The following is a 45,658-nucleotide window of genomic DNA, read 5'->3' on the forward strand; positions in this document are numbered from 1 at the left end:
GCCGCCCAGGTCGTCGTGTGCGTGCTGATGCTCGTCCTGACCCCGGCCGGTCCACTGTGGATTTTAGTGGTCATCGTGCTGGTCAGCGGCCTCCCCCAAGGCCTCAACGGCCTCACGCTGCAGCACTCCGTGTACCGGCAGGCCGACCCCGCCCGCGTCGGCGCCTCGGCGGGTCTGCTGCGCACGTTCGTCTACCTGGGGGCGATCGTCTCGGCCTCCGTGCAGGGCCTCGTCTTCGGCGACCACGTCGACACCGACGGCCTGCGCACGCTCACGGTTTTCCTCGTCGCCGTGAGCATCGTGTTCCTGCTCATCAACGTGTTCGACAAGTCCCTGAAGCGCACGCGGTCATGACGTTCGCGAACACCGCGCTGTTCCGCGGTGACCACCGTCGCGGAGCTCTAACGCCGTCCGCCGAACTCCCACTCGTGGACCTCGACGGCGTCGTACCGGTCGCGGGTCAGCACCGACGCGGGGTCGCTCGACCTCACCAGCGCGGCCGTTCCGAGCCAGGCGGTGCCGTCGTCGGACAGCAGCGACCCGTACGCGATCAGCTCGCCGGGGTGCCGGGGCACGAGGTCCACCGGCTCTCCGGACGCGAACCCGATGACGAGGTGGCCACCGCCCTCATGCCCGCCGGGGAAGTCCCGCATCGTCCGTCCGAGCACGTTGCGCCACCTGCGCACCAGCACGTCCCGGTACGCGCCGGCCTGGTAGTTCGGCTCGTCGAACGCGAACGCCCTCGCCGCGGCCGCGTCCGGCACGTCCACGACGTGCACGCTGCCGGTGAGGACGCCGTCGGAGAAGGTGGGACCGCGGGCGATCAGCTCGAAGGAGTCCATGTAGGACCAGTGCTCCTGGACGAGCCGCTCGCGCAGCGGGAGCGAACCGGGTCGATCGCGGTGAAAGCAGAAGAACTCCACAACGCCCAGTCTCTACCGGCGGCGCGCCCGCGCGTGCCACGCCTCGACGATCAGCTCCTCCAGCTCCCCCACCCCGATGTGCTCCAGCCGCACCAGGATCGCCGAGTACCCGTGGAAGTGCGGCGTGGTGAAGTAGACCGTCCCGTCCGAGGCCAGCAACGCCTCCTTGGCGCCCAGGTCCGGCACCCGAGCGGCCAGGATCGGCCCGGACGGAGCTGAAGCGCCCAAGGCCGCCAGGTCGGTCTTCCGCAGCGGCCGTTCCCAGACGAACAGCTTCTCCTTGACCCTCCAGTCGACGACACCCTCGCGCACCCGTTCCGTCACGTCGGGCATGGAGGTGGCGATCCTGTGCACGTCGTCCCAGGTGGCCATGGCGCAGCTCCTACAGGTGGTCCGGCGGACGCTGCTGCTCGGCCAGGAACCTTTCGAACTCGGCGCCCAGTTCGTCCGCGCTCGGGATGTCGGTGTTGCCGACAGTCTGGACGAAGGCGTCGTACTGCCGCTCGAGCGCTTCCACCACCTGGGCGACCTCCTCCGACTCCGCGACCTGGCGGTGGATCTCCGCGTCGGCCGCCTGGGACGCCTCGACCAGCGACCCGATGGGCAGCGCGAGGCCCGTGGCGCGGGCGACGGCGTCCAGCAGCGTGACGGCGGCAGTCGGGTACTGCGACTGCGCGAGGTAGTGCGGCACCTGGGCGGCGAAGCCCATGGCGTCGTGGCCCGCCTGGCCCAGGCGGAACTCCAGCAGGCCCGACACGTTGCCCGGCACCTGGACGCGGTTGAAGAACGGCTGGTACTCGGACACGAGCTCAGGGCGGGTCGCGTGGCCGATGACGTTCAACGGCCGTGTGTGCGGCACGCCCATCGGGATGCCGTGGAAGCCCAAGGTCAGACGGACGCCCCACCGGTCGATGAGTGCCTGCACGGCCTGGATGAACGCCTCCCAGCCGCGGTCCGGCTCGGGGCCCTTGAGCAGCAGGAACGGGTGGCCGGCGCTGTCCCACAGCAGGTGCACGACGAGCTCGGGGGCGGCGTAGTCCTCCCAGTGGTCGGTCGCGTAGGTCATCAGCGGCCGGCGCGAGCGGTAGTCGATCAGACCGTCGATGTCGAAGCGCGCGACGACGCGGCTCTCCAGGGTCTCCAGCAGGTGCTCGGCGAGCAGCCGTCCCGCGGCGCCGGCGTCCATGAAACCCTCGAAGTGGTGCAGCAACACCGCGCCTGTCAGGTCCGGCACCTCCGAGTCGACCTCGTACAGGTTCTCCGGGTCCACCGCACGCCTCCTGAAGCACTCGTTCCAGTCTCGTCCAAGCCAACCATGTGGACACGGAACTGATTCCGCACGGGTCGATTAGCCCATACGGACCGTGTGTGCGCATCACCTCACGGGTACCCCCACAAGGTGTACAAGCGCTGGATGACGCGTGGAGCTTTGGTCGCAGCCGTTCTCATCATCCTCGGCTCGGCGGTGTTCGTCTTCGGGCAGTTCAAGCCCTTCGGCGACGAGGAGACGATCGACCGGAGCCAGCCGGCGATGCTGAAGTCGGTGCGCGACCTCAGCCAGTTCCACGCCGCCGCGGGCGAGTTCCAGGTCGTGCTCGACATCGAGAACGACGTCAAGTGGGTACCCGCCGCGCTGGCCGGTGAACGCACGTTGTTCGTCGCGGCCGGATCCGTCAACGCCTTCGTCGACTTCGGCACCCTCAAGGACGACGGGCTCGTCGTGTCGCCCGACCGCAAGACCGTCGAGCTCCGGCTGCCGAAGCCGCAGCTGGACAAACCGAACATGCACCACGACAGGTCCTACATCTTCAGCCAGGAACGCGGTCTGGTCAACGACCTGCAGGCCCTGGCGGGGCCCCCGGACCAGCAACGGTTCTACGTCGCGGCCGAAGCCAAGCTCGCAGAGGCCGCGAAGCAGTCGGAACTGCTCAAGCGCGCGGAGGACAACACCCGCGTGATGCTGACCGGGATGCTGCAGTCGTTGGGGTTCCAGGTGAAAGTGGTCGGCGACTGATCCGAACCCTCCACGCCCTTCCCGACGAACGTCACTCGGTGAGGTGACCGCTCCGGGATAGGATCCGCCGGTGGAAGACGATCTGATGGCCTGGGCGCCCGCGCGGGAGGCCGCGCAGGCTCCCGAGATCGCGCTGCCCGGCTACAGCGGTTTCCGCGTGATCGCCCAGGGCGGCGAGGGCACCATCCACCGGGCCCGCCAGGACGGTCTCGGCCGCGACGTCGCCGTCAAGGTGCTGCAGGTGACCGACTCGGCGACGGTGGCCCGGTTCCGCCGCGAGCTGGCGATCACCGTCGAGCTCGGCCGCCAGCACCCGCACATCGTCACGGTGCTCGACACGGGCACGCTTCCCGACGGCCGTCCATGCATCGTCATGGAGTTCTACGAACGTGGCTCGCTGCACGACCGTTTGCGCGCCATGGGCCCGTTGCCCGTGCAGGACGTGGTGGCTGCGGGCATCGCGGTGGCCGACGCGCTGGCGTTCGCGCACGGCCAGGGCATCCTGCACCGCGACGTGAAGCCGCAGAACGTCCTGGTGCTCCCGACTTCCTACGTGCTGGCCGACTTCGGCATCGCGCGCGGCGCCGACGCCGGCCATTCCGCGTCGCTGCAGATGGTCAGCTACCGGCACGCGGCCCCGCAGATGATCGAGGGCGGCACCCCGTCGTTCGCCGACGACATCTGGTCGCTCGGGTCGACGCTGTTCACGTTGCTGGAGGGCAAGCCGCCGTTCGCGTCGGACAACCCGGACGAGGACACGCTGCTGTCCTACGTCAGCCGGGTGAGCAACGCCGAACCCCGTGCGCTGACCCGGTTCGACGTGCCCGCGTCGCTCGTCGCCGTCATCAACCGCTGCCTGCGCAAGGACCGGGCCGAGCGCTACGGGTCCGCACTGGAGCTGCGCGACGCTCTGATGGCGGTGACCTCCAGCAGCAGCGCCGTGTCCTTTGTCGACCCCGACTCGACGGCGATGCTGGGCGAGCGCGAGGAGTTCTTCCCGGAGGGCCCGACCGAGGCACCCGGCTTCGGCCCCCGCGGCTACGTCCCCGAGCCGGAGCCGGAACCGGAACCGGTGCAGGAACCGGACGATTCCTGGCGGGGCCGCTTGGAGGACCTGACCTACCGCCGGCACGACCTCGTCCCGGCACCGCCGTCTCCCCCGCCTCCGGTCGCGGTGCTGCCGACCGTCGACCTGCCGGAGCCCGAGCCGATGACGGCACCGGCGCGCAAGTCCAAGCGCGGTGGTGTGCTCGCACTGCTGGCCGTGGCCGCGGTGACGGGCGGCGTCATCGCGGGCATGCTGCTCAACCGCCCGGACGACCAGAAGCAGGCCCAACCGCCGGTGACGACGACAACGCTGCCGGTGCCGACGTCGGAGTCGACCGACGCGGGCCCGCCGCCGAACTCCGACCCGAAGTTCGTCCCCGTGCTCAAACGCGCGGAGTACGAGGGCAGGGCGATCCAGCTCGAGTGGAGCGACCCGAGCGACGGCAGGGCCGAGTTCGTGGTGGTCGACGTGACGGGCACCAAGCCGGTCGCGGTGACTCGGGTGACCGGTGGCGGCACGACGTACGTGATCGAGGACGGCGGCGGTTCGCGGCGTTGTTTCCAGATCGCGGCATTCGGTTACAGCGGCGAACGCGGCAGCTCCGCGAAAGTCTGCGCCAACAAGAATTGACGTTCCGAGGCCGCGTTGTTGCGCGTGCACGGACTGGCGTACGGTCCCCCGCGTGCAAAGCGCTCGTTACGCCGGCCCACCGTTGTTCGCCCGTGGACACAACCGCCGAACAGTCGTGGCGCTGGCAGCCATCCCGCTCGTCATCGGGATCGGCATCGGCCTGCTCATCGGCGGCCACCTCGAGCCGTCCTCCCCTGCCGGCACAGGCGCTTCGCCCACACCCCGCACCGAGCCCGTTCAGCTCGAATACAGCGACATGCCCTGCGACCCCGGCTCGTCCGTCCTCGTCCTGCACTCGCTCGAGGGCGCGATGCGGGCGGAGGAGGTCAAGGTGCTGCTCGACTACGAGTCGTTGTGGGTGCGGTACCGGGAGAACGCGGACCCCGCGCTGGGCGACCAGACGGCGTTCCTGAGCAGACGGGACGACGTCTGCTCGGCCATCGTCCCCGACGACACGAGGTTCACCCAGTTCATCTGGATCGGACCGTTCCCGTCGGACGTGGCGCCGCGCCTGTGCGGGGCGTTGCTCAAGGTGACCGGGAAGAACTGCATCCCCGCCCAGGTGGTTCGTTAGCGCGGGTGGTTCGTCAGCGCCGGAACAACGGCCGCGGGTCGACAGCCCACACCACCTTGCGCCACCAGGAAGCCTTGTGCCGCACCGCCTTGCGCACCTGCCGGGCGAGCCGCCAGCTCTGTTCGGCCTTCCCGGGCCGCGGAGCGAACGCCGCCTGGTCCACCAGGACGGCGAGCCGTTGCCCGGCCTCGCCCCAGTCGCGTCCGACGTCCGGCACCGTGCGACTGGGCCTGGGTTTGAGCCCGGCGAGCTGCAGCGAGTCCAGCACCTCGTTCCACGCGCCCACCGGTCCGGCGGACCTCAGCCTCAGCCGCCGCGAAGTCCGTGCCACGTAGAGGGCCACCAGCACCAGCACCGGCGCGAACACCCAGAACGGGAACCCCTGCCGGGCTTCGGGCGCGGCCACCGTGTCGGGCCGCACGGCCGTCGGCTGCACCAGCGGCGGCACGGATGCCAGCGAGGTCGGCGTAGGCTTCGCGGTGGTCGACGCGAGCCGGTTCAGCACCTCGCGCTTCGACGCGGCGCTGGGCCCGCTCCCGTTGCCCGACACCGGATCGAACGCCACCCAGCCCCACCCGCTGAAGTAGACCTCCGGCCAGGCCGTGGCGTCCGCGGCGCGGACGACCCGTTCACCGTTCTGCTCCGGCACTGGCTGGAACCCGACCACCACGCGCGTCGGCAGCCCGACCGCTCGCGCCAGCACCGCGAACGACGACGCGAACTGCTCGGCTGTGCCCGCACCGGCCCCGGACTCGCCCGGCGCCCCGAACAGGAACGTCTCCAGCCGCGCGTAGGACGACCCGACGGGCGCCTCGGCGTCCGGACGGCGGTTGAGCCGCACGACCTGTTCCAGCGCCACGGCCTTCTCGTAGGGCGTGCGCGCGTTGGCCGTCGCCTGCCGCGCGTATTCGGCCAACGTGAACGGCAACCGCGGCAACGCCGTGTACCTCGTCGCGTCCGCCGGAACGCCGGCCTCGGCGAGATCGGCGTCGGCAGGCGTCTCGACGACGCCGCGCACCGTGTAGCTCAGCCCCGTCCTGATGCCCTCGGCGACCACCAGCGACCCGCTGTCGGGATCCACCATGACGTCGCTCAGCGACACGGCCTGCGGCTTGCCGACGCCCGGCAGCCACTCGCCCTGCAACCCGGTGATCGTGAGATCGGCACTGGCGTCCTGGAACTTCCCGCCGGTGGGCAGGTCCGGCGCGTCGACGACCCCCAGCGGCCCGTACGTGGCAGCCGCCTCCCACGACGCGCCCGTGTACCGGCTGAGCGTGACCAACCGCACCGGCACCTCGGGCCCGCGCATCCGGAACAGCTCCGCGTCCCCCTGCGCGGCCCAGGCCGCGAGCTGCGGCAACGGGTTCGCGATGGCGATGTCGGTGACCGGCGGCGTGACGAGCTTGCGGGGCTCGAACCCGTTGGTGGGCAACACGAAAGCCAGCAACGTCAGCGCCGCCAACGCCGTGGCGAGCGCCGCGGGCGGCACGACGGGCCCGCGCCGGTCGATGATCAGCCACCCCAGCGCGAGGAGCACGACGAGGGTGAGCGCGACGAGGCCGTAGCGGTCCGCGCGACCGGTGGTGAGCAGCGCCGCCGACACGTACAGCACGGCCGCGCCGAGCGCGGGTACGAACAAGGCCGTACCGCGCTTGGCCACCGACAGCACCGTCACCGTCGAGACACCGATGATGAGCAGCAGGCCCGGCACCAGCAGCTCGGGCGTCGCCGGGGCGGGGCGGGCTGCCGTGAGCAGCCTGGGAACGGTGTCGAGCAGGACCCAGGTGGGGTCGCGGTCGGGGGACGCGCCCCTGGCGGCGAAGAACCCGCCCGCCATGGCCAGCACCATGACGGCCAGGCCCGCCAGTCCCGCCGGGACCAGCCGGGTCAGCGAGAGCGCTAGGAAGCCGGCGAACGCGGCCAGTCCGAAGTAGACGAACGCGCCGTCCCAGGCCTGGGCGAGCTGGAGGGAGCCGACGAGGAGGACGGCGGAGACCCACGCGTACTTCATCGGCCCACCACAGGTTTCGGGGCTGCGGTGGCGGAAGTCCGCGGGCCGGCCTGGACAGCGGCATTCCGCGCTTGCTCGGCGACGAGTTCCCGCGCGGCGGCCACGCCGCCTGATCCGAGTCCCCGCGCGGCAGCCACCCGAACGACTCCCGGCACCTCCGCACCCCGCGCCTGACCGGCCGCCCAGGCGACTCCCGCCCCGGCACCGCACGTCTGCCCGGCCACCCGCTCGCGGCTCATCGGGCCACCACCGCGTTCCACGAGTCCACCAGGTCCTCCGCCCTGGCCCCGCTGATCACCAGCACCGAGCCCGCCGCCCCCACCGGGCGCTTCTCGTCCACCACCAGCACGGTGCCGAACGCCGCGCGGCCCGCCTCCAGCACCAGGGCCGGTACCGTCCTGCCGCTGATCACGGCCACCACGTCCAGGTCGCGCACCGGCACGGTCGGGCGGCCGTCGGCTTCCCGCAGCTCCAGGTCGGCCAGAGCTGCCAGGACCGGGGCCGCGTCCTGGTTCTCCTCGATGTCGGTGTCCCCTGACGACGTCAGCAGCCGCACCGGGTGACCCTGCTCCAGCGCCGAGGTGACCAGGGAGGCCGCCACCTCGACGGCTTCCTCGAAGCGCTGGTCGTCGGTGTAGGAGGAGGCGTTGTCGTCCAGCAGGACGGCCAGGTGCGGGCGGGCCGGGTCGGCGTCCTCGCGGATCATCAGGGTGCCGGTGCGCGCGGACGTCGCCCAGTGCAGGCGCCTCAGGTCGTCGCCCGGCACGTACTCGCGCAGGCCCACCAGGTCCGTGCCGCCTCGCTCCACCCGTTCGTCGGCGCCCACCTGGCCCCGGCGTGCGCCTGATGGCAGGCCCCGTACCGGCAGCACGCGCGGGACGACCCGCACCTGCACCACCTCGCCGAGGACGGTGCGTGCCTGGGCGAGGCCGGCCAGGCCCCTGCGGCGCAACGTCAGCGGGCCCACGTCGAACACGCCCCGTCGTTCGGTCGGGATCGCGTAGTCGACGGCCTCGACCGTGCCCGGCTCGAGCAGCGGCACGTCCACGGACATGGGCGAGCCCGCCACCATGTCCACGGCGTCCAGCGCGACCGGCCAGCGGCCCACGGCGGACAGCTCGATGCGTCCGCTGCACCGAGCCAGCCGTGGCACGGTGCGCGGGCGGACGGTGCGCGACACCGACAACGGTGACGCGACCAGGACCGAGACCGCGGAGGCGACCACCAGGGCGGTCAGGGCCAGGCCGAACGCCGCCATGCCCGCGTAACGCCACCACAGGCCGACGCCGAGCATCAGCAGGCCCAGCACCGCCGTGCCGGTGCCGCGCACGGTGAGCCTCATTGCGCCGCGGGCTTGGGCACCGCCACGCGCGAGAGCACGTCGGCCAGCACCTCGGACGTCGTCACGCCCGCCAGCACGCTTTCCCGCGTCAGCACCAGGCGGTGGGCCAGCACCGGGTCCGCGATGTCCTGGACGTCCTGCGGCACCACGAAGTGCCTGCCCTTCGACGCCGCGTACACCTGGGCGCACCGGACCAGCGTCCGCAGCCCGCGCGTCGAGGTGCCGAGGCGCAGGCGTTCGTCGGTGCGCGTGCCCGTGCCCAGAGCCGAGACGTAGCGCAGGATCGGGTCGGCCACGTGCAGCAGCTGCAACCGCTCGCTGAACGTGCTCACCTCGCGCGGCGACGTCACCGTGCTCACGTCGGCGACCCTGCCCGCGCCGCTGCCGGGGCGCAGCACGTCGAGCTCGTCCTCGACCGACGGGTAGCCGATCGAGGTGCGCAGCATGAACCTGTCGAGCTGTGCCTCGGGCAGCCGGTACGTGCCGTCGAGGTCGATCGGGTTCTGCGTCGCCACCACCAGGAACGGGTCCGGCACCGCGTGCCCGACGCCGTCGATCGTGACGGTCCGCTCCTCCATGACCTCCAGCAGCGCGGACTGCGTCTTGGCCGCCGCGCGGTTGATCTCGTCGGCCAGCACGACGTTCGCGAACACCGGACCCGGCCGGAACCGGATCTGTCCCGTCTGCGGGTCGTAGACCGAGGTGCCCGTGACGTCGGACGGCAGCAGGTCCGGCGTGAACTGCACGCGCCGCGAGATGCCGCCCAGTGCACCGGCGACGGCGCGCGCCAGCGTCGTCTTGCCCGTGCCGGGGACGTCCTCGAGCAGCACGTGGCCGCCCGCGAACATCGCCACCAGCACCAGGTCGACCACGTCGCGCTTGCCGCGCACGGCGGCCTCGACCGCGTCGCCGAGCCGCGTGTGCAGGTCGCGGAACGCGGAGACCTCACCGGTGTCGATCACTTTTCCTCATCTCCACGACGAACACCGATGCGCAGCAGGAACGCACACGCCAGCAGCCCCAGCCCACCCGCACCCATCGGCGCGGTCTCCGCTCCGGCGGGCACCCTCTGCGGGATGCACGTCGGCTTGTTCGGAAGGCAGCCGTCCTCCAGGTAGGACGCGTTCCTCGCCGCCGAGTCGACCTGACCGGCACCCGAAGCCGCGTACGCACGGACGACGATCGAGTTGACGCCCTCCTCCAGGTCGATCGTCGCCGTGGTGGCGCTGCACGCGATGCCGACCGCGTAGCCGTACGTCTTGTTCACGACCTCGCACCGGCCGTTGTGGCTCGCCCAGTCCGCGGGCGGCGCCATGGTCACCCGGCGCGACGGGACGTTGCGGCCTCCTGAGATGGCGGTGATCACCGCGGCTCCCGCGGTCGGCAACGACGGCGGGGGCGGAGGCGTCGTGGTCGTCGTCGGCGGAGGCGTGTACGGAGGCGGGGTGTTGGGCGGGGGCGTGTTCGGCGGGGGCGTGTTGGGCGGTGGGGTGTTCGGGGGCGGGGTGTTAGGCGGCGGCGTGTTCGGGGCCGTCACCGTGAACGACGCCATGCCCGCGGCACCGGCCTGCGTGGCGGTCGACGCGCGCACCGCCACGTCCAGCCTGCCGCTGGTGCAGAAGCTGGAACCCGTGCACGGCACCGACAGATCAGCCGACGTGCCGGCCGCCTGGGCCGACACCGAACCACCGCTGAACGAGCCGGAACCCGCGACCGTGTAACCGACCACCGGATCGGACGACGTGACCGCGGCCCAGCTCACCGTCACGACCACCGCGGAGGCGGAGCGCGACTTCTCCCGCACCGTCACACCGGCGGGCGCGGCCGGAGCCGCACCACCGGAAGAAGACGAAGGAGGCGCGGACGACGGCGGTGGCGGCGCGACCTCCGTGGTCGGCCCGTTGTTGTTCCCGTTGCCGTTGCCCGGGTTGCGCGGCGGCTTCGTCGGCTCGTTCGGGTTCGGCGGCGGGGGCGGCGGCACCGAAGGCGGCGGCGAGCGGTCCGGGTCCTTCACCGGCAGCTCGGGGCTGCGGATCGTCAGCGAGCGCGTCGCGCCGTCGGTGTCGACCAGCACGCCCGTCGACGAGCCCGGCACGTTCACGAACAACCGGCCGTCGTCGAACACGAGCTCGGGGTCGGACCCGCCGGACGTGCGCACGTCGTCACCACCGCGCCGGCCACCCCGGTCGAGGACGATGACCTTGCCGGACCCCTTGCAGGGCACGTAGACCCTGTCGCGGAACACCGCGGGACGTCCCGGCTTCGGACAGCCCAGGGCACCCACGTCGACGCGCTGCACCTGTCCGTCGACGACGAGCACGACCGCGGACGAGTCGGGCACCGACGCGGGCACCAGGTCCGACGGCGAGGTCTGCGCCGCGATCACCTCGGCATCGGTGCGGTCGGTCGACCTCGACACGTCCTCGCCGGTGCCGTCACGCACCACGACACCGCCGTCGAGACCGATCAGCGTGACACCCTGGTCGTGCGGCACGAGCACCGTGCGGGGCCCGGCGCCGCTGACCTGCCGGTGCGACCGCTCCTGGAACCGCTCCTCGTCGTCGGACCAGTCGAGCGACCGCAACGTGCCGCCGTGGTCGACCAGCCACAGCACGCCGCGCTCGTCCACGACGGCGTCGGCGAGGGGCTGCCCGGCCTGCCACGTCTGCCCGACGTCGGCCAGCGTCAACGGGTCGGCGGTGTGCACGGTGCCGGCCGCGCGGTCGACGACGAACACCATCCCGTTGGACACCAGCACCTTGCTCGTCGCACCGGGCGGCGCCTGGCGGCGGCCGGACGCGAGCAGCGTGGCGAGGTCGATGACGGTGATCTCGCCGGTGCGCCGGTTCAGGACGATCAGCCGGCCGTCCTCCTGCGCGATCTCGAGCTGCGAGTCGGGGCCGCTGATCTGCAGACGCGTCTGCGGCTTGCCCGACACGGGGTTGACCTGCACGACCTCACCGCGCTGGTCGTCACCCAGCCAGGTGAGCCCGTCCGACACCGCGACCGACGTCCGGGAGATGCCCTGCCCGAGCGCGGCGCCCGCGAGCACCAGCACGCCCAGCAGCGCCGCGACGACGCTCGCCGACTCCCGCCCTCCACCGGAGATGACTCGTCCGACCCGGTGCCACCAAGACATTGCGCGCCCCTCCCTCACCCGCCGGGGATGCTAACCCCGGGCTATGACAGCTTCGGACGGCGCACGGTTCCCGGTTCGCCCGGTCAGCCGACTGGCAGACATCAGCGAGAGTAATGACGGGGTCTGACACTTCCGGAAACCGAATGGCTCTGCGCCGAAACGGGTAACGCTGGGATCTGAACAGATCAGCGCCGACGCGTCCGCGCCTGCTCCGCGGGGCGGGCCCGCACCTGAATAAGGTGGTCGTATGGAGATCCCCGGCATGGGACTTGCCAAGCAGGCGCTCGGCGCCGCCCTCGACACGACGGCGGCCGTCGCCGCGGTCCCCAGCCGCGTGCTGAGCCTGATCGGCGAGGTCGAACAGCTCGTCCGCAAGGTCAACGGCACGATCGACGCCGTCGACGGCATCGTGCGGAAGGCGGACGACCTCGTCGAGCGCACGGCCAACGTCGTGACCGACGCCGAGAAGGCCGTCGACCAGGTCCGCGCGATCACGGCGAGCGCGAACGACATCACGGAGCGGGCCGCGCACGTGGTCGCGACGGCCGGCCACACCGCGAAGACGGCCGACGAGCTGATCGGCGTCTACGAACCCCTCGCCAAGCAGGCCCATCCGCTCGCACAGCGGTTCGTGGAGGAGCTTTCGCCGCAGGAGGTCGAGGCGGCGATCAAGCTCATCGACGAGCTGCCGGTGCTCACGGAGCACCTGACCAGCGACATCCTGCCGATCCTCGCCACCCTCGACAAGGTCGGCCCCGAGCTGCACCAGCTGCTCGAGGTCACGAGCGACATGCGCCAGGCGATCCTCGGCATCCCCGGTTTCGGCTTCATGCGCCGCCGTGGCGAGAAGAAAGAGGAAGAAGAAGGTGTGAAGGAGCTCGAGAACGGGTAACCCGGCCGATATGACGGCCCACGCGCGCGAAGATCAACTCACCTGGTGGCTGCTCACCAGCGTTTTCGGCCTGCTGTCCGCGACGAACGCCGGTCTGGCGATCACGGAACACACGACCTGGCCCTACGCGCTCGCGGCGCTACTGCTCGCCGCGAGCGCGTGGTGTGCCAGACAGGCGCTCAGACCCTCCCCGTCCGCTGGTGCGTCACGTTCGACGGTGGTCCGAACCGGAAGGGCCGCACCCGAAAGGTCGCCGCTTTCTCGTCTGGGAGTGTGATCAACCCGAACGAGGTGACGTCCGGGTCGAGCTGCGCCGCGACCCGCCAGTCATGCGCGCCTGGGGGCTTGAGCTCGATCAGGTAACCCTCCTCGTCCGACGCGCGGTCCTCCCAGGTGAAGAGGATCCCGTTGGCGTGCTTCACCTCGAACGCGAACTTCCCCGGTGCCGCCTCGGGTGAGGCCACCGGATGCGTCCCACCGCCACCCCTCCGCGGTTCCGCCCACGCGTGGCCGTCCGTGTCCGGAACCTCGTCACCGGGTGGCAGCGTGATGTCCGCCGTGGCCGACGCGGGCCCGTTGAAGGGCCGGACCCGGTAGTAGAACCGCGTCTCCGGGATCAGGTCCGGGTGCCGGTAGGAGTCCCTGCCCGGCGGGGCGAACTCCAGGACCACGTAGTCGCCGTCGGCGGCGTTCGCGTACTCGACGACCTGCCCGGCCACCCCCGCCTCCGGACGCCAGTGCAGCGTCACGTCGATCGGCGAGGTCAGCTCGGACGTCAGCACGGGGTCCCGCTGTTCCTGGCCGCAGGCAGCCAGGAACAGCAGTCCCACCATCGTGAGCCGTCGGATCACTTGCGCCAGAACTTGACGTTGCTCCAGACGACCGTGGCAGGTCCCTGGCCGCTGGACGTCCGGTACGCGCCGAACTTGTCGTAGAAGCTCGACCCGTTGCTCGCGTACTTGTGCTTCTGCGAACCGTTGATGTAGGTGCGGATCTCGGTGGCCGTGTTGTGCACGGTGTTGACGCGCACCGTCGTGCCCACGGTCGCTCCGGTCGCGACGGTCGTGCCGCCGTGGACGGCGTAGAGCCGCCCACCGCGTTCCACCGCGAGCATGTAGAACGGGCCCGTGTCGGGCGACTCCCGGAACGTCTGCTTGAGACTGATGCGGGTGCCTCCGAGACTCGTGATCCGGAAGCTGCCCTCGAACTGCCGCGTGCCGCCCGAGTAGGTGGCGTACCGGCGTTCGGCGCGCTGGTCACCGTCCGCGGTGGAACAGGTGAGCCGGAACGTCAGGTCGTTCACCGTGCCGCAGCCGCGCTCCTGCACCGTGAACGACGGTGAGTAGCTGGTCCACGGACCGGTTTCGACCTGGGCCTGTGCGGGCGAGCCCGACACGAGCAGACCGGTTGCCGCGGCGATCCCCGCGATGGTGCGGAGTCGTGTGGACATACCGATACCTCCTCAAGACGTGCTGAGGACAGCACGTTTTCTCAGGGGGCGGTAGCGGCACTGTATCGGATAATGATCGGGTGTTCGACCTCCATCGTCTGCGACTGCTGCGCGAACTGTCCCGGAGAGGGACGCTCGCGGCCGTCGCGCAGGCGTTGAACTACAGCCCGTCGTCGGTGTCGCAGCAGCTGTCGTTGCTGGAGAACGAGGTCGGCGTGCCTCTGCTGGAACCGGTCGGCAGGCGCGTGAAGCTCACGCCGCAGGCCGAGATCCTGGTGCGGCACACCGAGGAGGTCCTCGCCCGGCTGGAGCAGGCGGAGTCGGAGGTCGCCGCGTCGTTGCACGAGGTCACCGGCACGCTGCGGGTGGCGACGTTCCAGACGGCGGCGCTGGCGCTGATCCCGGCGACGCTGGCGCGCATGAGGGACGAGCACCCGTCGCTGCGGATCGAGTTCCAGGTGCTCGACCCCGCGGAAGCGCTCTCGGCGTTGAACGCCAGGGACTTCGACCTCGTCTTCGCGGAGGAGTGGCCCGACCAGCCGGAGGCCCGGTTCACCGGTCTCGACTACCGGGAACTGTACCGGGACCCGATCCGGTTGGCCGTCCCCCGTGGACTCCCCGTGGGCGAGATCGGCTCCTACCCGTGGATCATGGAACCCGCCGGCTACCCGCAGCGGACGTTCAACGTGCACTGGTGCCGCCACAACGGTTTCGAGCCGGACGTGCGCTTCTCCTCGATGGACGTGCTGGTGAAGCTGCGGTTCGTGGAACGCGATCTCGCGGTCGCCCTGTTGCCGGATCTGGTCTGGTACGACCGCGAGATCACCGTCGACCTGCACGAGCTGCCGGTGCCGATGTCCCGGCTGCTGTTCACCGCGGCACGGGCAGGACGAGGTCAGCATCCGGCTGTGCGGGCGTTTCGGGAGGCGCTGGCGCTTTCCGTAGCGCCGCTCCGACCCCGGCTGTGATGACCATGGCCATGCCGCACAACGAGACCACGCCAGGGTGCTGGCCCAGCAGGATCGCGCCGGCCAGCGCCGCGGCGGCCGGTTCGAGCGCGAGCACGACCCCGAACGTGCTGGGCTGCAACGTCTTGAGCGCCCTGATCTCCAGCGTGTAGGGGATCGCGGACGCGAGCAGCGCGACCAGCGTGCCGAGCAGGAGGATCTTCGGCTCGAACAACGCGGCACCGGCCGTCGACAACCCGTAGGGCAACGTCAGCGCCGCCGAGATCAGGCTCGCGCCGGCGAGTCCACCGGTGCCGAGCCCGGCGGTGGCCAGTCTCCGCCCGGCGAGGATGTAGGCGGCCCAGAACACGGCCGCGATCAACGCGAGCGCCACCCCGATCAGGTCGAGCTTCGCGCCCGTGTACTCGCGCACGCCCAGGACGACGACGCCCGCGAGCGCCAGCGCGACCCAGACGAAGTCCCTCGCCCTCCTGCTGAGCACCGCCGCCAGCCCGAGAGGCCCGAGGAACTCGATCGTCACGGCCACGCCGAGCGGGATCCGGTCGAGCGCCAGGTAGAACGTGCCGTTCATGCCGGCCATGGTCATCCCGAGCACGAGCGTCTCCTGCCGGAACTTCGGCCGTACGACCACGGCGAGCATCAACGCCGCGATGCCGAGCCGCAGCGCCGTCGCACCGGGCGCGCCGATCTGCCCGAAGAGCTGGTTGGCGAAGGCCGCGCCGAACTGCAGTGAGACGACCGAGGCGAGGACGAGGAGGACCGGCATGCGTACAGCCTCGTTGACCGGGTCCCTTCGGTACAGCGGACGTTTTCGAGCGGTATCGGTCGGTTCTTCCGAACATTTAGACTGACCGGTGCGATGAGACGCAAACCCTCCTCCCCCCTCCCCCAGCGCAACGGCCTGGACGCGGCCCGGTTGAAGCTGCCCCCTGAAGGCCCGTGGCTGCTCCTGCGCGACCACCTGGTCGAACGGCTGCCCCGCGTGGCCTCGGAGCGCATCGTCGAGATGCTGCGCGAGGAGCGGATCTGGAGCGTGGCCGGTCCGTTGGGGATAGACGCGCCGTTCGTGCCGGACAGCTACATCTGGTTCCACCGCGACCTGCCGGTCGAGGTGCCCGTCCCGTTCGAGGTCGGAGTCGTCCACCAGGACGACGACATCGTGGTCGCCGACAAGCCGCACTTCCTGGCCACCATCCCGCGCGGCCGGCACATCATGCAGACCGCGCTGGTGAAGCTGCGCGACTCGCTGGGCCTGCCCGACCTCTCCCCGGCGCACCGCCTGGACCGCGTCACGGCCGGCCTCGTGCTGTTCGTGGTGCGCCGTGAGCTGCGCGGCAAGTACCAGACGATGTTCCGCGACAGGGTGGTGTCCAAGGAGTACGAGGCGATCGCCCCGTACGCACCCTCGCTGGAGCTGCCGCGGGTCGTGCGGTCGCGGATCATGAAGGAACGCGGCATCATCACCGCGTTCGAGACCGACGGCGAGCCGAACGCCGAGACGCACGTGTCCCTCGTGGAGCACCGCGACGGACTGGGCCGCTACCGCCTGAGGCCGTTGACCGGCCGCACGCACCAGCTCCGCCTGCACATGTCCGGCCTCGGCGTGCCGATCCTGAACGACGACTTCTACCCGGTGCTGCAGGAGCGTCCGCTCGACGACTTCTCGTCACCGTTGCAGCTGCTGGCCCGCACGCTGTCCTTTGTGGACCCGGTGTCGGGCGTCGAGCGCTCCTTCACCTCACGGCTGAGGTTGTCCGCCTGGTCATGACACGTGCGTGCGCACGGTCCCGATCGGCTGAGGCTCCCAGATCGCGCTCATCCGCTCGTGCAACCTCCGCGCCAACGCGCTCATCTTCGGATGGGTCTCGGTGAACGTCGCCACGACCCGCGTCCGGTACAGCAGGCGGCCACGCGCCGTCGTGCTGTACCAGAACCAGTCCTCGTCGACGACCCTGGCGAGGTGGTCGCGGCCGTCCCGGTCGGAGCGCTGCACCAGCGCGTTCCCGTCCACCAGCCACCGCACGCAGGCTTCTTCGAGGCCCGCGGTGTACCCGCGCTCCTCGAAGTAGGCCTGCTCGGCGGCTTCCCGCAGCTCGCGGGGCGTCTCCGTGACGGTCGCGCAGGTCGGGAAGCCGATGCGGAGGTACACGAGCTCGGTGAGGCCGTCGCCGAGCATCGCGCCCTCGAGGTCGACGAACCGGGCGCCCCGCTCGGTGTACATGTCGTTGCCGGGGCACGGGTCGCCGTGCAGCAGGTCGAACTTCCCGGTGTCCTCGAACGCCAGCTCGTCCTCGGCATCGCCGATCTCGACGTCGAGAGCCCGCACGAGCCGCAGGAACGGCGCCGGGTCCGGGACCTCCTGGCGTGGCAGGACGCCGGCGTGCTCGGGGCCGGTGGCGCTGTGCAGACGGGCCAGGCCGCGGGCGTAGTCGACGACCCAGTCCTCGGTGAACGGGTCGGAGCGCAGCCGTTCGAGCACCACGGTCCGGGTGTCGCGGTCGACGTCGAGGACGCGCGGAACCATCCCGGTGTGCTCGGCGAGCTTCAGCGCGGTGACCTCGCGCTCGAACGCCGCCTGGTCACCGATGACCTGCTTGACGATCCGGTCGCCGTCGGCCCAGACGCGGGACCGCCGGCCGCTTTCGAGGAGCTCCACCCCACCAGTATTCGCGGCCGGTGGGGTGGAGACCATCCTCAGGCGAGCGTGAGCGCGTACAGCTCCACCCGCGGATCGTTCGGCAGCGTCACCGAACGGACCGTCTTCGTCGCGTCGAGGCGCAACGACTGGCCGAACAACCGCACCGGCGGCCCGTCCACGCCCTGGCCCGCCTTGATGCGGTGCGGCATCTCCAGCACGGCCGAACCGCCGCCGGCCCAGTCCGCCACCGTCGCCGCGACCTCCGCCGAGGTGCCGTCGTTGTACCAGACGGTGAAGGCGGTCGACACCGGGCCGTTGTGCGACGAACCCACGACGTGCAGCCACGAGAACTGGCCGGGCGGCAACAGCATGCCCTGGCCCCGTGCCTCCACGAAGTTCGGCGCCGTGCCGGTCGGGTCCGGCGCCTGGTAGGTGATGCCGCCCCACGTCACGGGTCCCTTGGCCGGCAGCAGCGCGGCGTCGTAGCTCCAGCCGCCGCCGTCGAAGTCGCCGGACGCGGAGTCCGCGACCGTGGCCGTGCCGTCGTGGTTGAGCTCCGGCGTCACGTCCACCGAACACGTCGAGAACGCGCACAACGCGGCCGGTTTGACCTCGACCACCGCCTTGAGCCGAACCGACTCGACCTTCACCGAGACCTCGTACGAGCCCGGCGCCACTCCGGCGGGCATCGACACCGTGAGAGGCACGGTCTTCTGCGTCGGCAGGTGCCGCGACACGATGGTGATCGGCTTGGCGCCGCTCACCTTCCAGCCCGCGGGAGCGGACACCTCGGGCCGCACGGTCGTCGCACCGGGCGACTGGGCCAGCACGTCCATCTGCAGCGTGAACGACTGCGCGGTGTCCGAGGCCGGCACCACTATCTCGGAGTTGCGCAACGACGCGGAGAGCGCCCGGCGCGAGTCCGCGTTGCCGTCGTTCAGCGACGGCGGCTCGTCCGAACGGCCGGTGCCCCACGACGACGGCTTCGAGGACACCTCGTGGGTGAGCTTTCCGCCGCGTTGCAACGAGGTCCAGGTCAGGTAGGTCTTGCGGACGTCACGACCGCCGAAGGACACGTTCTTGATGTACCGGTTGGTGTCCGACACGCCCTTCGCCGACACGGTCAGCGTGCCGCCCTGGGAGCCGTACTGTCCGATCCGGACAGTGGCGGACTCGAACTGCGGCGAGGACAACGCGAGGAAGTCCGCGCCGTTGAACGTCGGGTACAGGCCCAGCGACGAGAAGACGTACCAGGCCGACATCGTGCCCAGGTCGTCGTTGCCGGTCATGCCGTCCGGTCCCGTGGTGAACAACGTCATCGCCGCCCGCACGACCGTCGCGGTCTTCGACGGCGTGCCCGACCACAGGTACATGTACGGCGCGAGCAGGTCGGGCTCGTTGTTCGGGTTGTAGGTCGGCTTGCCGTAGTAGTCGTACGGCTCGGTGATCCAGTCCTGCCGGGCGGTGCCGGCGGGGTCGACGAGCAGCTTGTCGTAGGCGAAGAACGAGTCGAGGCGCTTCTCCGTCTCCTTGCGGCCGCCCATCAGCGACACCAGGCCGGCCGGGTCCTGCGGCACGAGCCACTGGTACTGGTAGGCGCCGCCCTCGTGGAACTGGTGCGAGGCGTCGACGGGGTTGTACGGCGTCAGCCAGGTGCCGGCGGCGGTGCGCGGCCGGAACTGGCCGATCGACGAGTCCCAGAGGTTGCGGTACCACTGGCCGCGGTCGGCGAACATGCGGGCGTCGGCCCGCTTGCCCAGTCCCTTGGCCATCAACGCGAGCGAGGCGTCGGCCGCCGAGTACTCCAGCGTGGCCGAGGCCGGGTGCACGCAGTCGTTGTCGCCGCCCTTGTGCGCGCAGTCCTCGCCCAGCTCCAGGCCGGACGGGATGTAGCCGCGGTCCTGGTAGTAGGTGACACCGGACCGCCCGTTGTACGGCGAGTCGGCGGGAGGCAACGACGTGGCGTTGGTGCGCAGGAGCTGGTACGTCTCCTCCTCGAACCCCTTCAGCAGCCCCTTCGACCAGGCCTCGACGAGGAACGGCGTCACCGGGTCACCGGTCATGATGTTGGTCTCGGAGGAGGCCAGCGCCCAGCGCGGCAGCCACCCGCCGTCCCGTCCACTGGCCACGACGGACAGTGCGACGTCACGGGCGACCTTGGGTTCGAGGATCTGCAACAGCTGGTTCTGCGGCCTGTACGTGTCCCAGAGCGAGAAGTTCTGGTACGGCGTGTAGCCAGAGGCCGTGCGCACCTTGTTGTCGAAGCCCATGTACTTGCCGTCGACGTCACCGGCGAGGTTCGGGTGCAGCACCGAGTGGTAGAGCGCGGTGTAGAACGCGACCTGCCGTTCCCGAGGCCCACCGGCCACCTTCACGGCGTCCAGCTGCTTCTTCCACACGTCCTTCGCGGCCGCCGTGACCGAGTCGAAGTCGTAGGAGGGAGCCTCCGCCGCGAGGTTCTTCCGCGCACCGTCGAGCCCGGTGTAGGACAGGCCGACCTTCAGCACGACATCGCGGTCGGCCGAAGCGTCGAACGTGACCCAGGCACCGTTCCCACCCGTACCGGCAGCATCCCGGCTCCCCGGCGTGGGAGCGCTCCCCCGCCACGACCCGAACGACGCGAAGGGCCGGTCGAACGACGCCGTGAAGTAGACGGTGTGCTCGTCCTTGCCCGCGCAGAACCGGCCGTTGCGCACCCGCCCCTCGATGGTCCGGTCACCGACGACGTGGATCTCCGAGTCCAGCACCGTCTGGTTGGACCGCCCGGTGTTGAACAGGACGTTGGCCGCGCCCGAAGACGGGAACGTGTACCGCTGCCACCCGGTCCGCTGCGTGGCGGTGACCTCGGCGTTCACCCCGTACTTCGACAGCCCGACCCGGTAGTACCCGGGCTGCGCGGTTTCGTCCGAATGGCTGAACTCGGACTTGTAAGCGTTGATGTCAACGTTGTCAACGGACCCGACTGTCGGCATGACCGGCAGCTCGCCCATGACGCCGCAGCCCACGCCCGACAGGTGCGTCTGCGAGAACCCGTAGATGGAGGTGGCCTTGTAGTCGTACCCGCCCTGACCTCCCGTATCAGGGCTGACCTGCACCATTCCGAACGGCACCGAGGCACCGGGAAAGGTGTTGCCGAAGTTCTGCGTCCCCACGAAGGGGTTCACCAGGGAAGAAGGTTCCTCCCCCGCCGGAGCCGCCTGAGCCCCTTGCGCAGGGACTGTCAACCCTAGTAACAGTCCGACTACAACCAGTGTCCGCATAGGGGGCAGTATCGCCGGAACACCGCCGTCCCGACACCCCCTTCAGTGGTCGGCAACGCGCGCACCGGTGTCGGTCGTCTCGATAAGCCGCCGACCCCAGGACAAGGGCACGGCTCCTGGAGTAAGCAGGAGACATGCCCGTACAGCTCAACCACACCATCGTCCACGCGACCGACCAAGAGCGCTCAGCCCGCTTCCTGACCACCCTCCTGGGCCTGCCGGACGCAACCCGCTTCGGCCCGTTCACCGTGGTGGAAGTGGCGAACGGCGTCTCCCTCGACTACATGACGGTGAGCGGCCCGATCACCGGCCAGCACTACGCGTTCCTGGTGACGGAGGAGGAGTTCGACCAGATCTTCAACCGCATCAAGGAACAGGGAATCGATCACTGGGCAGACCCGTACAAGTCGAAGCCGCAGCAGATCAACACCCACGACGGCGGCCGAGGCGTGTACTGGAACGACCCGGACGGCCACGCACTGGAGATCATCACGCGCCCGTACGGCTCAGGCTCGGAAGCTTGACGGCGAGCACCGCGCCCGGACAGCGGGAGACGCCAACACCAACGCCGCGAAGGTGAGAGCGATACCACCAAGCGGACGCCGACACTCGGCAGAACAGGTCTAGACCCTTGACTGGTCTGGACCACCGATGCCAACCTCAGCACTGTTTCACATCCAGGATTCCTCGGATGAGACAAGACTCCAGGAGTGGGTGACCTTGCTGAAAAAACGCATCTTGGCGTCTCTCGCGGCAGGTGTGGTGGCGGCTTCCCTGGCCGTCATCGCGCCGACCGCGTCCTCACAGGCAGAAGTGTCCGCGCAGGCCTGCACCTTCACGGACTGGGTTCAGGGTCAGTGGTACACCACCGGCTCGATCGTGAGATTCGAAGGCAACTACTACATCGCCGAGCACGACAACCCGGGCTACAGCCCGACGGTCTCCACCTGGTACTGGGAGCCGACGAGCTGTGACGGTGGCGGCGGAGGTGGCGGCGGCGGCACCTGCGGCAGCGCCACCGACTGGGTTGCCGGACGGCAGTACTACACCGGCAACATCGTGCGGTACAACGGTTCCTACTACATCGCCGAGCACGACAACCCCGGTTACGACCCGACGGTCTCCACCTGGTTCTGGGAACCGCACAACTGCGGTGGTGGCGATCCCGGCAACGGGAGCTTCCCCATCAGCGAGGCCCAGTTCAACCAGCTGTTCCAGGGCCGCAACAGCTTCTACAGCTACCAGGGCTTCGTCGAGGCGGCACGCACGATCCCCGCGTTCGGCACGACCGGCAGCGACACGGTGAAGAAGCAGGAAGTCGCGGCGTTCCTCGCGAACGCGTCGCACGAGACCGGTGGCTTCGTCTACATCGAAGAGATCAACAAGAACAACGACCTCTGCGATGAGAGCCAGTGGTACGGCTGCCCCGCCGGCACCTACGCCTACTACGGCCGTGGTCCGATCCAGCTGTCGTGGAACTTCAACTACAAGGCCGCGGGTGACTACCTGGGTCTCGACCTGCTGGGCAACCCGTGGCAGGTGGCGCAGAACTCCACGACCGCGTGGCGGACGGCGATCTGGTACTGGATGACGCAGCGCGGCCCCGGCACCATGACGCCGCACGACGCGATGGTCAACTCGCGCGGGTTCGGCGAGACGATCCGCAGCATCAACGGATCGCTGGAGTGCAACGGTGGCAACCCCGGTCAGGTGCAGAGCCGCGTCTCGAAGTACCAGCAGATCACGGGAGCCATCGGCGTCACGCCCGGTGGGAACCTGTCCTGCTAGTGGCCCTGCCGGGACTTGAGCTGTCCTGGTCCGGCATCGGTTTCACTGCGGGACCATGGAGCTCAACGACCTGCTGCACGAGCTGAACGATCAGCGCAGGACCTTCCGCGTCACCATGCGGGGTCTGACCACCGCGGACGCGGTGAAGCGCACGACCGTCAGCGAGCTCACGCTGGGTGGGTTGCTCAAGCACCTCACCTGGTGTGAGCGGGCCTGGACCCACGTCCTGACCTCGCAGCCGGGCCGTCCGCGAGGGTGGCTCGACGGCAGCCAGTACGTGTGGAACGGCAACGACTTCGGGCAGTTGCTCGAGTCCTACGACGAAGCGGTGCGCGCGACCGACGAGGCCGTGCGCACCGCTTCGCTCGATGAACTGGTGGCGCTGCCGCCCGCGCCGTGGGATCCGGCTCCGGAACCGATGTCCATCCGGCGGATCGTGCTCCACCTGATCCGGGAGACCGCGCAGCACGCGGGCCACGCCGACATCCTCCGGGAGACGCTGGACGGTCAGTCGACCACGGCGACCCTGTACGAGTTCTAGGCCGCGAGCTGTTCCTTCACCTGGGCGAGCGACGGGTTGGTGAGCGCCGCGCCGTTCGGGAAGTGGACCGTGGGCACCGTGCGGTTGCCGCCGTTCACGCTCATCACGAAGTCCGCCGCACCGGGCGTCTCCTCGATGTTGATCTCGACGTACTCGATGCCCTCGCGGTCGAGCGAGCTCTTCAGGATCCGGCAGTAGCCGCACCACGAGGTCGAGTAGACGGTCAGCTGGTCGGGAGCCATCAGGCGCTCTCCTCATCGAGGTCGGTCGAAGGTCATCAGTGTCAACGCCCGGTGGGTGGCACTTCTTCCCAGGGTGCCGCTGTGCCCCGCGCCACTGGGCCGCACCGATCGTCAGACAAACGTCAGGTCAATTCATCTCGTCGTGGACGAGCATTGGTTCGCGCACGCCACGAAACTTCTGGCGTGCACTTCGTCGTGGATTCACGTGAGCACTACCGACTATTTCAGTCACCCAATCGGCGGCCCGTCACCACGGAGGGTTTCCGATATCGTCTCAATTCCGCCGCCGCTACCGGGTGTGCAGAACAGAAAGGCTGGTCATGCTGAAAACGGTAGCGGCTGCTGCCCTCGTGCTGTCCGCGGTCCTGGCCGCGCCGGCAGCGCAGGCAGCTGCTGATGTTCCCGATTTCGTGACGATCGACGTCGTCACGGTGAACGGTTCAGGCTGTCCCGCCGGCACCGCGGCGGTCGCGGCCGCCGACGACCGCACGGCGTTCACGGTCACGTACAGCCAGTACCTCGCCCAGGCAGGTCAGGGTGCGGCACCCACAGACTTCCGCAAGAACTGCCAGCTCAACATCAGAGTGAGCTACCCGCAGGGCTTCACGTTCGGCATCGCCCAGGCCGACTACCGCGGCTTCGCGAACCTGCAGGCCGGAGCCACCGGAACAGAAAAGGGCAACTACTACTTCCAGGGCATGTCCCAAACGGCGAGCCGCACCCACAACTTCTCCGGGCCGAAGAGCGACAACTGGCAGGCGACCGACCGCAGCCAGGTGTCGGAAATCATCTACGCCCCGTGCGGGGAAATCAGGCACCTGAACGTCAACACCGAACTTCGCGTGAACGCGGGAACCGCGTCGAAGCTGAACAGCTTCATGACGATGGATTCCACGGACGGCAGCGTGAGCACCAAGTACCAGTTCTCCTGGAAGCGCTGCTGACACCTCGGCACCCTCTACCGCCGCCTGTTCATCGTTGATCCCCAGACGGAAAGGTGCCCCATGCTCACCACCCTGGCCGCTGCCGCGCTCGCGATGTCGACGATCATCATCCCGCCAGGAGGCGCCCCCGGCGACGTTCCCCCGCCGGACCACATCACCATCGACGTCGTGACGGTCAACGGCTCCGGCTGCCCCGCGGGAACGGCCGCCGTCGCCGTGAGTCCGGACAACAAGGCGTTCACCGTCACCTACAGCCAGTTCATGGCGCAGGTCGGCCCCCAGGCCCTGCCCACCGACTTCCGCAAGAACTGCCAGCTGAACCTCCGCGTCAACGTGCCGTCCGGCTTCACCTACGGCATCTCGTCGACCGACTACCGCGGCTTCGCGCACCTCGAACGCGGCGCCACGGCCCTGGAGAAGGCGAACTACTACTTCCAGGGCATGTCGCAGACGGAGTACAAGCAGCACAACTACAAGGGCCCGTTCAGCGACGACTGGCAGGCGACCGACACGACCGACGTGGCCGCGATCGTCTACCACCCGTGCGGCGAGAAGCGGAACTTCAACATCAACACGGAGCTGCGCGTCAGCGCGGGCACGTCGGACCCGAAGAAGCTGACCAGCTTCATCGCGATGGACTCGACGGACGGGTCGATCGAGACGACCTACCACTTCGCGTGGAAGGTCTGCACGTCCAAGCCGTAGTACCGGCCAGGTGCCGGGCATTCCGCTCACGGGGTGCCCGGCACGCCCTTCGCGCTGGGAGACCGGTCAGATCAGGAACCGGTACGCCGTCGACCCCGGCTCCACGTGCTGGATCTTGAGCGGGGACTCCTTCATCCGGCCCCACAGCAGGTCGTAGTCCTCGCGCCGCCCCATCTCGATGCACACCAGCGCGGCGCCGGTCTCCCGGTTGTCCCGCTTCATGTACTCGAACTGCACGATGTCGTCGTCCTTGCCGAGCACGTCGTCGAGGAACCGCCGCAGCGCGCCCGGCTCCTGCGGGAACTCCACCAGGAACCAGTGCTTCAGGCCGCGGTGGATCATCGAGCGCTCGACGATCTCGGCGTAGCGGGAGACGTCGTTGTTGCCGCCCGAGAGCAGGCACACGACCGTCGAGTCCGGCGACACGGAGATCTCCTCCAGCAGCGCGGCCGAGGCCAGCGCGCCCGCGGGCTCCGCGATGATGCCGTCGATCTGGTACAGCTCCAGCATCTCGGTGCAGACGGCGCCCTCCGACACGGTCAGCAGCTCCGCGCCGCTGTCGCGCACCATCGGGTACGTGAACTCGCCCGCGCGGCGGACCGCGGCGCCGTCGACGAACGAGTCGACCTCGGGCAGCGTCACCGGGCCGCCCGCCTGCATGGCGGCGATCATGCTGGCCGCGCCGGCCGGTTCGACGCCGATGATGCGGGTGCGCGGGAAGCGTTCCCTGAACCACGTGCCGACGCCGGAGAGCAGGCCGCCGCCTCCGACGGGCACCACGACCACGTCGGGCGCGCCGCCGAGCTGCTGGACGATCTCCAGGCCCACCGTGCCCTGGCCCGCGACCGTGCGCGGGTCGTCGAAGGCCGGGACGAGGGTCGCGCCCGTGGTCTGCGCGTACTCCTTCGCCAGCGCCGCGGCGTCGTCGTAGGTGTCGCCGTCGACGACCAGCTGCACCATGCCCTGGCCGAGGGCGTGGATGCGGTCGCGTTTCTGGCGCGGGGTGGTGCGGGGGACGTGCACGCGGCCCTCGATGCCCAGGCGGCGGCAGGCGTAGGCCATGCCCTGGCCGTGGTTGCCGGCCGAGGCGCAGACGGCGCCGCCGAAGGCGAACTCGGTCTGGCAGAGCAGGTTGAACGCCCCGCGCAGCTTGTACGAGCGGCCCACCTGGAGGTCCTCGCGCTTGAGCCACACGCGGGCGCCGGTCCGCTCGGACAGCCGCTGGTTCACCTCGAGCGGCGTCGTGCGCGCGACTCCGCCCAGCCGGGCTGCGGCGGCGGACACCTCATCAGCGAAGGACATGTCAATACATCTTCCGTGAACGACTCGGGTCTGGCACGCGTACCCCTAAAGGACAGGGGAGGTGCCTGTGTTTCGCCTTGTGGGCGTGATAGTGCTGCTCATGATGTTCTCCGTGGTCCCCGCGCACGCCCACGGCGCGCCCAGCGACCCCGCGAGCAGGGCTTATCTGTGTTCGCCAGGTCAGCCCACAGCATCATCCCCGCCCTGCCGCGGCGCCATCTCGGCGGGGTTGCCGTCCAAGGAGTGGGACAACATCCGGCTGGCGGACGTGGCGGGCAGGGACGCGGCGCGGGTTCCCGACGGCAAGCTGTGCAGCGCCGGGATCCCCGGGTACGCCGGTCTCGACCTGCCCTCGGCGCAGTGGCCGGCGACGAAGCTCAAGAGCACCGCCTTCACCTACCGGGCGACGATCCCGCACCAGGGCTCGTTCCGCTTCTACGCGACCCGCGCGGGCTACTCGCCGGCTCGACCGCTGCGGTGGGCCGATCTGGAGCAGTTCCTGACCGTGCCGTCTCCCCCGCTCGTCAACGGCGCCTACGAGTTCAAGGTGCAGCTGCCGAAGGACCGGACCGGGCGGCACCTGATCTACACGGTCTGGCAGAACACGGACACCCCCGACACCTACTACTCGTGCACGGACGTGGAGATCGCGGCACCAGCCGCGGCGCAAGCACCGGCACCACCTCAAACACGCACACCGGCCGCGGAAACCGCTTCCCAGAAACCCTCCGCACCGGCGTCGAGCATCCCGCGACCCGTTCCCGTCGCGTCGAGCGCCGAACAGCCTCCCTCCACCACGACGAGGTTCGGCATGGCGGCCGTCGTCGGAGCTCTGGGCGGCCTGATCGCGCTGGGCGGGATCGTGTTGTGGCGCAGAAGAATTCTGTGAACGTCCCGGTCCCCATCAGGTCTAGACCACCCTTACGATGATCTTCGGGCGCGCAACCCAGCGAAACGAAGGTGTGCCTGAATGGCTCGTAAACTGTTGGCATTGCTGGCTTTGGTCGCCGCAACGCTCGTCCCGGTCGGTGTCCCGGCACCGGCGCAGGCCGCTCCCTTCAAGGTTCTGGCCTTCTACAACGGCACGTGGGACGCGGCGCACATCGCGTTCGTCAAGGAGGCCAACCCCTGGCTGACCCGTGCCGGCCAGGAGAACGGCTTCACCTACGAGGCGACGACGGACTGGAACCGCCTCAACACCCTCACCCCCGCACAGGCGCAGGTCGTGGTCTTCCTCGACGACGCTCCCACCGGGGCCGCCGCACGCACGGGCTTCCAGCGGTACATGGAGGCAGGCGGCGGGTTCTTCGGCTTCCACGTGAGCGCGTTCACCCAGAACGCGAACGAGTGGTCCTGGTACCACAACACGTTCCTGGCCAAGGGGAACTTCGTCAGCAACACGTGGGGACCGACCACGGCGGTGCTGAAGGTGGAGACCCGTGACCACCCGTCGACCGCACGGCTGCCCGAGAAGTTCACCTCCGCGGTGAGCGAGTGGTACAGCTGGGACCGCGACCTGCGGCAGAACCCGAGCATCCAGGTGCTGGCGAGCGTCGACCCGTCGAGCTTCCCGCTCGGCACCGACCCGAACCAGCAGTGGCGCAGCGGGTACTACCCGATCATGTGGACCAACAGGAACTTCAAGATGGTCTACGCGAACTTCGGCCACAACGCGATGGACTACGCGGCCAACAAGCCGTTGTCGTCGACCTTCGCGAGCGCGACGCAGAACACGTTCCTCATCGACAGCCTGCTCTGGCTCGGCGGTGGCGGCACTCCCCCGCCGCAGGGCGAGTGGAAGGCGGTCACCAACCGCGGCAACGGCAAGTGCGTCGACGCCAAGGCCGCGGGTGTCGCCAACGGCACCGTCATCCAGCAGTACACCTGCAACGGGACCACGGCGCAGAACTTCCGCGCGGTGGCGACGACTGACGGCTACTCGCGCCTCGAGTACCGCAACGACCCGCTGAAGGTGCTGGACGTGAGTGACGTGTCCACGGCGGACGGTGCCGGCATCCACCTGTGGGACTACGTGGGCGGCACCAACCAGCAGTGGCGCGTCACCACCGGGTCCGACGGCTACTCGACCCTGACGGCACGCCACTCGGGCAAGTGCCTGAGCGCGCCCGCCGGGTCGGCTGACGGCGTGCAGCTGGTCCAGGCGACCTGCACCGGCTCGGCGGCTCAGTCGTTCCGGCTGGGCTGAGGCCAGGTCACGGTCACGCGTTCCCCCGGTCTCCTGCTCGTGGAGGCCGGGTGGGACGTGGCCAGGAAGCCGTACATGTCGTTGAGCTGGTGCAACGCCTGCACCGCGTCCCGCCACACCGGGCAGGGCCACGCGCGGTGGTGCCCGTACCAGGTGCGGCACGACTTGCACCGGTGCCGCTCGTTCGGCTCGTGCACCCGCAGCAACCCCCGCCACCACGGCAGGGCGTCGCGCAGCCGCTCACGCAGCTCGACGACCTCGTGGGGCGGCGAGTCCGGTCGCGCGAGCTGGTCCATGGTCTCGTAGACGACGTCGATCACGGCCCGGTGGAAGGCACCCTGTCGTTCAGCCAGCGCCATGTCCCAGATCCTCCGCGAGGTGGTGGACGGGTGGACTGACGTGACTGTCCCCGGTCGCGCGGACGCCCTCCGCTGTTGAGACAGGCACGGTGGGAGTCTATGTTGGGCAAAGGCGGGGTTTCAACTGGCGAAAATCCCGGCACCCCGGAGAGCATTTCCGTGGGTGGAGACGACGACTGGCGCAGGGGGCCTGGTGATGGCGGGGGAACGGTCCCTGGCTGACAGGCTCAACCAGCTCTTCGCCCTGTACACGGCCCGGTCGGGGCAGGAGTACAGCAACGAGCACGTCGCGGCGGCCATCGCGGACACCGGCGTCACGATCTCCCAGAGCTACATCTGGCAGCTGCGCAAGGGCAAGAAGGACAACCCGACGTTCAAGCACCTGCAGGCACTGGCAGGCTTCTTCGGTGTGCCCGTGAGCTACTTCTTCGACGACGAGGTCACCGACCGCGTCGACGAGCAGCTGAAGTCGTTGCAGGACCAGCAGAGCAGGCTCGACGAGATCGCCTCCGGCAGCGACGCGCAGCTGATGGCGATGCGCGCGGGCGAGCTCTCGCCGGACCGCCGCCGTCTCGTCATGGAGCTGCTCGACGTCGTCTACCGGCAGGAACAGGCCGAACGCGGCGAGGGATGACCCGTGGCCGAACGTGATCTGCGCAAGCGGTGCCGCCGCCTGCTGAACGAGCTGGACATCCAGCCGCCGCTCGACGTCTCGGAGCTCTGCCGCCGCGTCGGTGAGCAGCGCGGCAGGCCCATCCGGCTGATCGCGCACCCGATCCCGGTGCCCGGCCCGTACGGCGTGTGGATCGCCACCGCCAGGGCCGACTACATCCTGTACCAGCAGGAGACGTCGAAGGCGCACCAGAACCACATCATCCTGCACGAGCTGGGCCACCTGCTGGCCGGTCACAGCAGCGACGAGCAGGACGACGACCTGCTCGCGGGCCTGTACCCGGACCTCGAACCGGACGCGGTGCGGCGGGCGTTGAGGCGCACCTCCTACGACACCGAGCACGAGCGTGAGGCCGAGACGGTCGCGACGATCATCCTCGAGTGGGCGTCGGTGCTGGACAAGGTCGCGCCGCGGGCGTCCGAGGGCCCGGCGCGGCGCATGTCGTCCTCGCTCGCCGACCGGCTGGGGTGGCTCTGACGTGGAGTACCTGAAGGAGACGCAGGGAGTCGTCGCGTTCTCGGCGCTCGCGGTGATGCTGTACCTGCTGGTCCGCAGGCCGCACGACCCGCGCCTGCGTTCGGTGACGGCACTGGTGGCGGGCTGGGCGGTCGGCTACCCGTTCGGCAGGGCGGCCGCCGGCGGCAGGTGGTTCCTCGGGCTCGACCCGATGGTGTGCCAGCTGATCCAGCACTCGATGCTGCAGGTCGGCGTGTACGGCCTGATCTGCTTCTTCCTCTTCTCCGCGCTCGACGACGCCCGCGCGAGGCGCCAGGCGTTGCTCCAGCTCGTGCCGCTGGCGCTGTGCGTCGGCGTCATGACGTGGGCCGTGCTGTCGATCCCCGACGACCTGCGGGTGGCGGCCGCGCGCGTGCCCAACTCGCTCGGCGGCGGCCCCACGGGCGTCCTCGCCATCACGGTCTTCTACTCGCTGGGCAACGGCTACCTGCTCTACGGCTTCGCGGCGATGTTCGTGTGGGCCCGCCGCTACGCCCGCGGCGCCGAACCGCGGCTGCGCCGGGGTCTGCTGATCACCTCGACGGGTCTCGCGCTGCTGGTGCCGGCCGACGCGATCTTCGTGTCGTCCAACATCTCCCGCTACTTCGGCGAACCGCTCCCCCGCTGGTTGCTGACGCTGGCCGTGTTCTTCCTGCTGCCGGGCGTGCTGCTGTGCGTCGTCGGGGTCGTCTACCCGGTCGTCGCGATGCGGGTCGCCGCTTCGAAGCTGTGGCTGCGGCACCTGCGCGCGTACCACCGGCTGGCTCCGTTGTGGACGCTGCTGCACCAGTCGTTCCCCGAGGACGCCCTGCACCGGGTGCCGTCGCGGCGCGACGCGCTGTCGTTGCGCGGCGTGCACCGGCGGTACTACCGGCGGGTGATCGAGTGCCGGGACGGCCTGGTGCGGATCAGCCCGTACGTCGCCGAGACGCCCGAGGAGCTGCCGCTGTCCGAACGGCTGCGCGCCGGGCTGGAGACGCGCAGGTCGGGCACGGTGACGCTGCGGCGGCCGATCGCGCTGGCCGTGCCGGAGGACGACGGCATGGACGCGGACGTGCGGGAGCTGGAAAAGCTCGCGGCTTCGTTGCGCTGAGCAGGTCAACGAGAACGTGACGCCTCTGCTTCGGCGACGCGGACGCACTCCTCGAGCGCGGCCACCATGTACCGCCGCCACAGCGGAGCGAACGGTCCGGAGAGGATCCACCGCCGGCCCGGCAGCGGCAGGAACTCGTAGGTCCACCTGATGAGCGTGCCGTCGCCGTCCGGGTTGAAGTTCCACTCGCCCCGGACCCCGGCAGCGAGACGTGCGAGGACGTTCGTGAACCCGCTGAGCTGGTAGGCGAACGACACGCCTTCGACGTACTCGGTGAGTTGTTCGTCCGCCTGGGACCCGTCCTCGAACTGCGGGTTGCGAGTCGGACCGGCGTGGTCCCACGCCTCTGTCTGGTTGGCGACGGACTTCACGCCGGGGAAGGGGCCCACCTTGTGGAAGACGCTGGGCAGGTCGATCGGCGCGATGACGCGGAACGCGTGTTCGGGTGAGGTCCAGGTGCGCTGCTGGACGGTGATCGGAACCGTGCGGTCACCGGGCTTGATCAGGAGTGAGATCGTCATGCGGCTGAGCTTGCGCGGTGGGGACGACGCCCACCAGAGACCCTCAGTACCACCCAGTCCGCTCGCGGGACGTGAGAACCTGGGAGCCATGAACGATCTGGCTGTCGCCCTGCGGACGTGGCGCGACAGGATCACGCCCGCGGCCGTGGGCCTGCCGGCGGGGACCGACCGGCGCAGTCCGGGACTGCGCCGGGAAGAGCTCGCGGAGCTCGCGGGCATCTCCGTCGACTACCTCGTCCGCCTGGAGCAGGGGCGCGCCCGCAACCCCTCCCCCCAGGTGCTGGCCGCCCTCGCGCGAGCGCTCCGGGTCAACGCGGCGGAACGCGACGTCCTGTTCCGCGCCGCGGGAGTGGCGCCGCCGCCGGCCGGCACCATCTCGACGCACGTGAGCCCCGGCGTCCACCGCATCCTGGACCGGCTCCGGGACACGCCGGTCGCCGTGTACACGGCGGCGTGGGACTTCGTGCAGTCCAACGCCCTGTGGGACGCGCTCTTCGCCGGCGAGAAGGGACGGACGGGGCGAGAAGCCAACCTCGCGTGGCGGGCGTTCACCGCGGCGGACATCCCCGTCGCCTGGGCAGAGGGTGAAGAGGGAGCCTTCCGGCGGGATCTCGCGGCGGACCTGCACACGGCCTTGAGCGCCTACCCCGGGGACCCCCGCCTGGCGTCGCTCATCGCCGATCTGCGCCAGGTGAGTGCCGATTTCGACACCGTGTGGCGCGAGTGGGACGTCACGCGGCAATCCTCGCGGCCCAAGCAGATCCCCGTCCCCGGCGTCGGAGCCGTGACGCTGGACTGCGACATCCTCACCACGCACGACACCGACCTGCGGCTCATCGTCTACACGGCGGCACCGGGATCGGAGGACGCCGACAAGCTGGACCTCCTGCGCGCCGTCGGCGCCTGCTCGTAGAAAGCTCGCGGCATCCCTGCGCTGAGCTTATGGTCCCGATGTGGACCTGCCCGTGATGCCGCCGGTGAAGCCGATGCTCGCGAAGTCCGTGCCCGGGCTACCGCGCGGGGACGGGCTCGCCTACGAGCCCAAGTGGGACGGCTTCCGCTGCATCGTGTTCCGCGACGGCGACGAGGTCGAGCTGGGCTCGCGCAACGACAAGCCGCTCACCCGGTACTTCCCCGAGGTCGTCGAGCTGCTCAAGGACGCGCTGCCGCCGCGGTGCGTGGTCGACGGCGAGATCGTGCTGGTCACGCCCGACGGGTTGAGCTTCGACACGCTCCAGCTGCGGCTGCACCCGGCCGCGTCGCGGGTCACGAAGCTCTCGGTCGAGACGCCGGCGAGCTTCGTCGCGTTCGACCTGCTGGCGTGCGGTGACGACGACCTCACCGGCCTGCCGCAGGGCGAACGGCGGAAGAGGCTGGAAGAGGTCGTCTCCGAGGTGCCGGGCTTCTACCTGACACCGTCCACGGCGGACCCCGACGTCGCGCAGGACTGGTTCACGCGGTTCGAGGGCGCGGGCTTCGACGGCGTGATGGTCAAGCACCTGGACGGCGTCTACGAGCCGGACAAGCGCGTGATGTTCAAGGTCAAGCACGAGCGGACGGCCGACTGCGTGGTCGCGGGCTACCGCCTGCACAAGGACGGCGAGAGCGTCGGGTCGCTGGTGCTCGGGCTCTACCAGGACGGCGAGCTGCGCAACGTGGGCGTGGCGAGCAGCTTCACCGCGGCCCGGCGGCGTGAGCTGGTCGACGAGCTGAAGCCGTTGCTGAACCCGGCCGAGCACCCGTGGGCCGCGTGGGCGACCTACGAGGGGCCCGGCATGAACAGCCGCTGGAACCCCGAGAAGCAGCTCCAGGTGGTGCTGCTGGAGCCGACGCGGGTCGCCGAGGTGCGCTACGAGCACGTGCAGGGCGGGCGGTTCCGGCACACCGCGCGGCTCGTGCGGTTCCGCTTCGACAAAGAGCCTTCGGAGTGCACCTACGAGCAGCTGGAGGAGGTCCCGCCGGCCGAGCTGGACGCGCTGTTCGGCGAAGCGGAGCGCCGTCGGACAATCGAACGGTGAAGGTGATCAGGCGGGACGGCACGCACGAGATCGAGATCCAGCGGTCGCGGTTCCTGTGCCACGTCGCCCGCGTCGCCTCCGAGCAGGAGGCGGCGGAGTTCTTCGCGCGGGTCCGCAAGGAGCACTGGCAGGCCACGCACAACTGCACGGCGTTCCGGACCGCGGACACCCAGCGCTCCTCCGACGACGGCGAACCCGCGGGCACCGCCGGCGTCCCGATGCTGGAGGTGCTGACGCGCAGGGACCTCGTCGACACCGCCGTGGTCGTCACCCGCTACTACGGCGGGATCAAGCTCGGCGCCGGTGGCCTGGTCCGGGCGTACGGACGGGCTGTGTCGGAGGCCATCGACTCTCTCGGCACCCTGACCCGTGAACGGCACGAGACCGTGCTGCTGGCCGTGGACCACGACCAGGCGGGAAAGCTCGAGAACGCGTTGCGCGCGGCCGGATACCACGTCGCGGACACCGAGTACGGCCACGACGTCACGTTCACCGTGCACACCAAGGACCCGGAGGCGTTCGAGGTGTGGCTCGCCGCGCAGACCGGGGGCGCGGTCGCGGCGATCAGGGGCGAGCCCGTGGATCTCGATCGTTAGGGCTTGTCCCGTGAGCCTCATCCGCGATAGTCGCGGCCGAGGCCCTTAGGCGAGCAGGGCGTCCAGCGCGGCCTGGCTCTCGTCGTCCGCGGCGCGGTGGATCACCAGGAGCTGGTCGGGGTCCTGCAGCGGCCTGAGCGTCTCGAACTGGACCTCGATCACGCCGGCGTCCGGGTGCCGCAGCGACTTCCGCCCGCGGGCGTTGACCTTGACGTCCTGCGCGGCCCACAGGCGCGCGAACTCCGCGTCGAGCGACACGCACTCGGCGATGAGGTCGCTCAGCACCTGGTCGTCCGGGTGCGCCGCCCAGGCGGTGCGCAGGTGGGCGACGCCCTCCCGCACCACGCGGTCGCGGTCGACGTAGCGCTCGCGCATGTCCGGGTGCATCAGGCACACCCACATCGCGTTGCGCCTCGACGGCGGCAGGGTGCCGAAGTCGAGGAACAGCCGCGCCATCTCGTCGTTCCAGGCGAGGACGTCGTAGCGGTGGTTCATCAGCATGGCCGGGCGTGGGGACAGGTCGTCGACCAACCTGGCCAGTGAGCTCTCGGCGGTGGTGGCGGGCTTGTCGTCGTCGCGGGGCCGCTGCCGGGCCAGGCCGTAGAGGTAGCTGCGTTCGTCCGGTTCCAGGCGCAGGGCCCTGGCCAGCGCTTCCACCACGTCCGCCGAGGGCCGCAGCCCGCGGGCCTGTTCGAGCCGCACCACGTAGTCGACGCTGATCCCGGCCAGTTCGGCGACCTCCTCCCTGCGCAGTCCGGGGGTCCGCCGCGACTGGCGGCGCGAGGGCAGGCCGAAGTCGCGCGGGTCGAGGCGCTCGCGCCGGGCCCGCAGGAACGCGGCCAGCTGCTCCGGCACGTCCACGGTGCTGGTGATCACCCCCGGTCCAACAGCGAGGGTAGGACGGCTGTTCCCAGGAAGTGCCCTCCCTTACCCCCGGCTCGCGACCGGCAGAGGCTGGTGCCGGAAGACGATCACGAACACAGGAGGACCTGATGTCGGTCACCCTCGACACCTACCGGCTGCTCGGCCGGTCCGGGCTGCGGGTCTCCCCGCTGGCGCTGGGCACGGCCACCTTCGGCACCAGTCTCGGCTGGGGCGCGGAGCAGGAGGAGGCCAGGAAGCTGTTCGACGTCTACGTCGACCGCGGCGGCAACTTCCTCGACACCGCCGCCGCCTACGGCGAGTCCGAACGCATTCTGGGCGAGTTCGTCCGCGGCCGCCGTGAGAGCCTCGTGCTGGCGACGAAGTACTCGACGCTGCGCACGCCCGGCGACCCGAACTCCGGGGGCGCGCACCGCAAGAGCCTGTTCTCGTCGGTGGAGAACAGCCTGCGGCAGCTGGGCACCGACTACCTCGACCTGCTGTACGTGCACGTGTGGGACTTCTCGACCCCGGTCGAGGAGGTGCTGCGCGGCCTCGACGACCTCGTCAGGCAGGGCAAGGTCCTGTACGTGGCGATGTCGAACGCCCCGGCGTGGCAGGTCTCGCGCATGCAGGCGATCGCCGACCTGCGCGGGTGGTCGCCGCTGGTCGCGTTGCAGGTCGAGTACAGCCTCATCAACCGGGACGCGGAACGCGACCTGATCCCGATGGCGCGGGCGGTGGGGCTGGGCGTGACGCCGTACTCCCCGCTGGGCGGCGGCGTGCTGTCCGGCAAGTACACCCGCGCCGACCTGACCTCCCCCGACACCGCCGAGAGCTCGCGCAGGAAGTTCAACGCCAACCTGGGCATGGTCACCGAACGCACGCTCGACATCGCGGACGTCGTGCGGGAGGTCTCCGCGGAGGTGGGGTGCACGCCGGCGCAGGTCGCGCTGGCCTGGAACCTGCGGCAGCCCGGCGTGACGGCGCCCGTCGTCGGTGCCCGCACCCCCGAGCAGCTGCTGGGGAACCTGGACGCCCTGGAGGTGGACCTCACCGACGACCAGCTGGCCCGGCTCGACGCGGCCAGCGCGACCGAGCTCGGCTACCCGCACACCCTGCTCACCGGTGACCACATCCGCACGGTGGTGAAGGGCGGCCTGAAGATCGAAGACCGCTGAAAACGCCCGTGGCGCGCCTCCCCGGTGGTGATGGGGGAAGCGCGCCACGTCGTGGTGCCTACGTGCAGGGAATCACGTCCGGGTCAGCGCCCGCCTTGGGCACCCACCGCACGTTCGCGAACGACGCCTGGAACGGGCCGTCCGTGTAGACCAGGAACGGCGTGTTGACGTTCTCCAGGTCCAGTCCCTTGTCGGAGAAGCAGTTGACCGAGATCTTCACGGTCGCCTTCTGCCCGATGGGGATGTTCCGGAACGCCTGCGTGGCATCGATCTCCGCCATGCACGGGTACATGCAGTGCGCGCTGACGACCGTGCGGTTGGCCGGGGCCTGGTGCACGATCACGTCGAACTCGATGGCCGCGTTGGCGTTGCCGTAGCCGCGCAGGTCGCTGCCGGTCGGGCTCTGCAGGTACACCTGGCCGGGGCCGGTGCCGGTCCACGTCGTCTTGAGCGCGTCCTGCTGGACGTTGACGTCGGACTGCACGACGTTGATCTCGGCGTGCGAGGCCTGGCCGTCGGGACCGATCTCGGTACCGCCCCAGTTCTCCGCGGAGCCGATCATGCTCTTGTACGGCGCGACGTCCGTGCGGTTGAAGACCTCGAGGTCCTCGGTCGCCGTGCCGCCGCCACCGCCGGAGCAGGTGCCACCGGGGCTCGTCTCGTCGAGCTTGCCGACGGTGCCGGTCTGCCAGTCGCGCAGGCCGTAGCCGAACTTGAACAGCGGCGTCTTGGCGGGCTCACCCGGCAGCGCGGGGCAGGCCTCGCCAGGCCACGAGTAGGACAGCTTGCCGGTGAACCCGTTGTGGCGGCCCTTGATCAGCAGGTCCGCGATGCCCTGGCCCTCGCTGCCCGGCAGCCAGGCGGACACGAACGCGTCGGAGCGGTTGATCTCCTTGTTCATGTACATGGCGCGGCCACCGACGTAGACGGTGATGACCGGCTTGCCCTTGCCGGACACCTTGTCCAGCACGGCGAGGTCCTGCGGGTACAGGCGAGCGGTCTCGAACGAGCGCTTGCCGAGGTCGCCCACGCCCTCCGCGTACGGAGTCTCACCGATGACGGCGATGACGGCGTCGAACTGCGCCGGGTCGACGCCGTCCGCGGTCTCGGCGAACGTGACGTTCGCGGCGCCCAGGGTGTCCTGGATGCCCTTGAGGATGCTGGTGGCGTTGGGGAAGTCGGCGTTGGTGTTGCCGGTGCCCTGCCAGGACAGCGTCCAGCCGCCGGTCTGGTTCGAGATGTTGTCCGCGCTCTTGCCGACGACGAGGACCTTGCTGCGGTTGGAGAGCGGCAGCACGCGCTTGTCGTTCTTCAGCAGCACGGCGGACTCGCGCACGGCCTTGCGGGCGAGTTCCTTGTGCAGCAATGCCTTCTGCTCACCGGCGTGGTCGCGCTGCGACGGCTTGGGGGCGTCGAACGTGCCGGCGCGCAGCTTGACGCGCAGGATGCGGGTGACCGCGTCGTCGATGCGGGCCATCGGGATCTGGCCGGACTCGACCTGGGCGACCGTGGTGGTGATGAACGCCTTCCACTCGCCGGGCACCATGATGATGTCCATGCCGGCGTTGATGGCCTGCGGGCAGCTGGAGTTGGTGCAGCCGGTGACCTGGCCGATGCCGTTCCAGTCGGAGACGAGCAGGCCGTCGAAGCCCATCTTCTCCTTGAGGATGCCGGTCTGCACGTACTTGCTGCCGTGCACCTTGCCCTCGTTGATGACGTCGTTCGTCCAGCTGTTGAACGAGATCATCACGGTCTGCGCACCCGCGGCGAGAGCCCCGTAGTAGCCCTGCCCGTGGAGGTTGATCATCTGCTGCTCGGTGGCGGCCGTGATGCCCTGGTCCTTGCCACCGGTCGTGCCGCCGTCACCGATGAAGTGCTTGGCGGTGGCGATCACGCCGTCCTCGCCGATGCGCTTCTTCGCGTTGTCCTGCAAGCCCCTGACGGCCTCGTACCCGTAGGCGCGCGTGATCCGCGGGTCCTCGGAGTAGCCCTCGTAGGTCCGGCCCCAGCGGTCGTCCTGCACCACGGCGAGCGTGGGAGCGAACGCCCAGTCCTGACCGGTGGCGCGGATCTGCTCGGCCGTGGCCTCGTGGATGTCGCGGACGAGGCAGGGGTCGTGCGCGGCGCCGAGACCGATGTTGTGGGGGAACACCGTCGCGCCGAAGACGTTGTTGTTGCCGTGCACCGCGTCGATGCCCCAGATGACGGGGATCTTGGTGCGCGAGGCCTTCGAGGCCTCCCAGTAGGCGTCGGCCAGCGTCAGCCAGTCCTGCGGCGCGGCGTGCTTGTTGCCGCCGGGGAAGCTGCCGCCACCGTTGAGCACGGAGCCGAACCCGTACGTCGTCACGTCGGCGGGCGTGATCTGCCCGATCTCGGGCTGCGTCATCTGGCCGACCTTCTCGGCCAGCGTCATGTCCTTGAGGATGGCCTTGATGCGGGCCTCGTCCCTGCGGTCACCGTCGAGCTGGCTGTCGACCTTCGGCCAGTCCTTGAGGGTGGGCAGGGACTTCTCGATGCGGGCGCACCCGTGCTCGGTCTTGGGCTGCCCGATCACCGTCTGCTTCGGCCCGTGCCGCTCTTCCTGTGCGGCCGCGACGGATGTCGCGGCCGTTGTAGCGCCGGCCGCGAGCGTCAGCCCCAGCACCGCGGCGAGAGTGCTTCTCCAATGCATGCCGCGATCCTCAACGGCGTGTTACGTCCACGTCAATGGGAACGCTCTCACGACTTTGTTCCGGAAACTTTCGGGACGAAAGACGCTTATCGGGCTCGTGTTGGGTGGTGTGGTGGTTTGTGCGGCTGTGTTGGTTGAGGGATCGGTGTGCTTGCGCTGGTTGCGGTTCCAGCGGAGGGGTCACCGGCCGTGCATCAGGTTGCCTTGCATGGGTGGTTGCTCGGGCAGTTTCGACGCGTTGGGGCTCTACTGCTACCCAGCGGTCCACAGGGCTGTCCGGCTCGCTTGGCATCGCCACCGGGGGCGTCTCGACGAGCTCAGAGCAGGCGGCTGGTGAAGCCCGCCTGTACCAGGCGGTCATAGGCGGCCAGTACGCCCTGCGGGACGTGCTGTTCTGTCGCGAAGCCCATCTTCGGGTACTCGATGATGCGTTGCAGGTCCCCGACGAGCATGTCGATGACGAGCTTCTCGTCTCCGATCGCGCGGACGTAGTCGTCGAGCTTGAGCGGTTCGGACGCGCAGGTGGTGTCGGCCTCCGGCCACGCCTTGCTGCACGTGGCGTACGCGCGGCGCTCCATGTAGGGCTTGGAGATCAGCAGTACCGAGCGGGGATCGTGGCCGTGCTCGGCGAGGAGTGCGCGAGAGAGGGTGATGTTCTGGCCCGTGTTGCCCGCGTGCGGTTCTACCAGGATGGCGTTGTCCGGCACGCCCAGCGCCAGGGCGTGTTCGCGGTAGTGCACGGCTTCGCCGCGCGGGAAGCGGGCGGCGGTGGTCGGGCTGGTGCCGCCGGTGAACACCAGCAGCGGGAACAGGCCTGCGTGGTACAGCTCAGCCGCGAACGTCGCCACGCCCAGGTCGTGGCTGCCCAGGCCGATCGCGACGTCGGCCGGGCGCCGCTCGTGGCCCATCTGGTGGTAGTCCCAGATTGATTGGGCGTCACGCCACTGCTCGTCGCTGATCTGCTCGATCACGGTTGGTGCGCTCCTAGTTCACACGCTCGAAGGCACTGCGGATGGCCTCGATGCTGGCGAGTTGGTGGGACATGCCGAACCTACGGGACGTGGTGGCCGCACCGTCGAGCAGTTGAAGGCCGCCTTCTGAGGTTCTGCGATCGGACAGAAGGATGTGGGCATGCGCGGTCTGGAGCCGCACTCGGTGCATCGGGGAGTCGGCCGAGCGGTTGGCGAGCGCGACGTCGATGTAGCGCAGGGCGGCGCCGAGTTCGCCCGCGCCGCGGTGCGCGAGCGCCAGCTTTTGATGTGCGACCGACCAGTCGTCGGGCTCTTCTAGTTTCTCGAATCGGCGGATGGCCTCGGCCATGACCGTCATCGCATGCTCATTCGCTCCCTTCTTGCTGAGGGCGGTACCCACCCACAGCAGTGCTCGTGTGCGATCACGCGCGCTGAGACGTGAGTCGGCTGCAAGGGCCTCGTACCTGCTGGCAGCCAGTTCGAGTCGCCCGTTCATCTCTTCGACGACTGCCAGGGACAGCTCGACCTGCGCCGCTCGTCGCGGCACACCCAACTCCCGGAAGAACTGATGCGCACAACGATAGGTGTGCGGCGCAGACAGGAGCCCTGAGATGTCGCCTTGATCCCGCTGGAGGTCGCCGAGCAACACGAGTGACCGGGAGTGGAGGTGCAGACCGTGGTTGTCGAGTTCCGACGGCGTGAAGCGCCGGAGCCAGCGGTCGATGAGGCTCCCGGCGAACTTGAAGTCCTGCCGAGCCAGGCACGCGGCGGCGCGTCCCAGGTCGTCGGCCCAGGTCTCGTAGTCCCACTCGCGGGGACCGCTTCGGTAGTAGTCGAGCACGGGCTTCTCGCCCTCCTGCCGGAGCAACAGCTCGAACCGCTGCTTCGCCTCGGCGTCCGCAGCAGCCAGAGCAGTGTCCAAAATCGACTGCGTGAACGGACGCGGTGTCGTCCGGGATCCGAGCGACTCCCATTTGGTGATAGTTCGAGCGCCAACGCCCAGACGGTCCGCGAAGCCGCGCACGCTGAGGCGCAGAGCGCGTCGCAACGCACGCGCTTCCCTGCCCGTCCAGTGAGCCAATGACCCCATCGGACCTCCTCCCGCACCTATGCAACCACTCGCAAAGGAACACCTGCGGCACAAGTGCCACGGAAGTGCCACACCTGTTCGTTCCTCGGCAATCCGAACATGACCAGGCTTCTCAACAGGTGACAGCACCTCCACTGGGACGGCGTGAACGTGAAGGACAACAAGAAGACCAGCCCGACCTTGTTGCTTCCGCTCATCGCCCAGAGGCCGCCGCCAACACATCCGATGACGTGTTCACCACTCGCTGCCGAGGAGACGACCGTGACATCAACCCTCAAGTCCGCCCCGAAGATCTCGACCGAACTCCGGCACCGGCTGCGCCTCCAGCTTGCAGCCGAACACTCGATCAGCATCACCGACGCCGACCGGATCGTCACCGACACGATCAGCTTCCTCGCTGTCTGCGCAGCGAACCCGGAGGAGCAGTTCCGGCCGAGCAGGCAGGTCGACCTCGGCTGGCACCAGTTCATCCTCAACACCCACGACTACGCGGACTTCTGCGGTCGAGTCGCCGGACGCTTCATCCACCACGTGCCGGAGGAGTTCGTGGCACCGGAGCGTCGCGCGACAGCAGACGCGCTCGCCTCTACCGTGGAGGCGATCAAGGTCTCCGGCCTGCCCTTCCACGACGAGCTGTGGCTGAGCGGCGCAGGACGTTGTTCGCAATGCCACTCGGGTTGCACCAACTGCGGCCAAGGCGGCGAGGACCCGAACCGAGGGAACAGATGAGCATCCGCCTCGATTGGCAGGACCTGCCCATGGACGTGCGTGCCGCCGTCCAGGACCACGCCGGGCCTGTGATCGGGGCGGAAAGCGCCTCAGTCGGCCGCAACTCCGCTTTCGCCGCAACGCTGACCACCCAGGACGGGCTGGTGTTCTGCAAAGGCGGCAGAAGCGACGGGCCACAGGCGGTCATGCACCGCAACGAAGCTGCGGTGAACCCGTTTCTGCCAGAAGAACTAGCCCCGCACCTGTTGTGGCGCGTCGAGCAGGACGGCTGGCTGTTGCTCGGCTTCCAGTACGTTGCCGGGAGACACGCGGATCTGTCTCCTGGTTCTCCTGACCTTCCGCTGGTGGCGGCTGCCATCAAGAAGATCAGCGATATCACGCCTCCTCCGGTGCCGCAGCGGGCGATTGCCGATCATTGGCAGACGGCGCTCGGCAACGGAGCCACGAGTGAATGGGCAGAACGAGCACCGCAGTACATGTGCGGTTCGACGTTGGTCCATTCCGACCTCAACCCGTTGAACATCCTGGTCGCCGATGCGGCACATGTCGTCGACTGGGCGTGGTGGCGGACCGGCGCGGCCTGGATCGACCCTGCATTCGTCGTCGTGCGGCTCGTGGCGGAAGGTCACCAGCCCTCACACGCCGAGGAATGGGCGGCGCAGTTCGACGGGTTCCGGGAAGCACCCTCCAAAGCGATCACCGCGTTCGCCGCGTCGCTGGTGTGCCTGTGGGAGCGGAAGTTCGCCGACACCGACACCACCAAGGCGGCGCGGCGGTGGGCGGAACACCGCTGCGGCTGACTCAACGCAACGGCCTCCGGTTCCACAGGAACCGGAGGCCGTTGCGTCAGACGGTTGGGGTCAGCCTGCCAGGGCGCGCACGCGGCGCAGCACCTCGCCCGTGCCCAGCGTGCGGGCCACCGCGTGCAGGTCCGGGCTGGCCTTCGAGCCGGTCAGCGCGACTCGGATCAGCTGGGCCGCCTCGCGGATGGAGCCGGGGTAGGCGTCCGGGTTCTTCTTGTACTCCTTGGGGTTCGGGGCGAAGCCGTGCTTCGTCGCGAGCTCCCGGATCTGGCCGAACCACTCCTGGCCGTCCTCCAGGTCGGCGTAGCCGTCGGCGAAGTCCGCCGCGAACGCGGCGATCAGCTCCGGGTTGAGGCCGCCGAGGCGCTCGTCCGCGCGGTCGGAGACCAGGGGGAAGAGCGACGGGAAGAAGAAGCCGTAGGCCGTGCGGAAGTCGGACCACTTGCGGAGGTCCTTGCGCGGGTTGGCGACCTCCGGGCCGCGCTCCACCTCCAGAGCGGCCAGCGCCTCGGCGCGCGAGGCGGACAGGACCGCCACCAGTTCCGGGTCGTAGGTCGCTGCCCAGGTGGAGACCCGCTCGATGATCTCCTCGCCCGACAGGGTGGCGACGTAGTCGGCGCAGATGTCGTCCAGCTTCACGAGGTCGACCAGGGGGCCTGCCACGCCGCACTCCGCGAGGGAGATCGGTGCGGCCAGGGCCTCGGCCAGGGGGAGCTCGGCCAGGCGGGCGTTCACCAGGCCTCGCATGTAGTACTGGACGGCCTCGGCCGGGAAGCCCGCCTCGATGAAGAACTCCACGGACGCTTCTGGGTCCTTGCGCTTCGAGAGCTTGCGGCGGGAGCCGCCCTGCTGCTTCATCAGCGGCGCGATGTGGGCGTACTCGACTCGCTCGAAGCCCAGGGCGTCGAAGAGCTGGAGGTGGGTCGGGACCGAAGAGATCCACTCCTCGCCGCGGATCACCAGGTTCACGCGCATCAAGTGGTCGTCGACGGCGTGCGCGAAGTGGTACGTGGGCAGGCGCGGGCTCTGGTCGGAGGCCTTGAGGATCACCACGTCGTTGCGGTTGGCCTCGTGCTCCAGCTCGCCGCGGATCGCGTCGGTGAACTTCGTGCGCTCCCCCGCCTTGCCCGGCGAGCGGAAGCGGACGACGTACGGGCGGCCGGCGTCCAGGGCCTCCTGGACCTCTTCCGCGGTCTTGTCGCGCCAGATCGCCCAGCGGCCGTAGTAGCCGGTGGGGAGCTTCGTGGCCTGCTGGCGGGCGGTGATGTCCGCGAGCTCGTCCTTCGTGGCGAAGCACAGGTACGCGGCGCCGGAGCGCAGCAGCTCGCGCACGTAGGTCAGGTAGATCTGCTCGCGCTGCGACTGGTGGTACGGGCCGTACGAGCCCACCTCGGCGGCCTCGTCGGGTTCGATGCCGAAGTAGGTAAACGCCCTGGTGAACTGCTCGACCGCGCCCTCCACCTCGCGCGCCTGGTCGGTGTCCTCGACGCGCACGATGTACGAGCCGCCCGAGTGGGTGGCGATGTCGCGGTCGATCATGCCGACGTAGAGGCCGCCGATGTGCAGGAAACCGGTCGGCGACGGCCCCAGACGGGTGACCTTCGCGCCTTCGCCCAGGCCGCGAGGCGGGTACTGCTCCTCCCAGAACGACGGCTCGGGCAGGTCCGAGGGGAACAGGGCGTCGACGACGGCACGGTCGAGCATCGCTGAGGGTCTCCAAAACCGGGGAAAGAAAGTCCTCCCAGGTTATCAATGCACGACCTCGGGGAACGCCCTGGGCATGAAGGCAGTCACTTGGCACGGCAAACGCGACGTCCGGGTCGACACGGTGCCCGACCCCGTCCTGAAAGAGCCGGAAGACGTGATCGTGAAGGTCACGTCGAGCGGCATCTGCGGATCGGACCTGCACCTGTACGAGGTGCTCGGGCCGTTCCTCACCGAAGGCGACATCCTCGGGCACGAGCCGATGGGCGTCGTCGAGGAGGTCGGCTCGCAGGTCACGAACCTCACACCGGGCGACAGGGTGGTGATCCCGTTCAACGTCTCCTGCAACCACTGCTTCATGTGCGAGCAGGGCCTGCAGAGCCAGTGCGAGACCACCCAGGTCAGGGAGCACGGGTCGGGCGCGGCGCTGTTCGGGTACACGAAGCTCTACGGTCAGGTGCCGGGCGGGCAGGCCGAGTACCTGCGGGTCCCGTTCGGCAACTCGCTGCCGATCAAGGTCCCGGACGGCCCGCCGGACGACAGGTTCGTCTACCTCAGCGACGTGCTGCCCACCGCGTGGCAGGCCGTCGAGTACGCGGACGTCAAGGAGGGCGGCACCGTCGCCGTCCTCGGCCTCGGGCCCATCGGGGACATGGCCTGCCGGGTCGCCCTGCAGAGGAACGCGCGGGTCATCGGCATCGACCTCGTCCCGGAACGGCTCGCGCGGGCCAAGGCGCGCGGTGTCGAGACGATCGACCTGCGCGGGGCCGGCAAGCGCCTCACCGAGGTCGTCCTCGACCTCACGAACGGGCGCGGGCCCGACGCGGTGATCGACGCGGTCGGCATGGAGGCCCACGGCGCCCCGGTCGGGAAGATCGCCCAGCAGCTCACGGGGCTGCTGCCGGACACGATGGCCCAGAAGCTCATGAAGGAGGCGGGCGTCGACCGGCTCAAGGCCCTCTACAGCGCCATCGACATGGTCCGCAGGGGCGGCACGATCTCGATCGTCGGCGTCTACGGCGGCATGGCGGACCCGATGCCGATGCTGACCCTGTTCGACAAGCAGGTCCAGCTGCGGATGGGCCAGGCGAACGTGTGGCGCTGGGTCCCGGAGATCCTGCCGCTGCTCACCGACGAGGACCCGCTGGGCACGCAGGACTTCGCCACGCACCGGTTGCCGCTCGAGGAGGCGCCCCAGGCGTACGAGACGTTCCAGAAGAAGAACGACGGCATGGTCAAAGTGCTGCTCAAACCTTGATCGGCATATCCTGCCCCG

Annotated in this window: 45 protein-coding genes (1 of these 45 cut by a window edge); 24 read left to right on the plus strand and 21 right to left on the minus strand. The window is 69.6% G+C overall.

Features of this window, described 5'->3' with window-relative positions; all coding sequences use genetic code 11:
* A protein-coding gene (locus tag VM306_RS39745; protein ID WP_325524515.1) for an MFS transporter crosses the window boundary here: on the plus strand, positions 1-354 show its 3' portion. 828 nt of this gene lie to the left of the window's left edge; 354 of the gene's 1,182 nt are visible here — the last part of the coding sequence; its start codon lies beyond the left edge, outside the window; the stop codon is at positions 352-354.
* Between the two features lie 47 nt (positions 355-401).
* Here the strand turns inward: VM306_RS39745 and VM306_RS39750 are convergent, their stop codons facing one another.
* Genes VM306_RS39750 through VM306_RS39760 form a run of 3 tightly spaced genes read right to left on the minus strand, consistent with a single transcriptional unit; the run spans position 402 to position 2,193 of the window.
* A complete protein-coding gene (locus tag VM306_RS39750) occupies positions 402-923 on the minus strand; it encodes a YciI family protein (RefSeq protein ID WP_325524517.1) in 522 nt (173 codons plus the stop codon).
* Positions 924-935: 12 nt separating this feature from the next.
* A complete protein-coding gene (locus VM306_RS39755) occupies positions 936-1,295 on the minus strand; it encodes an MmcQ/YjbR family DNA-binding protein (RefSeq protein WP_325524519.1) in 360 nt (119 codons plus the stop codon).
* Positions 1,296-1,305: 10 nt separating this feature from the next.
* Positions 1,306-2,193 (minus strand): PAC2 family protein, encoded by an 888-nt coding sequence (locus tag VM306_RS39760; protein ID WP_325524522.1) that lies wholly within the window; start codon positions 2,191-2,193, stop codon positions 1,306-1,308.
* Positions 2,194-2,337: 144 nt separating this feature from the next.
* Here VM306_RS39760 and VM306_RS39765 point away from each other — a divergent pair, with 144 nt between their 5' ends.
* From VM306_RS39765 to VM306_RS39775, 3 genes are all read left to right on the plus strand, one after another.
* Positions 2,338-2,937, plus strand: coding sequence for a DUF4230 domain-containing protein (locus VM306_RS39765; RefSeq protein WP_325524524.1), 600 nt, complete (start codon positions 2,338-2,340; stop codon positions 2,935-2,937).
* A gap of 70 nt (positions 2,938-3,007) precedes the next feature.
* Positions 3,008-4,615: a serine/threonine-protein kinase gene (locus VM306_RS39770; protein ID WP_325524526.1), complete on the plus strand. Its 1,608-nt coding sequence runs from the start codon at positions 3,008-3,010 to the stop codon at positions 4,613-4,615.
* A 52-nt stretch (positions 4,616-4,667) separates the two neighbouring features.
* Complete coding sequence (locus VM306_RS39775; RefSeq protein WP_325524528.1) at positions 4,668-5,189, plus strand: hypothetical protein; 522 nt, start codon at positions 4,668-4,670, stop codon at positions 5,187-5,189.
* Positions 5,190-5,202: 13 nt separating this feature from the next.
* Here the strand turns inward: VM306_RS39775 and VM306_RS39780 are convergent, their stop codons facing one another.
* The 4 genes from VM306_RS39780 to VM306_RS39795 all read right to left on the minus strand — a co-directional run bounded on the left by VM306_RS39780 (position 5,203) and on the right by VM306_RS39795 (position 11,681).
* Complete coding sequence (locus VM306_RS39780; protein WP_325524530.1) at positions 5,203-7,200, minus strand: transglutaminase domain-containing protein; 1,998 nt, start codon at positions 7,198-7,200, stop codon at positions 5,203-5,205.
* 235 nt (positions 7,201-7,435) lie between these two features.
* Positions 7,436-8,542: a DUF58 domain-containing protein gene (locus tag VM306_RS39785; protein ID WP_325524532.1), complete on the minus strand. Its 1,107-nt coding sequence runs from the start codon at positions 8,540-8,542 to the stop codon at positions 7,436-7,438.
* Entirely contained in the window at positions 8,539-9,504 is a 966-nt protein-coding gene (locus VM306_RS39790; protein WP_325524534.1) for a MoxR family ATPase, read from the minus strand. The genes VM306_RS39785 and VM306_RS39790 overlap by 4 nt, the downstream gene beginning before the upstream one ends.
* Complete coding sequence (locus VM306_RS39795; RefSeq protein ID WP_325524536.1) at positions 9,501-11,681, minus strand: hypothetical protein; 2,181 nt, start codon at positions 11,679-11,681, stop codon at positions 9,501-9,503. The genes VM306_RS39790 and VM306_RS39795 overlap by 4 nt, the downstream gene beginning before the upstream one ends.
* A 247-nt stretch (positions 11,682-11,928) precedes the next feature.
* On the opposite strand from VM306_RS39795, the gene VM306_RS39800 reads away from it, so the two are divergent.
* The gene (locus VM306_RS39800; RefSeq protein WP_325524537.1) at positions 11,929-12,573 is read left to right on the plus strand and encodes a hypothetical protein; all 645 of its coding nucleotides are present in this window, start codon (positions 11,929-11,931) and stop codon (positions 12,571-12,573) included.
* A 179-nt stretch (positions 12,574-12,752) separates the two neighbouring features.
* Here VM306_RS39800 and VM306_RS39805 read toward each other — a convergent pair whose 3' ends face one another.
* Together VM306_RS39805 and VM306_RS39810 are read right to left on the minus strand one after the other, a co-directional pair.
* A complete protein-coding gene (locus tag VM306_RS39805) occupies positions 12,753-13,424 on the minus strand; it encodes a fibronectin type III domain-containing protein (protein ID WP_325524539.1) in 672 nt (223 codons plus the stop codon).
* Entirely contained in the window at positions 13,421-14,023 is a 603-nt protein-coding gene (locus VM306_RS39810) for a hypothetical protein (protein WP_325524542.1), read from the minus strand. The genes VM306_RS39805 and VM306_RS39810 overlap by 4 nt, the downstream gene beginning before the upstream one ends.
* Before the next feature lie 80 nt (positions 14,024-14,103).
* Here VM306_RS39810 and VM306_RS39815 point away from each other — a divergent pair, with 80 nt between their 5' ends.
* A complete protein-coding gene (locus VM306_RS39815) occupies positions 14,104-14,991 on the plus strand; it encodes a LysR family transcriptional regulator (protein ID WP_325524545.1) in 888 nt (295 codons plus the stop codon).
* Here the strand turns inward: VM306_RS39815 and VM306_RS39820 are convergent.
* Complete coding sequence (locus tag VM306_RS39820) at positions 14,894-15,757, minus strand: EamA family transporter (RefSeq protein WP_325524547.1); 864 nt, start codon at positions 15,755-15,757, stop codon at positions 14,894-14,896. The genes VM306_RS39815 and VM306_RS39820 overlap by 98 nt on opposite strands.
* Positions 15,758-15,850: 93 nt before the next feature.
* Between VM306_RS39820 and VM306_RS39825 the strand changes: the two genes are divergently transcribed.
* Complete coding sequence (locus VM306_RS39825) at positions 15,851-16,759, plus strand: RluA family pseudouridine synthase (RefSeq protein WP_325524550.1); 909 nt, start codon at positions 15,851-15,853, stop codon at positions 16,757-16,759.
* Here the strand turns inward: VM306_RS39825 and VM306_RS39830 are convergent.
* Together VM306_RS39830 and VM306_RS39835 are read right to left on the minus strand one after the other, a co-directional pair.
* A complete protein-coding gene (locus VM306_RS39830) occupies positions 16,754-17,647 on the minus strand; it encodes a phosphotransferase (protein ID WP_325524552.1) in 894 nt (297 codons plus the stop codon). The two genes, VM306_RS39825 and VM306_RS39830, sit on opposite strands and share 6 nt — an antisense overlap.
* A gap of 38 nt (positions 17,648-17,685) precedes the next feature.
* The gene (locus tag VM306_RS39835) at positions 17,686-20,889 is read right to left on the minus strand and encodes a GH92 family glycosyl hydrolase (protein WP_325524554.1); all 3,204 of its coding nucleotides are present in this window, start codon (positions 20,887-20,889) and stop codon (positions 17,686-17,688) included.
* 134 nt (positions 20,890-21,023) lie between these two features.
* Here VM306_RS39835 and VM306_RS39840 point away from each other — a divergent pair, with 134 nt between their 5' ends.
* The 3 genes from VM306_RS39840 to VM306_RS39850 all read left to right on the plus strand — a co-directional run bounded on the left by VM306_RS39840 (position 21,024) and on the right by VM306_RS39850 (position 23,218).
* Complete coding sequence (locus tag VM306_RS39840; protein ID WP_325524557.1) at positions 21,024-21,413, plus strand: VOC family protein; 390 nt, start codon at positions 21,024-21,026, stop codon at positions 21,411-21,413.
* 355 nt (positions 21,414-21,768) lie between these two features.
* Positions 21,769-22,677 (plus strand): glycoside hydrolase family 19 protein, encoded by a 909-nt coding sequence (locus VM306_RS39845; RefSeq protein ID WP_414672508.1) that lies wholly within the window; start codon positions 21,769-21,771, stop codon positions 22,675-22,677.
* Positions 22,678-22,732: 55 nt separating this feature from the next.
* On the plus strand, positions 22,733-23,218 hold the full coding sequence (locus VM306_RS39850) for a DinB family protein (RefSeq protein ID WP_325524560.1): 486 nt from the start codon (positions 22,733-22,735) through the stop codon (positions 23,216-23,218).
* On the opposite strand, the gene VM306_RS39855 is transcribed toward VM306_RS39850, so the two are convergent.
* A complete protein-coding gene (locus VM306_RS39855; protein ID WP_089919660.1) occupies positions 23,215-23,460 on the minus strand; it encodes a mycoredoxin in 246 nt (81 codons plus the stop codon). The genes VM306_RS39850 and VM306_RS39855 overlap by 4 nt on opposite strands.
* A gap of 320 nt (positions 23,461-23,780) precedes the next feature.
* Here VM306_RS39855 and VM306_RS39860 point away from each other — a divergent pair, with 320 nt between their 5' ends.
* On the plus strand, positions 23,781-24,404 hold the full coding sequence (locus VM306_RS39860) for a DUF4360 domain-containing protein (RefSeq protein ID WP_325524564.1): 624 nt from the start codon (positions 23,781-23,783) through the stop codon (positions 24,402-24,404).
* Positions 24,405-24,464: 60 nt separating this feature from the next.
* Positions 24,465-25,109 carry a DUF4360 domain-containing protein gene (locus VM306_RS39865; RefSeq protein ID WP_325524567.1) on the plus strand — a complete coding sequence of 215 codons (645 nt, stop codon included), beginning with the start codon at positions 24,465-24,467 and terminating at the stop codon, positions 25,107-25,109.
* Between the two features lie 66 nt (positions 25,110-25,175).
* Here the strand turns inward: VM306_RS39865 and ilvA are convergent, their stop codons facing one another.
* Positions 25,176-26,411: a threonine ammonia-lyase IlvA gene (gene ilvA, locus VM306_RS39870; protein WP_325524569.1), complete on the minus strand. Its 1,236-nt coding sequence runs from the start codon at positions 26,409-26,411 to the stop codon at positions 25,176-25,178.
* A 100-nt stretch (positions 26,412-26,511) separates the two neighbouring features.
* Here ilvA and VM306_RS39875 point away from each other — a divergent pair, with 100 nt between their 5' ends.
* Both VM306_RS39875 and VM306_RS39880 read left to right on the plus strand, forming a co-directional pair.
* Positions 26,512-27,300, plus strand: a complete 789-nt coding sequence (locus VM306_RS39875; protein ID WP_325524571.1) for a lytic polysaccharide monooxygenase — start codon at positions 26,512-26,514, stop codon at positions 27,298-27,300.
* 81 nt (positions 27,301-27,381) lie between these two features.
* Positions 27,382-28,617 carry a ThuA domain-containing protein gene (locus VM306_RS39880; RefSeq protein WP_325524573.1) on the plus strand — a complete coding sequence of 412 codons (1,236 nt, stop codon included), beginning with the start codon at positions 27,382-27,384 and terminating at the stop codon, positions 28,615-28,617.
* Here VM306_RS39880 and VM306_RS39885 read toward each other — a convergent pair.
* Positions 28,596-28,976, minus strand: coding sequence for a hypothetical protein (locus VM306_RS39885; RefSeq protein WP_325524576.1), 381 nt, complete (start codon positions 28,974-28,976; stop codon positions 28,596-28,598). The two genes, VM306_RS39880 and VM306_RS39885, sit on opposite strands and share 22 nt — an antisense overlap.
* 163 nt (positions 28,977-29,139) lie before the next feature.
* On the opposite strand from VM306_RS39885, the gene VM306_RS39890 reads away from it, so the two are divergent.
* The 3 genes from VM306_RS39890 to VM306_RS39900 are packed head-to-tail and all read left to right on the plus strand — an operon-like array spanning position 29,140 to position 31,237.
* Positions 29,140-29,610: a helix-turn-helix domain-containing protein gene (locus VM306_RS39890; protein ID WP_325524580.1), complete on the plus strand. Its 471-nt coding sequence runs from the start codon at positions 29,140-29,142 to the stop codon at positions 29,608-29,610.
* Between the two features lie 3 nt (positions 29,611-29,613).
* Positions 29,614-30,126: a hypothetical protein gene (locus VM306_RS39895; protein WP_325524582.1), complete on the plus strand. Its 513-nt coding sequence runs from the start codon at positions 29,614-29,616 to the stop codon at positions 30,124-30,126.
* A gap of 1 nt (position 30,127) precedes the next feature.
* On the plus strand, positions 30,128-31,237 hold the full coding sequence (locus VM306_RS39900; RefSeq protein WP_325524583.1) for an MAB_1171c family putative transporter: 1,110 nt from the start codon (positions 30,128-30,130) through the stop codon (positions 31,235-31,237).
* Positions 31,238-31,242: 5 nt separating this feature from the next.
* Here VM306_RS39900 and VM306_RS39905 read toward each other — a convergent pair whose 3' ends face one another.
* On the minus strand, positions 31,243-31,758 hold the full coding sequence (locus tag VM306_RS39905; protein ID WP_325524587.1) for an SRPBCC family protein: 516 nt from the start codon (positions 31,756-31,758) through the stop codon (positions 31,243-31,245).
* Between the two features lie 88 nt (positions 31,759-31,846).
* Between VM306_RS39905 and VM306_RS39910 the strand changes: the two genes are divergently transcribed.
* From VM306_RS39910 to VM306_RS39920, 3 genes are read left to right on the plus strand one after another with little or no spacing between them, the layout of a single operon-like run.
* On the plus strand, positions 31,847-32,671 hold the full coding sequence (locus VM306_RS39910; RefSeq protein WP_325524591.1) for a helix-turn-helix domain-containing protein: 825 nt from the start codon (positions 31,847-31,849) through the stop codon (positions 32,669-32,671).
* A 40-nt stretch (positions 32,672-32,711) separates the two neighbouring features.
* Positions 32,712-33,776: an ATP-dependent DNA ligase gene (locus VM306_RS39915; protein WP_325524595.1), complete on the plus strand. Its 1,065-nt coding sequence runs from the start codon at positions 32,712-32,714 to the stop codon at positions 33,774-33,776.
* Complete coding sequence (locus tag VM306_RS39920; RefSeq protein ID WP_325524598.1) at positions 33,773-34,372, plus strand: YigZ family protein; 600 nt, start codon at positions 33,773-33,775, stop codon at positions 34,370-34,372. Before VM306_RS39915 ends, VM306_RS39920 begins: the two co-directional genes overlap by 4 nt.
* A gap of 45 nt (positions 34,373-34,417) precedes the next feature.
* Here the strand turns inward: VM306_RS39920 and VM306_RS39925 are convergent, their stop codons facing one another.
* Positions 34,418-35,248, minus strand: a complete 831-nt coding sequence (locus tag VM306_RS39925) for a helix-turn-helix transcriptional regulator (protein WP_325524602.1) — start codon at positions 35,246-35,248, stop codon at positions 34,418-34,420.
* A gap of 116 nt (positions 35,249-35,364) precedes the next feature.
* Here VM306_RS39925 and VM306_RS39930 point away from each other — a divergent pair, with 116 nt between their 5' ends.
* Positions 35,365-36,414: an aldo/keto reductase gene (locus VM306_RS39930; RefSeq protein WP_325524604.1), complete on the plus strand. Its 1,050-nt coding sequence runs from the start codon at positions 35,365-35,367 to the stop codon at positions 36,412-36,414.
* 58 nt (positions 36,415-36,472) lie between these two features.
* Here VM306_RS39930 and VM306_RS39935 read toward each other — a convergent pair whose 3' ends face one another.
* From VM306_RS39935 to VM306_RS39945, 3 genes are all read right to left on the minus strand, one after another.
* Entirely contained in the window at positions 36,473-39,085 is a 2,613-nt protein-coding gene (locus VM306_RS39935) for an exo 1,3/1,4-beta-D-glucan glucohydrolase (RefSeq protein WP_325524608.1), read from the minus strand.
* Positions 39,086-39,402: 317 nt separating this feature from the next.
* The gene (locus VM306_RS39940) at positions 39,403-40,056 is read right to left on the minus strand and encodes a YdcF family protein (protein WP_325524611.1); all 654 of its coding nucleotides are present in this window, start codon (positions 40,054-40,056) and stop codon (positions 39,403-39,405) included.
* 13 nt (positions 40,057-40,069) lie between these two features.
* The gene (locus tag VM306_RS39945; RefSeq protein WP_325524615.1) at positions 40,070-41,146 is read right to left on the minus strand and encodes a tetratricopeptide repeat protein; all 1,077 of its coding nucleotides are present in this window, start codon (positions 41,144-41,146) and stop codon (positions 40,070-40,072) included.
* Between the two features lie 144 nt (positions 41,147-41,290).
* On the opposite strand from VM306_RS39945, the gene VM306_RS39950 reads away from it, so the two are divergent.
* Both VM306_RS39950 and VM306_RS39955 read left to right on the plus strand, forming a co-directional pair.
* Positions 41,291-41,875 carry a hypothetical protein gene (locus VM306_RS39950; RefSeq protein WP_325524618.1) on the plus strand — a complete coding sequence of 195 codons (585 nt, stop codon included), beginning with the start codon at positions 41,291-41,293 and terminating at the stop codon, positions 41,873-41,875.
* Positions 41,872-42,675 carry a hypothetical protein gene (locus VM306_RS39955; RefSeq protein ID WP_325524621.1) on the plus strand — a complete coding sequence of 268 codons (804 nt, stop codon included), beginning with the start codon at positions 41,872-41,874 and terminating at the stop codon, positions 42,673-42,675. Before VM306_RS39950 ends, VM306_RS39955 begins: the two co-directional genes overlap by 4 nt.
* Positions 42,676-42,735: 60 nt before the next feature.
* On the opposite strand, the gene VM306_RS39960 is transcribed toward VM306_RS39955, so the two are convergent.
* The gene (locus VM306_RS39960; protein WP_325524625.1) at positions 42,736-44,382 is read right to left on the minus strand and encodes a glutamate--tRNA ligase; all 1,647 of its coding nucleotides are present in this window, start codon (positions 44,380-44,382) and stop codon (positions 42,736-42,738) included.
* 76 nt (positions 44,383-44,458) lie between these two features.
* On the opposite strand from VM306_RS39960, the gene VM306_RS39965 reads away from it, so the two are divergent.
* A complete protein-coding gene (locus VM306_RS39965; RefSeq protein WP_325524629.1) occupies positions 44,459-45,640 on the plus strand; it encodes a zinc-dependent alcohol dehydrogenase in 1,182 nt (393 codons plus the stop codon).
* The last annotated feature ends 18 nt before the right edge of the window (positions 45,641-45,658 follow it).

The organism is Lentzea sp. (genome assembly GCF_035525475.1).
Classification (GTDB): Bacteria; Actinomycetota; Actinomycetes; order Mycobacteriales; family Pseudonocardiaceae; genus Lentzea.

Coding starts and splice junctions, on each gene's coding strand:
- VM306_RS39755 (WP_325524519.1), bottom strand. CDS start 1,295: ATGGCCACCTGGGACGACGTGCACAGGATCGCCACCTCCATGCCCGAC.
- VM306_RS39765 (WP_325524524.1), top strand. CDS start 2,338: ATGACGCGTGGAGCTTTGGTCGCAGCCGTTCTCATCATCCTCGGCTCG.
- VM306_RS39780 (WP_325524530.1), bottom strand. CDS start 7,200: ATGAAGTACGCGTGGGTCTCCGCCGTCCTCCTCGTCGGCTCCCTCCAG.
- VM306_RS39785 (WP_325524532.1), bottom strand. CDS start 8,542: ATGAGGCTCACCGTGCGCGGCACCGGCACGGCGGTGCTGGGCCTGCTG.
- VM306_RS39795 (WP_325524536.1), bottom strand. CDS start 11,681: ATGTCTTGGTGGCACCGGGTCGGACGAGTCATCTCCGGTGGAGGGCGG.
- VM306_RS39800 (WP_325524537.1), top strand. CDS start 11,929: ATGGAGATCCCCGGCATGGGACTTGCCAAGCAGGCGCTCGGCGCCGCC.
- VM306_RS39810 (WP_325524542.1), bottom strand. CDS start 14,023: ATGTCCACACGACTCCGCACCATCGCGGGGATCGCCGCGGCAACCGGT.
- VM306_RS39820 (WP_325524547.1), bottom strand. CDS start 15,757: ATGCCGGTCCTCCTCGTCCTCGCCTCGGTCGTCTCACTGCAGTTCGGC.
- VM306_RS39825 (WP_325524550.1), top strand. CDS start 15,851: ATGAGACGCAAACCCTCCTCCCCCCTCCCCCAGCGCAACGGCCTGGAC.
- VM306_RS39835 (WP_325524554.1), bottom strand. CDS start 20,889: ATGCGGACACTGGTTGTAGTCGGACTGTTACTAGGGTTGACAGTCCCT.
- VM306_RS39840 (WP_325524557.1), top strand. CDS start 21,024: ATGCCCGTACAGCTCAACCACACCATCGTCCACGCGACCGACCAAGAG.
- VM306_RS39850 (WP_325524560.1), top strand. CDS start 22,733: ATGGAGCTCAACGACCTGCTGCACGAGCTGAACGATCAGCGCAGGACC.
- VM306_RS39855 (WP_089919660.1), bottom strand. CDS start 23,460: ATGGCTCCCGACCAGCTGACCGTCTACTCGACCTCGTGGTGCGGCTAC.
- VM306_RS39860 (WP_325524564.1), top strand. CDS start 23,781: ATGCTGAAAACGGTAGCGGCTGCTGCCCTCGTGCTGTCCGCGGTCCTG.
- VM306_RS39865 (WP_325524567.1), top strand. CDS start 24,465: ATGCTCACCACCCTGGCCGCTGCCGCGCTCGCGATGTCGACGATCATC.
- ilvA (WP_325524569.1), bottom strand. CDS start 26,411: ATGTCCTTCGCTGATGAGGTGTCCGCCGCCGCAGCCCGGCTGGGCGGA.
- VM306_RS39875 (WP_325524571.1), top strand. CDS start 26,512: ATGATGTTCTCCGTGGTCCCCGCGCACGCCCACGGCGCGCCCAGCGAC.
- VM306_RS39880 (WP_325524573.1), top strand. CDS start 27,382: ATGGCTCGTAAACTGTTGGCATTGCTGGCTTTGGTCGCCGCAACGCTC.
- VM306_RS39885 (WP_325524576.1), bottom strand. CDS start 28,976: ATGGCGCTGGCTGAACGACAGGGTGCCTTCCACCGGGCCGTGATCGAC.
- VM306_RS39905 (WP_325524587.1), bottom strand. CDS start 31,758: ATGACGATCTCACTCCTGATCAAGCCCGGTGACCGCACGGTTCCGATC.
- VM306_RS39910 (WP_325524591.1), top strand. CDS start 31,847: ATGAACGATCTGGCTGTCGCCCTGCGGACGTGGCGCGACAGGATCACG.
- VM306_RS39930 (WP_325524604.1), top strand. CDS start 35,365: ATGTCGGTCACCCTCGACACCTACCGGCTGCTCGGCCGGTCCGGGCTG.
- VM306_RS39935 (WP_325524608.1), bottom strand. CDS start 39,085: ATGCATTGGAGAAGCACTCTCGCCGCGGTGCTGGGGCTGACGCTCGCG.
- VM306_RS39945 (WP_325524615.1), bottom strand. CDS start 41,146: ATGGGGTCATTGGCTCACTGGACGGGCAGGGAAGCGCGTGCGTTGCGA.
- VM306_RS39955 (WP_325524621.1), top strand. CDS start 41,872: ATGAGCATCCGCCTCGATTGGCAGGACCTGCCCATGGACGTGCGTGCC.
- VM306_RS39960 (WP_325524625.1), bottom strand. CDS start 44,382: ATGCTCGACCGTGCCGTCGTCGACGCCCTGTTCCCCTCGGACCTGCCC.
- VM306_RS39965 (WP_325524629.1), top strand. CDS start 44,459: ATGAAGGCAGTCACTTGGCACGGCAAACGCGACGTCCGGGTCGACACG.